This window comes from Bradyrhizobium sp. CCBAU 11357 (assembly GCF_028128865.1).
GTDB lineage: Bacteria > Pseudomonadota > Alphaproteobacteria > Rhizobiales > Xanthobacteraceae > Bradyrhizobium.
Genome location: NZ_LBJW01000097.1, coordinates 53,615 through 108,484 on the forward strand (window position 1 = coordinate 53,615; position 54,870 = coordinate 108,484).

Here is a 54,870-nt window from a genome sequence, read left to right on the forward strand (position 1 = left end):
GAGCTGGCGCAGGAGGCCGGCATCACGCCGCAGACCGCGAGCTCGCATCTGTCGAAGCTCGAGGCCGGCGGCCTCATCGAGCCGGAGAAGCAGGGCCGCCATCGCTATTACCGCCTCACCGACGACGACGTCGCCGGCGTGCTCGAGGGGCTGGCTGGGCTTGCGGCAAGGACCGGCCACATGCGCGTGCGCACCGGGCCGAAGGATCCTGCGCTGCGGCGCGCGCGGATCTGCTACGACCATCTCGCCGGCGATCTCGGCGTGCAGATGCTGGACTCCTTGCGCGAGCTGCATCTGGTCAGGCAGAGGAAGCAGGAGATCGAGCTGACCGCCGAGGGCGAGCGCTTTCTCGCCAGGCACCTGCAGATCTCGCCCGACATGCTCAGCCACCCGCGCCGCCCGGTCTGCAAGGCCTGCCTCGACTGGAGCGAACGGCGTCATCACCTCGCCGGCACGTTGGGGGCCGCCATGATGCAGCGCTTTGCCGAGCTGAAATGGGCGGCGCGCGATCCCACGCCCGGCAGCCGCGTCGTGAATTTCACCCGCACCGGCGAGAAGCAGTTCGCTGCGTTGTTCGGCAAGTGATCCGGACATCGGTCACCTTCGCGGCCGCTAGCGACAGCAGCGTGTCGTCCGAGACCCAATGCTGCGGACGTTCATGCCGCATTCAGGTCATGATTGGCAGGTTTGGATCGCGACGTCTCGGCACGTCCCAGATTTAACGTGTCGAATCGTGTCTCTTGATTCATTGTGCGCCCGCAACCGCTATTCCCCGAAGCCTGCCCCCCAAGGACAAGAAGGAAGATCAAATGAAATACCTGTTCGCCGCCGTCATGCTCGCCAGTGCGGTCGTCGGTTTCAGCGAGGCGGCCAGCGCCGCCGGCGGTTGCGGCCCGGGCTGGTATCGCGGCCCCTATGGCGGCTGCCGTCCGATGCGCGGCGCTGTCGTGGTTCGCCCCGCTCCGGTGGTGGTCGCCCCGGCGCCGGTCGTCGTCGTGCCTCGTGCGCGCGTATGCCCCTACGGTTTCCGCTGGTACGCCGGCCGCTGCCGCCCGTTCTGATCTGCTCCATTCCGTTGCAGAATGGCCGCGCGGCGAATGCCTGCGCGGCCATTTTTTGTTGCTGACAATTCATCCGCGGCGGACCCAAATCGAAACGGGGACCGCCAACGGCAATCCCCGTCCAGTCCGCGAATGGTCGCGAGCTTACCAGTAATGGCGGCGGTGCCAGCGCCGGTGATGCCGGCGCCAATGACGGCGGCGCCAGCCCCAGTGGCGGCCGCGGCCACGCCAGTGAACCTGCTCCGGCGTCAGCTTGGCGGCTTCCTCGCTGGTGGTGACGGCAGGATGAGCGTCGGGATTGCCTTGCGGCGTACGGGCGGGATCAGCCAGCGGCTGCGGTGACAGCGGCGCGGCCTGCGCGGCAGTCGCGGCGAAGGCGGCGGCGCCCGCCGTCAATCCCAAGGCAAGTTTCAAAAAGTTCCGGCGCTCCATGGCAATTCCTCTAGGCTACCTGGCAAGTGATGCAGAGGAAGTGTCGCGGCCACGACATGAACCAAGGCTGAATCGCGTGTTCAGATTCATGCGAGCGGGCATTCGGTGTGCCCTACTGGCGAAACTCCTGCGCCAGCAGCAGCGTCTCGCGCGAGCGCTTCACGTCGGGCCAGTCGCGGTTGAAGTCGGCGACGAGCTTTTGCAGCGCGTCACCTTTCAGCATCGCGTTCAGCTTTTCTTCGTCCTCGAACTGATACATCGCCTGATGCAGCGAGGGATCGTCGAGACTCCAGAACCGCCAGGCTTTGCTCACGCCGAAGGCCTTCACCGCGTCGGGCAAATGTTCCATCTCGTACCATCGGTCGAAAGCAGTGCGCTTGCTGGCGTCGGAGACGATGGCGCGAACGACGAAGAAGGCTGCTGGCATCGGATTTCCTCCCTTTGTTTGCCGCGAGACTAACCGCTTTCCGCTGCCGGCGACAAAAAGAGTCGGCCTTGGTGTCGGAATGGACGCCCTTCGCTCGTCCTCTGCGTCGAACCAGGACTCGGAGACTGCAAATGACCGACCTCACCCTGACCACCTTCAATTGGGTTCCCGAGCCGCCGCGTGGCCTCGTGCGCGACTTGCGCGTGCGCTGGGCCCTCGAAGAGGCCGCCCTGCCCTATCGCGTCGCCAGCACCCCGTTCGACGATCGCGGGCCTGCGCACCTCGCGCACCAGCCGTTCGGCCAGGTGCCGTGGCTGACCGACGGCGACATCTCGATCTTCGAGACCGGCGCGATCCTGCTGCATCTCGGCGAGCGCAGCGACAAGCTGATGCCGACAGATCCGCGCGGCCGCACTGAGGCGACGAAATGGGTGTTCGCGGCGCTCAATTCGGTGGAGATGGCCAGCCTGCCCTGGACCATGTCGAAGTTCATGGGACATCCGACCGACACGGCGGCGTGGAAGTTCGTCGACGACTTCCTCAAGCTCCGGCTCAAGCGTCTCGAGCCGGTGCTCGGCAGCCGCGAATGGCTGGCTGGCTCCTTCTCCGTCGCCGACATCCTGATGGCTGACGTGCTGCGCGTGGTCGACAAGTTCGACGGGCTGGCGGACAGCCCCGCCTGCCGTGCCTACGTCGCGCGCGCCACGGCTCGCCCGGCGTTCGCCAAGGCCCACGCGGACCAGATGGCGCATTTTGCTGCCGCGGATACGGCGCGCCGAACGTGACGCGCCTCACATAATCGATCCGATGCCCGGCATACAGTCGCCACCATTGGAAGAAAGCAATTTACAGGTGACCCATGGTCCGCATCGAATATCTCAAACGACAGATCGCCCGCGCCGAGCGGCTCGCCAAGGCCATCCTCGACCGGCAGACCGCCGACCGGCTTCAGGCCTATGCCGCCGAATGCCGCGCCGAATTGTCGGAGCTGACGCTCAAGACCGCCGCGTGAAGGGTCCTCGTGCGTCACACCAGCTTCAGCGGCGCGTCGGCGACGACCCGCAGGTCAATGCTGCCGATCAACGCTGAACGCCGCGCCTCTGCAGCACTGATGGCCTCGTCCGTCTGTCGTAACGTGCTGATGTTCGAGCCGAGCGAGACGATCCCGCCCAGCACCAGCGCGATCGATCCAAGCGCGGCGGTCTGACCGAAACCGAACAGTCCGAGGATCGTCACCAGCAGCAGCGCCGCCCCGCCACCGATCGCGATCTTGGACGCAAGAATGTACTTCCGGCACCGCTCGGCAATCTCGGCGAGCCGCTCGATCCGATCTTCGATGTCGGAGATTTCGTCGGTCGGGTCGTCTTCGGTCATTGGATTGAGGATACCGATTGTAGGGCGGATTAGGCGCAGCCGTAATCCGCGGGTTCGGATGAGTGGCGGGTTACGCTTCGCTAACCCGCCCTACGCCTCCCCTCACAACGGCAAATTGTCGTGCTTCTTCGCCGGCATTTCCGTCTTCTTGTCCTTCAGCATCGAAAGCGCCCGCGCGATCCGCTTGCGGGTCGAGTGCGGCATGATGACGTCGTCGATGTAGCCGCGCTCGGCGGCGATGAACGGTGACAGGAAGCGGTCTTCGTATTCCTTGGTGCGGGCTGCGATCTTGTCGGGGTCGCCGATATCGCTGCGGAAGATGATTTCGACCGCGCCCTTGGCGCCCATCACCGCGATCTGCGCGGTCGGCCAGGCGTAGTTCATGTCGGCGCCGATCTCCTTGGAGGCCATGACGTCGAAGGCGCCGCCATAGGCCTTGCGGGTGATGATGGTGACCAGCGGCACGGTGCACTGCGAGTAGGCGAACAGGAGCTTGGCGCCGTGCTTGATCAGGCCGCCATATTCCTGCGCGGTGCCGGGCAGGAAGCCCGGCACGTCGACGAAGGTGACGATCGGGATGTTGAAGGCATCGCAGAAACGGACGAAGCGCGCTGCTTTCCGCGAGGCATCGCTGTCGAGCACGCCGGCCAGCACCATCGGCTGGTTGGCGACGAAGCCGACGGTGCGCCCGGCGATGCGGCCGAAGCCGGTGACGATGTTCTTGGCGAAGGCTTCCGCGATCTCGAAGAAGTCGCCCTCGTCCACGACCTTCAGGATCAGCTCCTTCATGTCGTAGGGCTTGTTCGGATTGTCGGGGATCAGCGTGTCGAGCGACATGTCGACCCGCTCGATGTCATCGAAGCTCGGCCATTCCGGCACGCCGTCGGTGTTGTTGGAGGGCAGGAAGTCGATCAGGCGCCGCATCTGCAGGAGCGTCTCGACGTCGTTCTCGAAGGCGCCGTCGGCGATCGAGGAGCGCGTCGCGTGCACCGAGGCGCCGCCGAGCTCCTCGGCCGTCACGACCTCGTTGGTGACGGTCTTCACCACGTCGGGGCCGGTGACGAACATGTAGCTGGTGTTCTTCACCATGAAGATGAAGTCGGTCATGGCAGGCGAATAGACGTCGCCGCCGGCGCAGGGGCCCATGATGACGGAGATCTGCGGGATCACGCCCGAGGCGAGCACGTTGCGGCGGAACACGTAGGAATAGCCGGCGAGCGCGGCGACGCCTTCCTGGATGCGGGCGCCGCCGGCGTCATAGAGGCCGATGATGGGCGCCCTCGCCTTCATCGCCATGTCCTGCAGCTTGGTGATCTTGAGCGCATGGGTCTCCGACAGCGAGCCGCCGAACACCGTAAAGTCTTTGGCAAAGACAAAAGTCTTGCGGCCGTTGACGGTGCCCCATCCCGTGACGACGCCATCGCCGGGTACCTTGGTCTTCTCCATGCCGAACTCGGTGGAGCGGTGCTCGACGAACATGTCGAACTCCTCGAACGATCCCTTGTCGAGCAACAGCTCGATGCGTTCGCGCGCCGTCAGCTTGCCGCGGGCGTGCTGCGCCTCGATGCGCTTCTCCCCGCCGCCGAGCTTTGCGCCGGCACGACGATCTTCAAGGGCGTCCAGGATGTGTTTCATTTGCTCCCGCCAGTTCTTAAGTGATGGGCGGGTTCTAACACGGCATTTTGCGGCCCGGAAAGCCGCTTTCGCCGTCGCAGGGCTGACTTGCCGTAGCGGGAAAGCGCAAGGAATTACAAAGTTTTGCCCAGGAGGCGAGCGTGACGGAAGGAAGGTGCGAGACGGGCGCTGCGACGGGCGGCGTCAACATCCTGCTGCGGCTGGAGGGCCTGACCCTGTTTGCAGGGATGGTGACGCTCTATGCGGCCTGGGACGGGTCGTGGCTGGTGTTTGCCCTGCTGTTCTTCGTGCCCGATCTGAGCTTCCTGGCCTACCTGTCCGACGCCAGGTTCGGCGCGATGGTCTACAACGCCGCCCACAGCTACATGGCCCCGGTGGCGCTGCTGACGCTGGGTTTCGGCCTCGCCTCGCCCCTCACCCTTTCCATCGCCTTGATCTGGCTTGCCCATATCGGCCTCGACCGGGCGCTCGGCTACGGCCTGAAATATTCCGCCGGATTCGGCTTCACCCATTTGGGGCGGATCGGGCGGCAGAGGGGCTCCTGATCTCAAATTTGGCAGCCCGGCAGGTTGACCGGGCCGACCGATTCAGGCTTGCTCCGGAACGATCAGGCGCCGAATGTTGCGTGAGCCCAGTCGGTACGGCGGCGGTTCTTTACGCCTTAGCTCGAGCATCACCAACTGGCATCACCGAGATGTCCGCGACGGTCGTCCCCCTGCCGCCGAACCGAGCGTCCGAAACCATCGACTTCCTGCGCCGCATGGCCGGCATGGTGTCGGGGCGGAACGGCGAGATGCTGCTGCGTGCAGCCAGCATGATCGAGTCGCTGAGCCAGCGGGCGATGTCGGCCGAGCGGCTCTATCATCAGGCACAGGAAGAGAGCACGCGCAACGCCGAGCTGCGCGAGTCCGCCGAACTCGCTTCCGACGCCATGGTCGGCCAGATCGCGGCGCTGCGGGCGCAGCTCGCCGAGCTCACTTCAGCGACCGCAGCCGAGCGCGCCGCCTTCGATGCCGAGCGCGGCAAGCTGCTCGCGCTGATGCAGCATGCCGACAGTCATATCGGCAAGCTCACGACGGAGCTCGACAGCTTGCGTGCCTCCGTCGACAGCTTCAACGAGACCGTGGTCTCGGTGCCCATCGAGGTGCTGCGGCTGGCGCGGATGCAATTCGATTATCTGACGAGCGGCTTTGCCCGGCGCGGCGATCCGATCTCGCAGGCGATGAGCGAGATCGGGGGCTTCGCCATCGACCAGGCGTTGACGGCGAAGCCTGACCCTGCCTGAACTCCGCCCGGCGACCGAAGCAGGCGCTGCCGCGGTCCAAAGCGAAATGGCCGTCGGTTGAATCGATGGCCGCGGTTCCTTCACCTCTCCCGCTTGCGGGAGAGGTCGGCGCGAAGCGCCGGGTGAGGGTTCTTTCCTCTTGGACATTGTCCCATTGCGGAAACACCCTCTCCCCACCCCTCTGCCGCAAGCGGGACGCAAGCGGGAGAGGGAGCGCACCTCGGTCGCAGCAATCGAGTTTCATCATGCTTTAGCCACGATAGCCCAATGTGGACGCACTTTCTGAGAGGACCCGCAAGAGACTGCGGATCCGTGTCGGCATCTGTTTGCGGCTGACCTGGACGGCGTGGATCGGCGTATTCGGCACGCGCCAGCTGGAGTTGCTGATGGCTGCGTGGTGTTGCCATGACGTCATCATAGCAGTGACATCGAAACCACTACCAGGCCGGGCGTTCGAAGCGATATCAGCTCGCAGCAAGAACTCACGACCGGAGAGAACAATGTTCGTCGATATCGACAATGGATCACTCGTGACCGCAGGCTCGAGCTTGCCCGGAGATCAACCCATCTTCATGCTCAATCTTCTACGCTATCGGGATGAGGCCTTATACCGGGGCAAGTCCGAGCTTCCGGCCTGCAGCGGGGGCGAAGCCTATTACACACGCTATGTCCCCGCATTTCGCAAGGTCGCAATTCCGCTAGGGGTCACGCCGACTTGGCTTGGCTCCGTCGGAGCCCTGCTGGTTGCGGCGCAAGGCGAAGCCTGGCACGACGCCGCAATGGTCCGCTACCCCGACTTCGCGACCTTTCGAGCCATCGTCTTGAGCCCCGATTACCGGCGTGAGGCCGAGCCTCACCGCCTGGCCGCGCTCGCCGATTGGCGTCTGATTGCGACGACCGAGGTTCAGGTGCCGGCTTGACGACGGTCGCGCTAGATCGCGCCGATCTCGGCAAGGCAGGCTTGCGTCAGCGTCATGCGAGCCTCGATGTGGCGCGGCTCCTTGCAATCCATGTTGAGTGCGAAAACAGTGTGTGCCTCGCCCTTCTCGGCCCAGCCGACCATCCAGCCGAGCGAAGGCTCGCCGCGCTCGGCGCCCAGGAGGCCGGACTTCGCGCGGATGACGCTGTCGCCAACCTTGGTCGCCGGCAGGATGTCGCAGACGAGGTCCTGGCTGCGCTTTGAGATCGGCAGTGCACGGCGGCGCAGCCGGTCGACGAAATCGACTTGCTCGACCGGATCGATGCGCAAGGCCCCGGTAAGCCAGAACTGGTCGATGCCGCCGCCGATGTCCCGATTGCCGTAGTCGAACGCGTCGACGTATTGCTGCATGCGCACCTCGCCGATGCGGCGCGCGATCTCCTGATAGACCGGCACCGCGCTCACGAGAATCGCGCTGCGCAGCGTGTGATCTTTGTTCCAGGCCTCGATCGGGCGCTTGACGCCGTCCCAGGGAAACACGTCCTTGTCGGGGTCAGTGACGACACCGGTCTCGAGCGCAATCAGCGAGTTGGGAATCTTGAAGGTCGAGGCCGGCAGCTTGCCCTCGCCCGAGCGTTCCTTGTCGCTGGCGACGATCAGATAATCCTCGACCTTGTAGCCGACGAACGTGCCTGACGTGCCGAGCTCGGTGAAGCGGTTTGCAAGAGTGTCGCTGATTTCATTGCGCGGTGGCGCGACATGGGCGCGCGCGCGTCGGGGCAGGATCGCGGTTGCGGCGAGGAGGCCGAGGGTGGAACGGCGGGTGAGCAAGGCAGTGTCCGTCGAATGATGAAAGTGGCCGCGACCATGCAGCCGAGACGTGGTGAAACGATGACAGATGGTTTATCGCCCCCGGCCCGACAGCCGCAGCACGAACACCAGCACCTCGGCGACGGCCTTGTAGAGATCCGGCGGGATTTCGTCGCCGAGCTCGACCTTCGACAGCGCGCCGGCCAGAACCTCGTTCTCCTCGATCGGAATATCGTGGGCCTTGGCGATCTCGACGATCTTTTCGCCGATCGTGCCCTGGCCCTTGGCGACGACGACGGGCGCGCCGGATCCCTTCTCATAATGCAGCGCGATCGCGAGCTTGGACGGATCGCTCATGTGGCACGATCCAGGAAATGGCCGGCGCGGGCCGGCGCCGGTGGCGGCGGCGTGCCGTCGCGGACCACGATATCACCGGGCTTGAGCTCGGCCTTCGTCAAGGCCTGGCTGAGCTCACCGATGCCGGCGCGGAGCTGCTGCGCCGTCGCCGGCCGCTCCGCCCACATCCGGACGAAGGTCTTGTCGCCGTTCAGCGTGATCATCGCATGCACGGGCCCGGCCGGCTCGACATTGAGCGAGAAGCGCGCGCGCCAAGCGCGCTTGGCGGGATCGGCGGACTCGTTGCCGCCATCGCGCGAGATCTCAAACTGCGCCATCGCGGTGCCTTGCGGAGTCGCGAACGGAATCTCGAAATTCCACTGCGGCACGGCCGGATCGGTGCGGTGACCGCTGGCGTCGGTGCGATCGGGGAGCGAGGCAATCTGCAACAGCGTCTGCCGTGCGATCGCGGCATCGGTGTCGTCGAGCAAACGATGCACGGTCGCAGCCAGCGGCGTGTCCGGCGCGAGCGACGGCGCGGCGATGGACTGCGGCGCCGGCAGCGCACCGCGGACTGGCGGAGGTGTCTGCTGTGCGGCAGCCTCGAAGACATGGGCATCCGGCAACGCCTTGTTGGAGCCCGGCACGTTGCCGGTCAGGCGCGGCGGGTTTTGCGTGAGCTCTTGCAGCAGGCTCGCGGCAAGGCCGGCGGACATGGTTCGCGGCACCGCGGCTTGCGGATTGTTGCCCGTCACCTCGGCCAGCACGGCGGCAGCAAGCGCACCGCGCGACAATTGCGCCGGTTGGGCGACGTCCGCATCCGGTGACGGCGACGCCGCTTGTGCCGTCCCGCCCGCCAGCCCAGCCGCGGAGGCTGCGGTCTGCGTCGTGGCCGCAGCACTCGCCGGCAGCGACACACCTTGCGGAGTTGCCTGCGGCACTCCCGTCTCAATCGCGCCGGAGGTCGAAGCCAGCGTCTGGCGCAACACCAGCAGTGCGGCCTTCAAGTCCGGGATCACGCCGGAGGACGGCGTTGTGCCTGCGGCCAATGACGCCTCGAAAAACAGCCCGGACTTCTGGAAGGCAGATTCGATATCGCCGCCGTCGAGGGCCTGGTTGAGCGGCGTCTGTTGCGCAAGCACGTCGAGCACCGCCTGCTTCAGCCCTGCGGGCAGGTTGCTGCCTGTCACGACGGAGGCCAGGTTGGCGTACAGCGGCGCCTGGCTCCCCTGTTTGGTCGCGGCCTCGGCAGAGGCCGTCGCGACGGCGGCCTGCTCGGACGGCGTCAGGGTGTTCCGTGCCGTAGCCACTGACGGCGCCAGCGGCGGGCTGTCCACCAGCGCGGCCGCCCGCGGCGTCAGCGTAACCTGATCGCCCGCCGCCTCGCCTGCCCCGCTCATGACGGCGAGGCGAATGATGCCGTTGTTCTGCGAGACCGCGAGCTGGAGGTTCTGCCCCGGCGTCAGCGCCACCTCCGACATCACGTCCATCGACAGGTTGGCGATCGCGATCCGCACCAGATTGTCGGCGAGCACGCTGACCACCCTGGCATCAACCACACTGCCCGCTTGAAGCACGAGATCCGGTGTCGCCGCATCAGCCGGGCGGCTGGCAGCGTTGACGGGAGCAAGGGAGGTGACCGGCGTCGGCATCTCGGCAGCCTTAGGGAGCGCCGGCTACCGTAACCGCTGCCTCGTAAACCTCTCGTTAAGGACCTTGGACGGCCGGCGACTTCACCGCCGCCAGAACCGTCACGGCGGCCTGGAAATCCTTCAGGCGCGCGGAGCGGCGGGCGGCCGCCTCCTCGTCCACGCCCCATTGCTCCGCGTTCCAGTCCTCGTCGACATGGGCGGCGGCCCAGACCTGGTCGGCATCGCGCACGCCCTGGTCCAGCGCCAGCGCCAGCAGCGCCGAGCCGGTCAGGGTGGTCACCATGTGGAGCGCGGCGACCGACCAGGGGTCGCCGGGCAGCGCAGCCCGTGCGGCCTTCAAAGCCTCGTCCGGCTGCTTCACGTGCATCACGCCCTCCGACAGGATGAAATGCGCCCCCAGCGTCTCCGCCGCCCAGAACAGCACGGGGTCCCAATGCGCAGCCTCGCGGGCGACCAGTCCCTCGGGATGGCCGGCACGATAGAACAGCAAGTCAGACTCGAAATATCTGGCGAGGTCGTCGCTGACGAGCGCGACGCGATCGACGACGCCCTCGACCACGCTGTTGGCGATCCGCGTCAACGGCATGGTCACGGGATCGATCGTCTCACCCTGGGCGGCCCATTCCGCGGCGACGCGATCTGCGAGCGCGCGCCTCGGGATCACCACCTGGCGACCGGACGGCGTGCGGATCGGCTTGCCGTCGAGAGTGATGGCGAAGCCGCCCTCGGCGTCAGCGACGCCGGCCTCCTTGTAGAAGCGCTTGCGCAGGGGCGTGCGCGTGGAGGCGCGCGCCGAGTCCCGGGGATCCGGCGGGGGCTGGCTTGCTGCTTCTTCGAACAATTCGCGCATGTCGCTTTTCGGTTCCGGTCGCTGGATGCTAGGCTTTTAAGATAAGACCGGCGGCCGATAAAGCGAGCGGCGGGCATGAGGGAAGTTGCGGGCATTGGGGCCCTGTTGGCAGGATTTTGGCTGGCCGCGGCGGAGGCCGGCTTCCGCACCCCGGAATCGCTGGTCCGCAACGTCTATGCCCATTACGGCGAAGGGGCGCCGGAGCTGTCAAAAGGCTTGCCGCGGGACGCCGTGACCGCCCGCCAATTCTTCGATCCGCCACTGCGCAAGGCCTGGAGCGCGCCGAGAGTCGAGCCCTATGATTTCCTGGTGCAGAGCCAGAGCTGGAAGATCGGCCCTGTTACGATCGCGGTCGTCCGCAGGCAATACGACAAGACATATGTCGCCGCGAATTTCGACAATCGCGGTCGCCGGGTGGCGCTGAACTTTGTCGTGGTCAACGGGCCCGAGGGCTGGCTGATCACAGATGTCGAGAGTCCGCATGACTCCTTGCGGATGTTTCTGGAGCAGTTCCGGAATTGAGGGTAGCCAACCACTGCTGTCTCCGCACCGTCATTGCGAGCGTAGCGAAGCAATCCAGAATCTCTCCGCGGAGGCAGTCTGGATTGCTTCGTCGCACCAGCGCAAAATGGCTACGCAATTTTGTCGCGGGCTCCTCGCAATGACGGGACTAACAGCGGAGCTCAGCCCTACTCCTCCGGCGCGTTCTCGATCGGATCAAATCTGGTTGCGTCCAGCCCGAGCAGGTTCCACGACTGCTGCATGTGCGGCGGCAACGGCGCGGTGGCGTCGATCACGCCGCCGCGCGGATGCGGGATGACGATGCGGCGTGCGAGCAGATGCAGCCGGTTCTGCAGGCCGCCCGGCAGCTGCCAGTTCTCGATGTTGAAATATTTGGGGTCGCCGACGATGGGATGGCCGATATGGGCCATGTGGGCGCGCAGCTGATGGGTGCGGCCGGTCACCGGCTTCAGCGACACCCAGGTCAGCTTGTTGCCGGCGGTCTCGACCACGGCGTAGTACGTCACCGCGTGGCTGGCGCCCTCATCGCCATGCTGGGCGATGCGCATGATGGTGTCGTCCTCGCCCTCCTCCTTTGCGAGGAAGGTCGAGATGCGGCCCTGCTTCGGCTTCGGCAGGCCCGGCACCAGGGCCCAATAGACCTTGCGCGCCGAGCGCGAGCGGAACGCGCCGGTCAGATGCGAGGCGGCAAAGCGCGTCTTGGCGATCAGGAGACAGCCCGACGTCTCGCGATCGATGCGGTGGACGAGGCGCGGCTTCTGACCCTTGGCGTCGCGCATCACCTCCAGCATCTGGTCGATGTGGCGCGTCATGCCCGAGCCGCCCTGCACGGCAAGGCCGGCCGGCTTGTTCAGGACGAGGACGTCGTCGTCCTCCCAGATCGTCATCTCCTTCAGCGCCTTGAGCGTCTTCTGCGCAGCCTCCGAGAGCGGGCCTGCCGCCTTCGGCGTGTCGAGCTTGAGCGGCGGAATGCGGACGCTCTGCCCCTCCTCCAGCCGGTCCTTGCTGTCGACGCGCTTGCCATCGACGCGCAGCTCGCCTTTGCGGACGACGCGCTGGATGTGGGAGAACGACAGGCCCGGAAAGCGCGCCTCCAGGAAACGGTCAACGCGCATGTTGTTCTCGTCGGCCGAGACCGTGACGGTCTGCACCTTGGTCGGCAGCAGCGCCTCGACGGACTTCTCAGGCGCAGGCCTCTCCTGGACCGCTTTGGGCGGACGCCGCTCGGCGCGCTCGCCCACAAAGCGCGGCTTTGCACCCGGCTTACCGCCGGGCTTGCCACCCGGACGCGGCCCGGCCTTCTTCGCGCTACGCGCCTGATGCGGGCGCGAATCGTCACGCTCGTCACGCGAACGCGGCTTTGGGTTCATTCTCTTGATGCGGCGGCTCATGATTGCCTGCGTACCCTAAAAGCCGCCTGCCGTCACGACGAAATGGCCGCTTCTAGGGCGAGCCGCCCCGCTCCTTGCGCAGCTTGGCCCAGTAATCCAGCCGCTTCCTGATCTCGCGCTCGAAGCCGCGCTCGGGCGGGTCGTAGAAGGTCTGGCGACCCAGGGCCTCCGGGAAATAGTCCTGACCGGAGAAGGCGTCGGGGGCGTCGTGGTCGTACTCGTAGCCGGAGCCGTAACCTTCCGACTTCATCAGCTTGGTCGGGGAATTGAGGATGTGCTTTGGCGGCAGCAGCGAGCCGGCCTGCTTGGCGACCTGCATCGCGGTGCCGAAAGCGGTGTAGACCGCGTTCGATTTCGGCGCGGTGGCGAGATAGACCACGGCCTGCGCGATGGCGAGCTCGCCCTCGGGATGGCCGAGGAAGTCGAAGGCGTCTTTCGCCGCATTGGCGATGACGAGCGCCTGCGGATCGGCAAGTCCGATATCCTCCACCGCCATGCGCACGACGCGGCGGGCCAGGAACAGCGGGTCCTCACCGGCGTCCAGCATGCGCGCGAGGTAATACAGCGCGGCATCGGGATCGGAGCCGCGCACCGACTTATGCAGCGCCGAGATCAGGTTGTAATGGCCGTCGGCCGATTTGTCGTAGATTGGCGCGCGGCGCTGCAGGATCTCCTGCAACTGCGCGGCATTGAAGATCTCGTCCGCCCGCGCCGAACGCCAGACCTCTTCGGCGAGCGTCAACGACGCACGGCCATCGCCGTCGGCCATCCGCACCAGCACCGCGCGCGCCTCCGCATCGAGCGGCAGCTTCCTGCCCTCGACGGCTTCAGCATGCGCGAACAGCTTTTCGATCGCGGCCGCATCGAGCGAGCGAAATACCAGCACGCGCGCCCGCGAGAGCAATGCCGCGTTGAGCTCGAAGGACGGGTTCTCGGTGGTGGCGCCGACCATGACGACGGTGCCGTCCTCCATCACGGGCAGAAAGGAGTCCTGCTGGGCGCGATTGAAGCGATGCACCTCGTCGACGAACAGCAGCGTGCCCTTGCCCATCTCGCGGCGGGCGCGCGCGGCGTCGAATGCCTTCTTGAGGTCCGCGACGCCGGAGAACACCGCCGAGATCTGCTCGAAATGCAGATCGGTCGCGTCAGCCAAGAGCCGCGCCACCGTGGTCTTGCCGGTGCCGGGCGGGCCCCAGAACACCAGCGAGCCCAGCGTGCGCGTCTCCAGCATGCGCGTCAGCGCACCGTCCGGGCCGAGGATGTGATCCTGGCCGACGACCTCCGAGAGCGTGCGCGGGCGCAGCCGGTCCGGCAGCGGATGCGGAGCATCGTGATCGAGCCCCGCCGCGGCAAAGAGAGTCGGCGTCTCCTGTGGTCGCTTCGGACTCATCCGCCCAGCGTGACGTTGATCTGCTGGCCGCCGCGCACCAGCGTAATGCGCCAGATCCGCGGCCGCTCGCCCGCGGCCTTCTCGAGGTCGCCGGTCTTGCTGATCTTCTGGTTGTTCACGGCGAGGATGATGTCCCCTTTCTGGAAGCCGACACTCGCAGCCGCGGTATCGCCGCCGATATCGGTGATCACGACACCTTCGGTGTCGGCATCCAGACGCAGCTCATCGGCCACGGCCGGCGTGATGGTCGAAACCTTGGCGCCCTGGAACGGCGAGCGCGCGGTGACGACGAGCTCGTTGCGCCCCGTGTCGGGCGCCGTCTCCAGCGCCACCGTCAGCTTCACCGACTTGCCACCGCGCTGCACGTCGAGCTGCGCGGTGCCGCCGAGCGGACGGGTTGCGAAGCGATAGTCGAAGGCGTTGGGATCATCCACGGTCTGGCCGTCGATCCCGGTGATGAGGTCGGAGGATTTCAGGCCGGCTTTCGCCGCCGGACCGTTCGACACCACGCTCGCGACCAGCGCACCGGTCGGCGAGCGCAGGCCGAGGCTCTCGGCGATCTCCGGCGTGACCGCCTGCAATTTCGCACCGAGCCAGGGACGCTTCACCGCCTTGCCGCCGCTTTTGGCGGAGGCAACGACGACGCGCACCATGTTGGCGGGAATCGCGAAGCCGATTCCTTGCGAGCCGCCGGAGCGCGAATAGATCGCGGTGTTGATGCCGGCCAGCTTGCCGCTCATGTCGACCAGCGCGCCGCCGGAATTGCCGGGATTGATCGCCGCATCGGTCTGAATGAAGAACTGATAGTCGGTGATGCCCACTTGCGTGCGCGCCAGCGCCGAGATGATGCCTTGGGTCACGGTCTGGCCGACGCCGAAGGGATTGCCGATCGCGAGCACGACGTCGCCGACGAGGAGTTCATCGGAATTGGTGAAGTCGAGCGTCGGGAATTTCTCCCTGCTGTCCTTCAGGCGCAGCACGGCGAGATCGGTCCGGGAATCCTTGAGCAGGATCTCGGCCTCGAACTCGCGCTTGTCCGACAGCGACACCTTCACCTGGTCGGCGCCCTCGATGACGTGGACGTTGGTGACGACGAGGCCGGAGGCATCGACGATGACGCCGGAACCGAGCGAGCGCTGCATCTGCTCGGGCTGCTGGCCCGGCACGCCGAAGAAGCGGCGGAAGATCGGATCATCCAGCAGCGGATTGCGGTTCTGCACGACCTTTGCGGCATAGACGTTGACGACCGCCGGCTGCACCCGCTGCACGATCGGCGCATAGGACATCCGCAGCTCGGCCGGCGACGACGGGACCCGACGGTCCTGCGCAGCAATCGGATTGAAGGTGGCCGAAAGGGCTACGCACAGCGCCGTGACGGCGGCAGTCCAGGTCGCTCGAAACATTCCTACCTCTTGGAAAAGACGCCGGAATATAGGCGCGTTCGCCCCCCAATAGAAGGGCGCCGGAGGGCAATATTCGCCCCCTTCTTCGGCGTGTCCGGCATGCAAGGGTGCCGTGCGAATCTGCAATTTACCCCGGACGGCGGATTGGCATGATGTGCATCATCTTGCATGGTGGTGTGAGGCGGATTCGGTTGCGGCGAATTTGCATCAGTGGGAACCCACGCAACCGTTCGCAGCGTCGCGGGGCAGTCATCGATCACACCTAGGCTCTCCGTTCGCGACTTGGGGAAACAGTCAAATGATGGAGCGTAACGTGAGCAGAACAAGAATTGCGGCCACCGCGATTGGTCTCGCCGGCGCGCTGGCGGCCTCGCAGGCCCAAGCCCAATCGGCAAGCAGCAGCGAGCAGGAGATCGCGCTGTTGAAGCAGCAGCTGAAAATGCTCGAGCAGAAGCTCGACAAGCTGCAGAGTCAGACCGCGGCGAACACGGCAGCCGCGGCAAAGGCAAAAGCCGAAACCAAGGCTGAGGCCAAAGCCGAGGCGCGCGCGGAGGCAAAGGCCGCGGTGGCCAATGCCAACGCGGCAATCCCGGTTAAAGGGCCGGCGCCGGCATCCGGCGTCGTCGTGACGATGCCAAACAACCGGCCGACGATCTGCACCGCCGACCAGGCCAACTGCGTCGCCATCACCAGCCGCGTGCATTGGGACGTCGGCGGCTATGACTACCGCCCCAACACCGCAGCCACCGTGCCGCAAAAGCTCGACAGCGGCCAGAATGTCCGCCGCGCGCGCATCGGCGTCACCGGCAAGTTCTTCAACGACTGGAATTTTGCGCTGGTCTACGATTTCGGCGGCTCGTCCGACGGATTCGGCGGCACAGCTCCGGGATCGCTGCCGGGCGGCGGCGTCTCCGGCGTCGAGAACGCGTATCTCAGCTACACCGGCCTGAAGCCGTTCGGCGGCAAGATGGCGATCGAGGCCGGCATCATGGACCTGCCCTACACCATGGACGAGGCGACGAGCTCGAACGACATCATGTTCATGGAGCGCGCCTCGCCCGGCGTGATCGCGACCAACATCGCCGCCGGTGATTTCCGTTCCGCAGCCGGTGCGCGCTGGTTCAACGACCACCTCTGGATCGGCGGCTATGTCACGGGGCCCTCGACCGGTGCGATCCATTCCGCCTCGAGCGCGGCGCCGGCGGGCACCAGCGAGCAATATGGCGCCGTGGCACGCGTGGCCGGCAATCCCATCAGCGGCAAGGATTATTCGGTGCATATCGGCGCCGATGCGCAATGGCTGATCCAGCCGCCGCGCAATCTCATCGCCAACACGCAGACGGTCACGCTGAGCGATCGTCCGGAATTGCGTCTCGACCCGACCACGCTGATCTCGACCGGCGCCATCGCCAATGCCTCGGGCGCGCAGGTCTATAGCGTCGAGGCGGCGGCGACCTACGGCCCGTTCATCGTCCAGGGCGAGTATTTCTGGTACAATGTCGATCGCACCGCCAACACCGGTGTGCCGCTGGTCGGCGCACCGAGCCTGAAATTCCAGGGCGGCTACGCGCAGGCCGGCTATGTGCTGACCGGCGAAGGCCGGTCCTACAATGCGGCGAACGCGGCCTATGGCGGGGTCAAGCCGGCGCATCCGTTCTCGCTCGACGGCGGCGGCTGGGGCGCGTGGGAGATCGCGGGACGCTTCTCGACGATCGACCTCAACGATCAGCTCGCCACGGCGAGCGGCGTCGCAGGTGGCCGACAGACGGTCTATACGCTCGCACTCAACTGGTACGTCAACGGCAACGTGCGCTTCATGCTCGACTATCTGCACGGCACAGTGTCGCGGCAGGCCTCGCCGATATCGACCGCAGACGTCGGCTCGAAGTTCGACGCGGTCGCGATGCGCACGCAGTTCGCGTTCTGACTTTACACCTCTCCCACAGGGAGAGGTCGCGCTGAAGGCGCGGGTGAGGGGTTACGCTCTATCGAGGATGCCGCGCCCCCTCACCCGAATTGCTCTGGACGATGCTGCGCATCGCCAGGCGCAATTCGACCTCTCCCGTCGGGGAGAGGTAACGGCACCACCCCTCACCTTCATCACGCTGCACGCTTCTTCTTCACGACCACCGGCGGCGGCACGCAGGACAGCCGCTCCTGGTGGCTCTCGCCCCAGGCCTTCAGGATGTCGATCACGGGCCTCAGGCTCTCACCGAGCTCGGACAAGCAATACTCCACGCGCGGCGGCACCTCGGCATAGACCTTGCGGATGACGAGCTTGTCTTCCTCCAGCGCGCGCAGCTGCTTCGTCAGCATGCGCTGGGTGATGCCGGGCATCCGGCGGCGCAATTCGCCAAAGCGCTGGGTGCCGCTCTGCAGGTGGTAGAGGATCACGCCCTTCCACTTGCCGTCGATCAGGTCCAGCGTCGCCTCGACCGAGCAGCCGGGACGGCGGGCGAAATTGCGGCGTTTCATGCGGGTTTTCCCAATAGTATCCAAACAGGGACTATATCCCCGAATTTACAGTACTTGCCAAATCGGAGCCAGAGCGACAGTTAGGGCGGCAGGCGAATAAAACCATCTGATGGAGACACGCCATGAAGGCCGTCGGCTACAAAAAATCGCTCCCGATCGAGGACGCGGATTCACTGTTCGATTTCGAGACCGCAAAACCCGACCCCAAAGGGCGCGACATCCGCGTCGCGGTGAAGGCGATCTCGGCCAACCCGGTCGACTACAAGGTGCGCAAGCGCGCAGCGCCCCCCGAGGGCGAGACCAAGATCCTGGGCTATGACGCGGCCGGCGTGGTCGATGCGGTCGGGCCCGAGGTCACGCTGTTCAAGCCGGGCGACGAAGTGTTCTACGCCGGCTCGATCCTGCGCCAGGGCACCAATGCCGAATTCCACCTGGTCGACGAGCGCATCGTCGGCAACAAGCCGACGAGCCTGTCGTTCGCGCAGGCCGCCGCCCTTCCCCTCACCTCCATCACCGCCTGGGAATTGCTGTTCGACCGGCTCGGCGCGGTGCCGGGCAAGAGCGTCGATCCGCGCACGCTGTTGATCACGGGCGGCGCCGGCGGCGTCGGCTCGATCCTGATCCAGCTCGCGCGCCGCCTCACCGGGCTGACGGTGCTCGCCACCGCCACGCGGCCGGAATCGCAAAAATGGTGCCTCGATCTCGGCGCGCATGCGGTGATCGATCATGGCAAGCCGATGAAGGAGCAGATCGAGAAGTTGAAGCTGCCGCCGGTCGCGCTGGTGGCCAGCCTCACCTACACCGACCAGCACTACAAGGCGATTGCTGAATTCATGGCACCGCAGGGCAAGTTCGGCCTGATCGACGATCCCCCGGAGTTCACGGTTGCCGCATTCAAGGGCAAGGCGATCTCGGTGCACTGGGAATCGATGTTCACGCGCTCCTCGTTCCAGACGCCCGACATGATCGCGCAGCATCATCTGCTCAATGATGTGGCCGACCTCATCGACAAGGGCGTGTTGCGCACGACGCTCGACCAGACCTTCGGCACGATCAACGCGGTCAACCTCAAGCGCGCGCACGCGCTGCTGGAGAGCGGCAAGTCGCGCGGCAAGATCGTGCTGGAGGGGTGGTAGGCTTGGCACTCCGCGTCAATTGAGGCATCATGCGTCTGCGGTCCCGGAAAAGAGGGCCGACCCCCGCCCCCCGGGACCAGCAACAAGCAGATTGATAATGACCGAACCATGCGACCTGTCGGCGGTCGCGGCACGCGCGCTGATTGGCCAACGCAAGCTCTCCCCCGTCGAGCTGACGGATAGCTGCATCCGCCGCATCGAAGCGGTCGATCCGGCGGTCAATGCCGTCGTTGCGCGCTCGTTCGAAACCGCGCGCAAGACGGCGCGCGAGCGCGAGGCCGCCGTGATGCGCGGTGAGACCCTCGGCGCCGTGCATGGCCTGCCGCTCGGTGTCAAAGACCTGATCGATGCGGAAGGATTGCCGACCAGCTTCGGCAGCGTGCTGTTCGCGGACAATGTCGCCAGGCAGGACGAGGCCATCGTCGCGATGCTCAAGCGCGAGGGCGCGATCGTCATCGGCAAGACCAACGTGCCGGAATGGGGCGCCGGCGGCAACACGCGCAACGCCGTGTATGGCGCGACCGGCAATCCCTTCGATCCCAATCGATCCGCCGCCGGTTCGTCGGGAGGATCGGCGGTTGCGCTCGCCACTGGGATGGTGCCGCTCGCGACCGGATCCGATACCGGTGGCTCCGTGCGGAATCCGGCCTCCTTTTGCGGCGTGGTCGGATTCCGGCCCTCGCCCGGACTGATCGCCAGCAACAGCCGCAACATGGCCTGGCTGCAGATCTCGCAGCTCGGGCCGATGGCGAGAACCGTGCCCGACGCTTGCCTCATGCTGTCCTGCATGCTGGATCGTGACGCACGCGATCCGTTATCGGCGATCCTTCATGCGGGCGGTGCGCCCTCGGCGGCGCTCTATCGCAGTCCGCCGCGCGTCGATCTCTCCGCGCTCCGCATTGCTGCAACCAGCGATTTCGGCTTTGCGCCGACCGAGGGGGTGGTCGCCCGCGCCTTCAGACAGAAGCTCAATTCGTTCGAAACTGTATTTCGCGGAGTCGAATGGGCTCATCCTGATTGCACCGGCGCGGACGAGGTGTTCAGCGTCCTGCGCGCGGTCGCATTCCTCGGCCGCCATCGCGAGCTCGTGGAGAAGTTTCCGGACAAGGTCGGGCCCAACGTTCGCGACAACGTTGCGGAGGGGCTCGGCTATTCGGCTGCCGACGTCGCGCGTGCGCTTTCGATGCAGACCGACCTTTACCGGCGCTGGCAGACCTTCTTCGCGGATCACGATTTCATTGTCGCGCCTGCGGTCACCATCAGCCCCCGGCCGTGGTCGGAGCTCTATCCGGCCGAGATCGACGGCCGGCCGACCAAGAGCTACTTCCACTGGCTCGCGCTCGCCTATGCCGTCACCAATGTCGGCCATCCCACCGTCGCAATCCCGGCCGGACGCGACCACGCCGGTTTGCCGTTCGGCATCCAGGTGATCGGCCCGCGCGGCGGCGATCTCTTAACGCTCGCGGTCGCGCGCGAAATCGAAGCGGTGCTCGCCGCCAATCCGGATACCGCCCGCCCCGTTCCCGACATTGCGTGGCTTGCCAGGCAGCCGCCGATTGCGGACAAGCCGGGATTTCTCGCCTTCGATTGAAACGTCAACCGCGGAAAAACGACACTATGAAAACAACGTTCCTGACGCTAGCGCTCGCCGCGATCGGCTCGATCAGCGTCAACTCGCTCGCAACCGCGCAATCGACCTATCCCGAGAAATCACTGCAATTGATCGTCCCGTTCCCGCCGGGCGGCGCCTCCGACGTGGTGGCCCGCATCATCGGCGGCGAGCTCGAAGCCCGGCTTGGCAAGCCCGTCATCATCATGAACCGTCCCGGCGGGGGCACCACGATCGCGGCCAAGGAGGTCGCACGCGCGGTGCCCGACGGATACACCCTGTTCTTCAGCTCGAACTCGAGCTTCACCTTGCCGGCCGCCGTGAAGGAGAGCGTTCCTTACGATGCGGCCAAGGATTTCGAGCCGCTCGGCCGGGTCGGCAAGATCACCCTGGCGCTGGTCACCTACAAGGACAATCCGGTCAAGGATGTGCCTGCGCTGGTCGCGGAGGCAAAGGCCAATCCGGACAAGCTGTCGCTGGCCTCCTTCGGCGTCGCGACGGTGTCGCATTTCGCCGGCGAGTTGTTCAAGTCGAACGCCGGAATCAAGATGGTCCACCTGCCCTACAAGGGCAGCGCGCCGGCGATGAACGATCTCATCGGCAAGCACATTCAGTACCATGTCGACACCTTGATCGCCGTGAAGCCGCAGATCGAAGCCGGCGCCGTCAAGGTGCTCGCTGTGTTCTCGAGCCAGCGCACACCATTCCTGCCCGACGCACCGACATTGGCAGAGCTCGGCTATCCCGCCATCGACTTCTCGTCTTGGGGCGCGGTGGTCGCGCCCAAGGGGCTGCCGCCGCCGGTTCGCGACAAGCTCACGGCGACGCTGGAGGAGATCATCAACAGCCCCTCCGTTGTGGAGCGCTTCGTCAAGGTCGGCTTCGAGCCCGGCTTCGCACGCTTCGACGACTGGGCCGGCGCGGTGACCAAAGAGACGGCCGAGATGAAGGACATCGCGCAGAAGGCCGGCATCAAGGACGAGTAGCCGACCGCCATCGCCTCAGGCGATCGTGTTGACGATGCCGCCCTCCGCGCGCAGCGCCGTGCCGTTTGTGGCGGACGCTTCCTTGGAGGCGACATAGACCACCATGTTGGCGATCTCGTCGACGCTGGCGAAGCGCTGCAGCAGCGAGCTGGGGCGATGCTGCCTGACGAAGTTGGCCGCGGCTTCGTCCACGGACTGGCCGTTCTGCCTGGCGAGATCCTTGACGAACGTCTCGACGCCCTCCGACATGGTCGGGCCCGGCAGCACGGAATTGACGGTGACGCCGGTGCCAGCGGTGAGCTGCGCCAAACCGCGCGCAACGGCAAGCTGGGCAGTCTTGGTCATGCCATAGTGGATCATCTCGACGGGAATGTTGAGCCCGGACTCCGAGGAGATGAAGACGATGCGGCCCCAATTGCGCGCGAGCATGCCCTTCATGTAGGCCCGCGACAGCCGCACGCCGCTCATCACATTGACCTCGAAGAAACGGCTCCAGTCCTCGTCGGGGATGTCGAAGAAATCCTTAGGCTCGAAGATGCCGGCATTGTTGACGAGGATGTCGACCTCGGGCAGCGCCGCAACGAGTGCTTTGCAGCCTGCCGCGGTCGAGACGTCGGCCGCGATGCCGCGGACCTTGGCGCCCGTCCCTTCCAGCTTGCGCACCGCCGCATCGACCTTGTCCTGGCCGCGGCCGTTGATGACGACGCTGGCGCTCGAGGCGGCAAGGCCCTTGGCGATGGCGTGGCCAATGCCGGCGGTCGAGCCGGTCACGAGGGCGGTCTTTCCGGAAAGGTCGATCTTCATGCGATATCTCCATGGATGTGAATGGAGATATCGGAAGCGGCTCCCTCAGCTGCAATCAGGACTCACTGACGCGTGAGGATTGTGAATGGTGGGCACGCCGCGCGAAGAGCGCGCGCCTTTGCCCACCCTACCCTTCCTACGCAACGAAAAAGCGGCGCCGAAGGCGCCGCTTTTGAAACTCCATGCCGGTCGGGCTTACGCCGCCTCGGCTTCCTTCTCCTGCACCGGGCCGGAATCCTGGCCCTTGGCGTCGACGTCGCGATCGACGAACTCGATCACGGCCATCGCGGCGTTGTCGCCGTAGCGGAAGCCGGCCTTGATGATGCGGGTATAGCCGCCCTGGCGGTCCTTGTAGCGGGTCGCCAGCGTGTCGAACAGCTTCTTGACCATGTCGACGTCGCGCAGCTCGGAGATGGCCTGACGGCGCAGCGACAGGCCGCCCTTCTTGCCGAGGGTGACGAGCTTCTCGACGATCGGGCGAAGCTCCTTGGCCTTGGGCAGCGTGGTGACGATCTGCTCGTGCTTGATCAGCGCGGCCGCCATGTTGGCGAACATCGCCTTGCGGTGCTCGGCCGTGCGGTTGAGCTTCCGATGAACCTTGCCGTGACGCATGTGTCTATTCCTTACGTATGAACTGCCGCGACGGTTCGTCGGACCAGTTGCTCAGGTGGGCTTCCTGCGTTCGCCCATAAAAATCGCGGCCAGATGTCTCCGGCCGCGACGGTGAAGTCGATCAGTAATGATCCTCGAAGCGCTTGGCGAGCTCGTCGATGTTCTCCGGCGGCCAGCCCGGCACTTCCATGCCGAGGTGCAGACCCATCTGGGCCAGCACTTCCTTGATCTCGTTCAGCGACTTGCGGCCGAAGTTCGGGGTGCGGAGCATTTCCGCCTCGCTCTTCTGCACCAGGTCGCCGATGTAGACGATGTTGTCGTTCTTCAGGCAGTTGGCCGAACGCACCGACAGCTCGAGCTCGTCCACCTTCTTGAGGAAGGCCGGGTTGAAGGCGAGGTCCGGGATGATCTCCTGGGCGACTTCCTTGCGCGGCTCTTCGAAGTTGACGAACACGTTGAGCTGATCCTGCAGGATGCGGGCGGCATAAGCCACCGAGTCATCCGGCGTGATCGCGCCGTTGGTCTCGATCGTCATGGTCAGCTTGTCGTAGTCGAGGATCTGGCCCTCGCGGGTGTTCTCGACCTTGTAGGAGACCTTGCGGACCGGCGAGTACAGGCTGTCGACCGGGATCAGGCCGATCGGCGCGTCCTCGGGACGGTTGCGCTCGGCGGGCACGTAGCCCTTGCCGGTCGAGACCGTGAACTCCATGCGGATCTCGGCGCCCTCGTCGAGCGTGCAGATCTGCAGATCGGGGTTGAGCACGACCACGTCGCCGACGGTCTGGATGTCGCCGGCGGTGACGACGCCCGGACCCTGCTTCTTCACGACCATGCGCTTGGGGCCTTCGCCCTGCATCTTGATCGAGATGTCCTTGATGTTCAGCACGATGTCGGTGACGTCCTCACGGACGCCCGCGATCGAGGAGAACTCGTGCAGCACGCCGTCGATGTGCACCGACTGCACCGCCGCGCCCTGAAGCGAGGAGAGCAGGATGCGGCGCAGCGCATTGCCGAGGGTCTGGCCGAAACCACGCTCGAGCGGCTCGGCGACGATGGTCGCAAAACGCGAGGGATCGCTGCCGGGCGTGACCTGGAGCTTGTTCGGCCGAATCAGTTCTTGCCAATTTTTCTGGATCGTCACTGTTTCACCCATACAGGCCAGTCGATTTGACGGTGCAAATACTGGCGTTGGAGAAAGGCCGCAGATCATTCCCGCGGCTTCTTGCAAAGTCGCTGCGGGCGCCGACGCGCCCGCAGCTCGTCAAAAATCAAACGCGACGACGCTTGCGCGGCCGGCAACCGTTGTGCGGGATCGTGGTCACGTCGCGGATCGAGGTGACGGTGAAGCCGGCGGCCTGGAGCGCGCGGAGCGCCGATTCGCGGCCCGAACCGGGACCGGCGACCTCGACTTCCAGAGTGCGCATGCCGTGCTCCTGCGCCTTCTTGGACACGTCCTCGGCGGCAACCTGCGCGGCGTACGGGGTCGACTTGCGCGAGCCCTTGAAGCCCATCGTGCCGGCCGAAGACCAGGCGATCGTGTTGCCCTGCGCGTCGGTGATGGTAATGGTCGTGTTGTTGAACGACGAGTTCACATGCGCGACGCCGGAGGCGATGTTCTTGCGCTCACGACGACGAACGCGGGTGGCTTCCTTGCCCATTGAGTCCCTTTCCTGAAGATCTCAAACGCCGCCGTAATGCCAGCGGCTACACCTGTGGAACGAAAAGCGCGTGGCGAACGGGCCTCCCCGCATCGCCACACGCCGCGACTGAATTCGAAAACTTACTTCTTCTTGCCGGCGATGGCCTTGGCCGGGCCCTTGCGCGTGCGCGCATTGGTGTGGGTCCGCTGACCGCGCACCGGCAGACCGCGACGATGACGCAGGCCGCGATAGCAGCCGAGGTCCATCAGACGCTTGATGTTGATACCGACCTCACGACGCAGGTCGCCCTCGACGAGATAGTCGCGGTCGATGACTTCGCGGATCTGGAGCACTTCGGCGTCGCTGAGCTGGTTGACGCGACGATCCACGGGGATCTTGACCTTCTCCAGGATCTCACCGGCGATCTTCTGACCGATGCCATGGATGTACTGGAGCGCGATCAGCACGCGCTTGTTGGTGGGAATGTTCACGCCGGCAATACGGGCCACGGCCTTCTCTCCTGTTGCCGACCCCTCGTCAGGAATCGGGCTTTAAGTGCTTGCGTTCTCGGGCAGGTGTTCACAAACGCGAACACGACGCCCACCCCCGGTCTTCCTGGGGCCCGGCATCGTCTGAAACTATCCGACTTGGATGCGGGGCTTATTAGGGGATTCCAGGGGCTTTCGTCAACCGCTGCTAGCGTTTGGCTCGCTTTTTCGTGACCTTTTTTGCAGCCTTTTTGGCACCCTTTTTGACGGCCTTCTTGGCGGTCTTTTTGGCTGCCTTTTTGACCGTCTTCTTGGCGGTTTTCTTGGCCTTTTTGGCGGTTTTGGCCGATTTAGCGGCCTTCTTGGCAGCCTTCGCCGGCTTTTGGGGCGATTTCTTCCCCGCCTTGGCCTTCTTGGCCGGCGCTGCCTTGGCGGCGCTCCGGGCATGCGTCTTGGGCTCGACCGCCCCCAGCGCCAGCAGCTGGCGGTGGATGGCGCGGGTGACCTCGTCGATGGCCATCATGCCGTCGATGGTCGAGAGCTTCCGACGCTCGGAATAGTAGTGAATCAGCGGTTCCGTCTGGCTGCGGTAGCTGGCCAGCCGCTTGGTCAGGACCTCCGGGGTGTCGTCAAGCCGGACCTCCTCGCCGCGTTCCCGCATCTGGGCGACGCGGGTCTCGACGCGGCTCAGAAGCGCGCTCTCGTTGACCCGGAGCTCGATCACGGCGTCGAGCTTGAGGTGCTTGCGCTTCAGCAGCTCGTCCAGCGCCTCGGCCTGCGGCACGGTGCGCGGAAAACCGTCGAGGATGAAACCGTTCTTGGCATCCGGCTGGTCGATGCGGTCGGAAATGATTCCCACCACGACGTCATCGGGCACGAGGCCGCCGCTGGCCATGATCTCCTTGGCCTTCAACCCGACCGGGGTGCCGGCCGCAACCGCGGCACGCAGCATCTCGCCGGTCGAGAGCTGGACGATGCCATAGCGCTGCACCAGGAGCTGGGCCTGGGTCCCCTTGCCCGACCCCGGCGGTCCCAGAAGTATAATTCTCATCGGCGTACGCCCCCCGGCTTGGTGAGCGATACGTCGCGCACCTGTGCTTTGATATCAAGAGCGGTGCAAACCACAACCAGCGCCCCACCGCCATTGACGACCATACTATAAGGCAGCCCGATCCCGTAAAGCTCGAACACCTCCGGAATCAACTGCAACGCCGTCAGGTAGACGGCTCCGACGACCGTCGTCAATGACACCACGCGATCGAGATAGTCGGCCGTGGCTTCACCCCGAGCGACACCGGGAATGGTGCCGCCACGATCCGCCAGGGATTTGGCCGTGTGTTCGGGATCGACGACATAGGCGGTATAGACGAAGGCGAGCACGAACACGGCGATCGACACGAGAATGACGTGCACCGGCTGCCCGAGCTGGAGATGCCGGTAGGACGCCGCGACGAGGGGATGATCGCTGCCCAGAATGAAGCCTGCAAAGGCAAGCGGCAGATAGAATATCCACGGCGCTACGGTGACGGGAATCAGGAACCCGGCGCTGTTGAGCTTGATCGGCAGCATTGCATCGCGCACAGGCAGTTGCCGCGTGCCGACGCTGCGTGCGGCGAACTGGATCCGGATATTTCGCCGCGCGCCTTCGACAAGCACGATCACGACGACGATCGCGATCCAGAACACGACATGGCCGAGCACAAGATTGCCCGAGATCGCCCCGCTCCGCACGAGATCCGCGATACCGGCAATGTTTTGCGGAATGGCGACGATGAAGCCCGCGCTCAAGATCAACGCCAGGCCATTGCCAATGCCGTAGCGGGTCATCTGTTCGCTGAGCCACACCAGCACGAAGACGCCGCCGACCATCGAGGCCGTAGCCGTCGTCACGAACCAGCCGTCGGGATTTTTGACGAGGCCCGGGATCGACGTCAGTGCCGAGGCGATGCCGTAGGCCTGAAAGGCCGCAAGCCCGAGTGTGAGCCCGAGCGAGGCGCGCGCGATCTTGCGCCGTCCGCCCTCGCCCGACCGTTCGAGCGAATTCAGGCCGCGCCACACCACGGAGAGCAGCCGGATGAAGATTGCCGCAGTCAGATAGGGAATGAGGCCGAGCGCAAAGATCGAAAGCCGGGAGACGAGATCCAGCGTCGGCGAGACGTCGGAGAGATCCAGTCCCGGAATCGGGATCTGTGTGCCGAGCCTGAAAAGGAGCAGCGCGCCGATCGTGAAAGCGATTCGGCGCGCGAGCTCCCTGCTCATCTACGGCGGCCCCGCAGCTTGGACTTGCGGATCAGGCCTTCGTACTGGTGCGCCAGCAGATAGCCCTGGACCTGCGCGACCGTGTCCATGGTGACGCTGACGACGATCAGCAGCGAGGTGCCGCCGAAATAGAACGGCACCGAGGCGTAGGAGATCAGGATTTCCGGGATCAAGCAGACGATGGCGAGATAGATCGCGCCCAGCACGGTGATGCGCGACAGCACATAGTCGATGTATTCCGCGGTGCGCTCGCCCGGGCGAATGCCCGGAATGAAGCCGCCGTGCTTCTTCAGATTGTCCGCGGTCTCGGTCGGATTGAACACGATCGCGGTGTAGAAGAAGGCGAAGAACACGATCAGCGCCAGATACATGATCAGGAACAGCGGGCGGCCATGGCCGAGCTGGGTGGTGATCCACTGGAACCACTCCGGCCCGCTTCCCGTGTTGAAGTTCGCAACCGTGGTCGGCAGCAGCAGCAGCGAGGATGCGAAGATCGGCGGGATCACGCCGGAGGTGTTGAGCTTGAGCGGCAGATGCGAGGACTGCCCCTCGAACATCTTGTTGCCGACCTGGCGCTTCGGATACTGGATCAAGAGCCGGCGCTGGGCGCGCTCCATGAACACGATGAAGGCGATCACGGCGACGGCCATGATGATGACGACCAGGATCAGGCCGGTCGACATCGCGCCCTGACGGCCGAGCTCGAGCATGCCAGCGAGAGCCGCGGGCAGCTCGGCGACGATGCCGGCGAGAATGATCAGCGAGATACCGTTGCCGATGCCGCGCGAGGTGATCTGCTCGCCCAGCCACATCAGGAACATGGTGCCGCCGGTCAGCGTGATCGCCGTGGACAGGCGGAAGAACAAGCCGGGGTCGGCGACGACGTTGCCGGCGCCTTCGAGGCCCACCGCGATGCCGTAGGACTGGAACGCGGCCAGGATGACGGTCAGATAGCGCGTATACTGGTTCAGCGTCTTGCGGCCGGCCTCACCTTCCTTCTTCAGGGCCTCGAGCTGCGGCGAAACGGTGGTGAGGAGCTGGATGATGATCGAGGCCGAGATGTACGGCATGATGTTCAGCGCGAAGATCGCCATGCGGTGGATGCCGCCGCCGGCGAACATGTTGAACATGCCGAGAATGCCGCCCGCCTGGGAGCGGAACACCTGCTCCCAGACGTTGGGATCGATGCCGGGCAGCGGGATGTAGGTCCCGAGCCGATAAACGAGCAGCGCACCCAGGGTGAACCAGATGCGCTTCTTCAGTTCGTCGGCCTTGGCAAACGCGCCGAAATTGAGATTGGCTGCCAGTTGTTCCGCTGCAGAGACCATCTTGGACTTTCTCCCGCCGCCTGTTGCGCCGTCATGCCCGCGGCCGGGCTAGTTTAGCGGACGCCGGACATTATCTGGGGCTCGGCTTCGATAAGTCCACGTCCCGCATGCGTAAAGGCCCGCGCGCCGCGGGCCAATGACGCAGTTGTTACGCCGCCTCGCCTTCTTCCTTGGGCTGGGCGAGGATCTTCACCGAGCCGCCGGCCTTCTCGACCGCTGCGATCGCGGTCTTGCTGGCGCCGTGCACTTCGATGTTGAGCTTGGATTTGAGCTCGCCACGGCCGAGCAGCCGCAGGCCGGCCTTGGCGCGGCGCAGCACGCCGCCCTTCACCAGGGCCTCGACGTTGACGACGCTGCCGGCGTCGATCTTCTTGGCATCGACCGCTTCCTGGAGCCGGTCGAGATTGATCTCGGCGAACTCGACGCGGAAGATGTTGTTGAAGCCGCGCTTGGGCAGACGGCGATGCATCGGCATCTGGCCGCCTTCGAAACCCTTGATGCGCACGCCCGAACGCGCGGTCTGGCCCTTGCCGCCGCGGCCGGACTGCTTGCCCTTGCCGGAACCGATGCCGCGGCCGACGCGCATACGCTTCTTGCGCGAGCCGGCGTTGTCGGCGATATCGCTGAGCTTCATCGCCCTTCTCCTTGTGTCTTGCGCACGATCTTCACCGAAAACCGCTTCCGGCTTTCCGGGACCGTTCGCCTTTGCTTACTTCTCGTCGATGATGCGGACGAGATGGTGAACCTTCTCGATCATGCCGCGGACCGCCGGGGTATCCGGCAGTTCGCTGGTACGGCCGATCTTGTTGAGCTTGAGCCCGATCAGGGTCGAACGCTGCGAGTGATGGCGGCGGATCGCGCTGCCGGTCTGCTCGACCTTGATCGTCTTTGCGGCCTTGGCCATGGGAGTCTACTCCGAAAAGCTTCCGTTAGTCGGCGGCCGCCTCGGCATCGCCACCGATACGGCGCGACTGGAGGGTGGACACCTTGATGTTGCGGCGGGCTGCGACCGAACGCGGCGAATCCTGGTGCTTCAGCGCGTCGAAGGTCGCGCGCACCATGTTGTACGGGTTCGACGAGCCGATCGACTTCGCCACCACGTCCTGGACGCCGAGCGTCTCGAACACGGCGCGCATCGGGCCGCCGGCGATGATGCCGGTACCGGCCGGAGCTGCACGCAGGTAGACACGGCCCGCGCCATGACGGCCGGCGATGTCGTGATGGAGCGTACGGCCCTCGCGCAGCGACACCCGCGTCAGGTTGCGCTTGGCGGACTCGGTCGCCTTGCGGATCGCCTCAGGCACTTCGCGCGCCTTGCCGTGACCGAAGCCGGCGCGGCCCTTCTGGTCGCCGATCACGACCAGCGCTGCGAAACCGAAGCGCTTGCCGCCCTTGACGACTTTGGCCACGCGGTTGATGTGGACGAGCTTGTCGACGAACTCGCTGTCGCGCTCCTCGCGCTCCCTGCGTTCACGTCCGCCGCCGCGTTGATCGCGTCCACCACGTTGTTCGCGTTCAGCTGCCATGGTTTTTCCAATCCTTCAGAGGCTTGCGCCTCAATCCTCAAATTCTGTTAGAAGCTCAGCCCGCTCTCACGCGCCGCGTCGGCCAGAGCCTTGACGCGCCCGTGATAGAGATAGCTGCCGCGATCGAACACGACTTCCTTGACGCCCTTCTCGGCGGCGCGCTCGGCCAGCAACTTGCCGACCGCCTTCGCCGCATCGATGTCGGCGCCGGTCTTGCCGCCGTCGCGCATCGACTTCTCGAGCGACGAGGCAGAGGCCAGCGTCTCGCCCTTCAGGTCGTCGATGACCTGGGCGTAGATGTGCTTGGACGAGCGGAACACCGACAGGCGCGGACGGCCGCCGGCGGAACGGCGCAGCTTCAGCCGCACACTCCGCTTGCGCCGGGCATTCGTAACCTTGGCTTTGGACATGACCGGCTCCGTTACTTCTTCTTGCCTTCCTTGCGGAAGATGAATTCGCCAACATACTTCACGCCTTTGCCCTTGTAGGGCTCCGGCGGGCGATAGGAGCGGATCTCGGCGGCGACCTGGCCGACACGCTGGACGTCGCTGCCCGTCACCGTGATCTCGGTCGGCTTCGGCACGGTGATCGTGATCCCCTCGGGGATCGGATAGATCACGTCATGGCTGTAGCCGAGCGCGAGCTGCAGATTCTTGCCCTGCATCGCGGCGCGATAGCCGACGCCGGTGATCTCGAGCTTCTTCTCGAAGCCCTTGGTGACGCCTTCGACCAGATTCGCGACCTGGGCGCGAGCGGTGCCGTAAAGCGCCCGCGCGCGGTTGGTCTCAGCGCGCGGCTTGACCTTGATCTGGCCGCTCTCGAGCTTCACCTCGACGTCGTCGTGGACGACGAACTGAAGCTGGCCCTTCGGCCCCTTCATCTTGACGGTCTGCCCATCGACGGTCGCGGTCACACCCGACGGAACCGCCACAGGCCTTTTGCCAACTCGTGACATGGATGAAAAATCCTTCTCAGAACACCGTGAAGAGGACTTCACCGCCCACATTCGCGTCGCGCGCGCTGTGGTCGGCCATGATCCCCTTCGGCGTCGACAACACCGAAATGCCGAGACCGTTATTCACCCGCGGCAGGTTCTTCACCGAGGCGTAGACACGGCGCCCCGGCTTGGAGACACGTTCGATCTCGCGGATGACGGGCTCGCCGTCGAAATACTTCAGCTCGATCTCGATCTCGCTGCGGCCCGAGGAGTGCTCGAGCGTGGCGTAGCCGCGGATGTAGCCCTCGGATTTGAGGACCTCGAGGACGTTCTCGCGCATCTTCGAACCAGGCGTGGAGACCTTGGTCTTGGAGCGCATCTGCGCGTTGCGGATACGGGTGATCAGATCGCTGATTGGATCGTGCGTAGACATCTAAACGACCCTCCTTACCAGCTGGACTTCACGAGGCCCGGGACCATGCCCTTGGAGCCAAGTTCGCGCAGCGCGATACGGGACAGCTTGTTCTTGCGATAGTTCGAGCGCGGACGGCCCGACAGCTCGCAGCGCAGGCGGATGCGGGTCGCCGACGAGTTGCGCGGCATTTCCGCCAGCTTCAGGGTCGCGGCGAACCGCTCTTCCATCGGCAGCGTCTTGTCGGCGATGATCGCCTTCAACCGCTCGCGCTTGGCGGCGGCGTTCTTCACCATCCGCTTGCGCCGGTTGTTCTTCTCGACTGAACTCTTCTTTGCCATGCTTGGCTCCTGGGTATCCGCGTTTGAGAGGCTCTAAGTCAGCGTCTCACTGCCGGAACGGGAAATTGAAAGCGGTCAACAAGGCCCTCGCCTCTTCGTCGGTCTTGGCCGTGGTGCAGACGGTGATGTCCATACCGCGGGCTTCCGTGACCTTGTCGAAGTCGATCTCGGGGAAAATGATGTGCTCCTTGATGCCGAGCGAGTAGTTGCCGCGGCCGTCGAAGCTCTTCGGGTTCAGGCCGCGGAAGTCGCGCACGCGCGGCAGCGCCACGTTCACCAGGCGATCGATGAACTCGTACATGCGGGCCTTGCGCAGCGTGACCTTGCAGCCGATCGGCTGGTTCTCACGCAGCTTGAAGGTCGCGATCGCGATGCGCGAATAGGTCACGATCGCCTTTTGGCCGGCGATCTGGGTCAATTCGGCAGCGGCGGTCTCGGCCTTCTTGCGGTCGTTGACGGAATCGCCAACGCCCATGTTCAGCACGACCTTGTCCAGGCGCGGAACCTGCATGACGTTCTCGTAACCGAACTTCTCGGTCAGAGCCGTGCGGATCTTCGCGTCATATTCCGCGCGCAGGCGCGGCGTGTAAGCGGCCTCAGCCATCGATCTCAGCTCCCGAGCTCTTGGCGATGCGGACCTTCTTGCCGTCCGCCAGAATCTTGAATCCGACGCGGGTCGGCTTTCCGTCCTTGCCGACATACGCGATGTTGGACAGTTGGATCGGCGCCTCTTTCGAGATGATGCCGCCCTCCTGGGCCTGCGTCTGCTTCTGGTGACGCTTGACCATGTTGATGCCGCGCACCAGCGCGGTGCCGGCGTCGGGGCGGACCTCGAACACTTCGCCGGTGCGGCCCTTGTCGCGGCCGGTCAGCACGACGACCTTGTCGCCCTTGCGGATCTTCGCAGCCATCACAGCACCTCCGGCGCGAGCGAGATGATCTTCATGTGGTTCTTGGCGCGCAGCTCGCGCGGCACGGGCCCGAAGATACGGGTGCCGACCGGCTCGGACTGGTTGTTGATCAGAACGGCGGCGTTGCGGTCGAAGCGGATGACCGAACCGTCGGCGCGGCGGATGTCCTTGCGGACGCGCACCACGACGGCCTTCATCACGTCGCCCTTCTTCACCTTGCCACGCGGAATGGCTTCCTTGATCGACACGACGATGATGTCGCCGATCGTGGCGTAGCGGCGCTTGGAGCCCCCGAGCACCTTGATACACATGACACGGCGTGCGCCAGAATTGTCGGCCACGTCGAGGTTGGTCTGCATCTGAATCATTGATGCACCTCGTCCTCTTTCTCTTTGCGCCAGCCCAGCCGGCGCTCAACATTTCCCTGAAGTCAGTCGGCTAAAGCCAACAGATCAGGCGCTTTTCTTGTGTTCGCCCCGGATCACGACCCAGCGCTTCAACTTCGAAATCGGCTTGGTTTCCTCGATCCACACCATGTCGCCCGGCTTGAACTGGTTGCTCTCGTCGTGCGCGTGGTAGTTCTTGGAACGGCGGATCGTCTTCTTGTAGATCGGGTGCGTGAAGCGACGATCGACGCGCACCACGATGGTCTTGGCTTGCTTGTCGCTGACGACCACGCCCTGCAAAGTACGTTTCGGCATCTTCGTAAGCCTCTTACTTCTTCTTCGCGCGCGTCTGCGCGGCGACGGTCTTGATCCGGGCGATGTCACGGCGGGCCTCGCGCAGGCGCGAGGTGTTCTCGAGCTGCCCGGTGGCGCGCTGGAAGCGCAGGTTGAAGCGCTCCTTCTTCAGGTTCAGGATGGCGTCATCCTGCTGGTCGGGGCTCATCGCGCGGATGTCTTCGATCTTCATCTGGGCCATGGCCATTACTCCGCAATGCGCTCGACGAAGCGCGTCTTGATCGGCAGCTTGGCGGCCGCCAGGGTCAGCGCCTCACGCGCCGTCTGGGTGTTGACGCCGTCGATCTCGAACAGCACCCGGCCCGGCTTGACGCGCGCGACCCACAATTCCGGCGAACCCTTGCCGGAGCCCATGCGGACTTCGGCCGGCTTCTTCGACACCGGAACGTCGGGGAACACGCGGATCCAGACGCGGCCGGCGCGCTTCATGTGGCGGGTCAGCGCGCGGCGGGCGGCTTCGATCTGGCGCGCGGTGACGCGCTCAGGCTCGGTCGCCTTCAAGCCGAACTGGCCGAACGCCAACGTCGCGCCCGAAGACGCAACGCCGTGAATGCGGCCCTTATGCGCCTTCCGGAACTTCGTTTTCTTAGGTTGCATCATGGCTTTAAGCCCTCAATTCCTGTCTGGCTTTAGGCAGCGGCCGTCTCGCGGCGCTGACGGCCACCGCGATCGCCACTGCCGCCGGTCTCGCCTTCGGCCATTCTCTTGTCCTGGGCCATCGGATCGTGCTCGAGGATCTCGCCCTTGAAGATCCAGACCTTGACGCCGCAGGTGCCGAAGGTCGTGAACGCGGTCGCAACGCCGTAGTCGATGTCGGCACGCAGCGTGTGCAGCGGCACGCGGCCTTCGCGGTACCACTCCATGCGCGCGATTTCCGCGCCGCCCAGACGTCCCGAGCAGTTGATGCGGATGCCTTCCGCGCCGAGACGCATCGCCGACTGCACGGCGCGCTTCATGGCGCGGCGGAACGCCACGCGGCGCTCGAGCTGCTGCGCGATCGACTCGGCCACCAGCGTCGCATCGAGCTCCGGCTTGCGGATTTCGACGATGTTGATGACGACGTCGGACGAGGTGATGTCCGCGACCTTCTTGCGCAGCTTGTCGATGTCGGCGCCCTTCTTGCCGATCACCACGCCCGGACGGGCCGAGTGGATGGTGACGCGGCACTTCTTGTGCGGACGCTCGATCACGATGCGGGCGACGGCCGCCTGCTTGAGCTCCTTGTGCAGGATCTCGCGGATCTTGACGTCCTCGTGCAGCAGCTTGCCGTATTCCTGCTTGCCGGCGAACCAGCGGGAATCCCAGGTCCGGTTGATGCCGAGGCGCAGACCGATCGGATTGATCTTTTGACCCATCGTGTTCTCCTGCGCCCTTAAGCGGCGGCTTCAGCTTCGACCTGACGAACGATGATCGTCAGCTGCGAAAACGGTTTGTAGACACGGCCCGAGCGGCCACGGCCGCGGGCGGCGAAGCGCTTCATCACGAGGCCGTTGCCGACGAAGGCCTGCGCCACGACGAGATCGTCGACGTCGAGGTCGTGGTTGTTCTCGGCGTTGGCGATCGCCGATTCCAGGCACTTCTTCACGTCGACCGCGATCCGCTTGCGCGAAAACTGCAGGTCGGCGAGCGCGGCAGACGCCTTCCGGCCGCGAATGAGCTGGGCGACCAGGTTGAGCTTCTGCGGGCTCACCCGCAGCATCCGGGCGACCGCCTTGGCCTCGTTCTCGGCGAGGCTCCGTTCGCGCTTAGGTTTGCTCATCGTTTAATCCTCAAGCCTTCTTGGCTTTCTTGTCGCCGGAGTGGCCATGGAAGGTCCGGGTCGGCGAGAACTCGCCGAACTTGTGACCGACCATTTCCTCGTTCACGGCCACCGGCACGTGCTTCTGACCGTTGTAGACGCCGAAGGTCAGACCGACGAATTGCGGCAGGATCGTCGAGCGACGGCTCCAGATCTTGATGACGTCGTGACGGCCGGACGCGCGCGCGGCATCTGCCTTCTTGAGCAGAGAACCCTCGACGAACGGGCCTTTCCAGACTGAACGAACCATGTCCGGCGTTCCTTACTTCTTCCGCTTGTGGCGGCTTAGGAGAATGAATTTGTTGGTCGACTTGTTGGAGCGGGTCTTCTTGCCCTTGGTCGGCTTGCCCCACGGAGTGACCGGGTGACGACCGCCCGAGGTACGACCTTCACCACCGCCGTGCGGATGGTCGATCGGGTTCATCGAAACACCGCGGTTATGCGGCTTGCGGCCCAGCCAACGGTTGCGGCCGGCCTTGCCGATCGAGGTGTTCATGTGATCCGGGTTCGACACTGCGCCGATCGTGCCGCGGCAACGGCCGTGCACGAGGCGCTGCTCGCCAGAATTCAGGCGGATGATGACGTAGTCCTGGTCGCGGCCGACGAGCTGGGCGTACGTCCCCGCGGAACGGGCCAGCTGGCCACCCTTCCCGATCTTGACCTCGATGTTGTGGATGATCGTGCCGACCGGCATGTTGCCGAGCGGCATGACGTTGCCCGGCTTCACGTCGACATAGTTCCCGGCGACGATGGTGTCACCCACGGCCAGGCGCTGCGGCGCCAGGATATAGGCCTGCTCGCCGTCCTGGTACTTGATCAGCGCGATGAACGCAGTGCGGTTCGGATCGTATTCCAGCCGCTCGACCGTCGCGGGCGCGTCGACCTTGTCGCGCTTGAAGTCGACGAGGCGCAGCGTCTGCTTGTGACCGCCGCCGCGGAAACGCACGGTGATGCGACCGGTGTTGTTGCGGCCGCCCGAGGACTTCTTGCCTTCGGTGAGCGCCTTGACCGGCTTGCCCTTGTACAGGGCCGAACGATCGACCATGACCAGCTGGCGCTGGCCCGGCGTCGTGGGATTGAATGTCTTCAGTGCCATCGTCGTACGACCTTACAGACCGGTGGTGACGTCGATCCGGTGACCCTCTTCGAGGGTCACGATCGCGCGTTTGCTGTTCGACTGCGAGCCGATGGTGCCGCGGAAGGCCTTGACCTTGCCCTTGCGGACCAGCGTGTTGACGCTCTTGACCTTGACGTCGAACAGCTTCTCGATCGCTTCCTTGATCTGCGGCTTGGTCGCCTTGGCGGCCACCTTGAACAGCACCTTGTTGTGCTCCGAAGCGATCGTCGCCTTTTCGGTCACGACCGGAGACAGGATCACGTCGTAGTGGCGAGGCTCGATGTTCTTGCTCATTTGAAGCGCGCCTCCAGCGCATCGATGGCGGCCTTGGTCAGAACGAGCTTCTGACGGCGCAGGATGTCATAGACGTTGATGCCCTGGATCGGCAGCACGTCCATGTTCGGGATGTTGCGCGCTGCAGCGGCGAAGCCGTTGTTGAGCTCGGCACCGTCGATGATCAGCGCGTTGGTGAGGCCGAGGCCCGAGAAGTGGCCGAGCAGCGCCTTGGTCTTGGCGGCCTCCAGCGCGGCCTTCTCGATCACGACAAGATCGCCGTCCTTGGCCTTGGCCGAGAGCGCATGCTTCAGTGCGAGCGCACGGACCTTCTTCGGCAGGTCGGTGGCGTGCGAACGCACCACCGGACCGAAGGCACGACCACCGCCGCGGAACTGCGGCACGCGGGCCGAGCCGTGACGAGCACCGCCGGTGCCCTTCTGCTTGTACATCTTCTTGCCGGTGCGCCAGATCTCGGCGCGGCCCTTGGCCTTGTGCGTGCCGGCCTGGCGCTTGTTGAGCTGCCACTGCACGCAGCGCGCGATGATGTCCTCGCGCGGCTCGAGACCGAAAATGGCGTCGGACAGCTGGACGGAGCCCGCTTCCTTACCTTCGAGGGTGGTGACCTTCAATTCCATCTCACGCCTCCTGCGCAGCCGGAGCGGCTTCCGCGTCGCCAGCAACCTTGAACTTGCCGGGCTTCGGAGCTTCCTTCGGCAGCGGCTTCTTGACTGCGTCGCGCACGCGGATCCAGCCGCCCTTGGAGCCGGGAACGGCTCCCTCGACGAGGATCAGGCCGCGCTCGACATCGGTCTGGACGACGCGAAGGTTGAGCGTGGTGATGCGGTCGACACCCATGTGGCCGGGCATCTTCTTGTTCTTCCAGGTCTTGCCGGGGTCCTGACGGCCACCGGTCGAACCGATCGAGCGGTGCGAGATCGACACACCGTGCGTGGCGCGCAGACCGCCGAAGTTCCAGCGCTTCATGCCGCCGGCGAAGCCCTTACCGACCGAGGTGCCGGTGACGTCGACGAACTGACCGACGACGAAGTGGTCAGCCTGGATCTCGGCGCCGACCGGGATCATGGCGTCCGCGGTGACGCGGAATTCCTCGACCCGGCGCTTCGGCTCGACCTTGGCGACCGCGAACTGGCCGCGCTCGGCCTTCGGCATGTAAACGGTCTTGCGGCTGCCCGAACCGAGCTGGAGCGCGACGTAACCGTTCTTCTCTTCGGTGCGGTGGCCTACGACCTGGCAATTGCCGAGCTTCAGCACGGTCACGGGGATATGTTCGCCGGCCTCCGTGAAGACCCGCGTCATCCCGACCTTTTGTGCGATCACTCCGGAGCGCATCGGCTTGCTTCCTGTTCTCTTTGTCCGCTTTTGGCGAACGGGATCCAAAATCTTAGAGCTTGATCTCGACGTCGACACCGGCGGCCAGATCGAGCTTCATCAAAGCATCGACGGTCTGCGGGGTCGGATCGACGATGTCGAGCAGGCGCTTGTGAGTGCGCATCTCGAACTGTTCGCGGCTCTTCTTGTCGACGTGGGGCGAACGGTTGACGGTGAACTTCTCGATGCGGGTGGGCAGCGGAATGGGTCCGCGGACCTGCGCGCCGGTGCGCTTCGCCGTGTTCACGATCTCGCGGGTCGACGTATCGAGGATACGATGGTCGAACGCCTTGAGACGGATACGAATGTTTTGGCCGTTCATTGCCGTGGTCTCTCTTCAGTGGGTGGCGAATAGCGAATAGCGAATGTCACCATTCGCTACTCGCCGTCCCTTTTCTCGTAATTACTCGATGATCGAGGCGACGACGCCGGCGCCGACGGTGCGGCCACCTTCGCGGATCGCGAAGCGGAGCTTCTCTTCCATCGCGATCGGCACGATCAGGTGCACTTCCATCGCGATGTTGTCGCCCGGCATCACCATCTCGGTGCCTTCCGGCAGGTGCACGACACCGGTCACGTCGGTGGTGCGGAAGTAGAACTGCGGACGGTAGTTGGTGAAGAACGGGGTGTGGCGACCGCCCTCTTCCTTGGTGAGGATGTAGGCCTCAGCCTTGAACTTGGTGTGCGGCTTGACCGAACCCGGCTTGGCCAGAACCTGGCCGCGCTCGACGTCCTCACGCTTGGTGCCGCGGAGCAGCGCGCCGATGTTGTCGCCGGCCTGGCCCTGATCGAGCAGCTTGCGGAACATTTCGACGCCGGTGACGGTGGTCTTCTGGGTGGCGCGGAGACCGACGATCTCGATTTCCTCGCCGACCTTGACGACGCCGCGCTCGACACGGCCGGTCACGACGGTGCCGCGGCCCGAGATCGAGAACACGTCTTCAACCGGCATCAGGAACGGCTGGTCGATCGGACGCTCCGGCTGCGGGATGTACTCGTCGACGTTCTTCATCAGCTCGAGGATGGCGTCGTGGCCGAGCTTCTTGTCGGAGTCTTCGAGAGCGGCCAGCGCCGAACCCTTGATGATCGGGATCTTGTCGCCGGGGAATTCGTACTTCGAGAGCAGCTCGCGGACTTCGAGCTCGACGAGCTCGAGCAGCTCCGGATCGTCGACCATGTCGCACTTGTTGAGGAACACGACGAGCGCGGGCACGCCGACCTGGCGGGCGAGCAGGATGTGCTCGCGGGTCTGCGGCATCGGGCCGTCAGCGGCCGACACGACCAGGATCGCGCCGTCCATCTGGGCAGCGCCGGTGATCATGTTCTTCACGTAGTCGGCGTGGCCGGGGCAGTCGACGTGGGCGTAGTGCCGGTTCGGCGTCTCGTACTCGACGTGCGCCGTCGAGATGGTGATGCCGCGGGCCTTCTCTTCCGGCGCCTTGTCGATCTGGTCGTACGCGGTGAACGTCGCACCGCCGGCTTCGGCGAGAACCTTGGTGATCGCCGCGGTCAGCGACGTCTTGCCATGGTCGACGTGACCGATGGTGCCGATGTTGCAGTGCGGCTTGGTACGTTCAAACTTTGCTTTGGCCATTTGACTCTCCGTTCAATCGTCAGCTTTCAACCGACGACAATCAGGCAAACTTCTTCTGGACTTCTGCCGACACGTTGGCCGGCGCTTCTGCGTAGTGATCGAACTGCATGGTGAAGGTCGCGCGACCCTGGCTCATCGAGCGCAGGTTGTTCACGTAACCGAACATGTTCATGAGCGGCACCATCGCGTTGATGACGTTGGCGTTGCCGCGCATGTCCTGCCCCTGGATCTGACCGCGCCGGGAATTCAGGTCGCCGATGACCGAGCCGGTGTAGTCTTCCGGGGTCACCACCTCGACCTTCATGATCGGCTCGAGCAGGACGGACTTGCCCATCTGCAGCGCTTCGCGGAAGCAGGCACGCGAGGCGATTTCGAAGGCGAGCGCCGACGAGTCGACGTCGTGATACTTGCCGTCGACCAGCTGCACCTTGACGTCGACCACGGGGAAGCCCGCGACCACGCCGGACGACAGCACGCTCTCCAGGCCCTTCTCGACGCCGGGGATGTATTCCTTCGGCACCGCGCCGCCGACGATCTTCGATTCGAACTCGAAGCCCTTGCCGGCTTCGTTCGGCTCGACGATGAACGACACGGCCGCGAACTGGCCGGTACCGCCGGTCTGCTTCTTGTGGGTGTAGCTGTGCTCGACCCGCTTGGTGATGCGCTCGCGGAACGCCACCTGCGGCGCGCCGATGTTGGCATCGACCTTGTAGGTGCGCTTGAGGATGTCGACCTTGATGTCGAGATGGAGCTCGCCCATGCCCTTGAGGATGGTCTGGCCGGACTCGTGGTCGGTCGACACGCGGAAGGACGGATCCTCTGCGGCGAGCTTGGCCAGCGCCACGCCCAGCTTCTCCTGGTCGGCCTTGGACTTCGGCTCGATCGCGATCTCGATGACCGGCTCGGGGAATTCCATCTTCTCCAGGATCACCTGCTTGTCGGGATCGCACAGCGTGTCACCGGTGCGCGCTTCCTTCAGGCCGGCCAGCGCGACGATGTCGCCGGCATAGGCTTCCTTGATGTCCTCGCGGTTGTTCGCATGCATCAACAGCATGCGCCCGATCCGCTCCTTCTTCTCGCGGGTCGAGTTCACGACGCCGGTGCCGCTCTGCAGAATGCCGGAGTAGATGCGGCAGAAGGTGATGGTGCCGACGAACGGGTCGTCCATGATCTTGAACGCGAGCAGCGCCAGCGGCTCCTTGTCGTCCGCCTTGCGCACGACCTCGTTGCCCTTGTCGTCGGTGCCCTTGATCGCGGGCACATCGAGCGGCGACGGCAGGTAGTCGACGACGGCGTCGAGCAGCGGCTGCACGCCCTTGTTCTTGAAGGCCGAGCCGCACAGCACGGGATAGAACGCGCCGGTCAGCACCGCCTTGCGGATCAGGCGCTTCAGGGTCGCCTCGTCCGGCTCCTTGCCGTCGAGATAGGCGGCCATGGCGTCGTCGTCGAGCTCGACGGCGGCTTCCACCATCTTCTCGCGGTATTCCTTGGCCTGGTCGACGAGGTCTTCCGGAATGTCGACATAGTCGAACTTCGCGCCGAGCGACTCGTCGTTCCAGACGACGCCCTTCATCTTCACGAGGTCGACGAGACCCTTGAAGTTGTTCTCGGCACCGATCGGAAGTTGGATCGCGACGGGCTTGGCGCCCAGACGGTCGACGATGTCCGACAGGCACTTGAAGAAGTCGGCACCGATCTTGTCCATCTTGTTGGCGAAGACGATGCGCGGAACCTTGTACTTGTCGCCCTGGCGCCAGACGGTCTCGGTCTGGGGCTCGACGCCCTGGTTGGAGTCGAGCACGCAGACGGCGCCGTCGAGCACGCGGAGCGAACGCTCGACTTCAATGGTGAAGTCGACGTGGCCGGGCGTGTCGATGATGTTCAGGCGCTTGCCGTTCCAGAACGCGGTGGTCGCAGCCGAGGTGATCGTGATGCCACGCTCCTGCTCCTGCTCCATCCAGTCCATCGTCGCGGCACCTTCGTGCACTTCGCCGATCTTGTGGCTCTTGCCGGTGTAATAGAGGATGCGCTCGGTGGTCGTGGTCTTGCCGGCGTCGATATGCGCCATGATACCGAAGTTACGGTAGTCCTCGATGGCATGTTGGCGGGGCATGGGTCGTTCCTTGCGAGTCCGAGTGTGTCGCCGTTACCAGCGGTAGTGCGAGAAGGCGCGGTTGGCTTCCGCCATGCGGTGCACGTCTTCGCGCTTCTTGACGGCGTTCCCCCGGTTGTTCGATGCGTCCAAGAGCTCCGCCGAGAGCCGCTCGGTCATCGTCTTCTCGTTGCGCTCGCGCGCAGCCGCGATCAGCCAGCGAATGCCGAGAGCCTGACGGCGGGTCGAGCGAACCTCGACCGGAACCTGGTAGGTCGCACCGCCGACGCGGCGGGAGCGAACCTCGATGGTCGGCATGACGTTCTCGAGCGCCTGCTCGAACACGCCGAGCGGGTTCTGCTTGGTCTTGGATTCGATGATGCCGAACGCACCATAGACGATGCCTTCCGCAACCGACTTCTTGCCGGCGTACATCACCGAGTTCATGAACTTCGTGACGATGATGTTCCCGAACTTCGGATCCGGGAGAACTTCGCGCTTTTCCGCAGAGTGGCGACGAGACATAGGCTTGGTTCCCGCTTACTTCGGACGCTTGGCGCCGTACTTCGAACGACGCTGCTTACGGTTCTTGACGCCCTGGGTGTCCAGAACGCCGCGGAGGATGTGGTAGCGCACGCCCGGCAAGTCCTTGACGCGGCCGCCGCGGATCATGACCACCGAGTGCTCCTGGAGGTTATGGCCCTCGCCGGGGATGTAGCCGATCACCTCGAAGCCGTTGGTCAGGCGCACCTTGGCAACCTTACGAAGCGCCGAGTTCGGCTTCTTCGGGGTCGTGGTGTAGACGCGCGTGCAAACACCACGCTTCTGCGGCGACTGCTGCAGCGCCGGCACCTTCTTGCGCGACTTCTGCACTTCCCGCGGTTGAGCGATCAGCTGGTTGATCGTCGGCATACTGGCCTTCACCCTTTTTCTGCTGCGGCCCCTCTCGGGTCCGCTGTCTTGCCGCGGCCCGTCACCGGGTCCGCAAATTCTGTTCGAGCCAACCCGCCCGAGGAGGCCACCTTGCGCGAAATAACCCACGCAAAGCGAAATTGCGCCAACCGCTCCATCAACGAGCGGAAAGCGCTTCGACGCCACAGAGGACCGCAGTCTTGAAGCCGCTCAGCGTAATGCCGCGGCCCGCGCACTGAGGTCATGCATCCGAATTCGATCTCAAGAGAACGTGCTCGAGAGAACTAAAGTCGCACTGGCATTGCCTAGCTATGATCGACAGCGTTTGAGCGGCATTCGTCGAGGTTGGTGCCCGTCTTTGCGACCCCTGGCAGATCTAGTCTTTGGGGATCAACGGGTGGCCCGTTCCGACGCTGGCGATGCTCACCGCCTGTCGTTAAGTGAGGCGCTTTCTATAAGTGAGAATCGGTCAAGTCAAGGTGAAACGACAGTCACAAAGCGCTTCATGCGCCTGCCAAAATCGCTGTTTGCCGCCCTAGCCGCGCCACCCTGATATGGGACCTAAGTCTCCAATTCGCCAGCCCACAAACAATTTATATCCGGACAAAAAGAAACTTTATTATCGGCGGCGAGGGGCTTTTGTGCTCGAAATGCGTTAAGGCGCGTTAATCTCTCCACGTCGGCAGCAATCCGGGACGAACATCGCCATGATCGGCATCCGGTGGTCCGGTCCGACCGACAACGGCGGTGACGGCTGAAGGAGCTTTTCGAAGGCCCGGCCCGCCTGCATGAGAGCCATCTGACCGCGTTTTTCGAATCGAAGAACTCGCCGCCAGGTTCGGCCCGCGCGCCACGGACCGGAATCGCGGGCTCGCTACGGCCCGGTCAGTCCTCCTCGCCGTCGTCCTCGTCGTCATCGTCGCGGTCGTCGGCGGTGTGAGCTGCGGTGCCATGGGGCTGGTGGATCTGATCGTTCCACAGCTTGCGATAGGTGCCGTTCTTGGCGAGCAGCTCGGCGTGGGAGCCGCGCTCGATCGCCCTGCCCCCTGAAATCACGATGATCTCGTCCATTTCGACCACCGAGGTCAGGCGGTGGGTCGACCAGATCATGGTGCGGCCCTTGGCGACCTTGAGCAGCGTGCGGTTGATCGCGGCCTCGGTGGTCTGGTCCAGCGCCGAGGTGGCTTCGTCCAGCAGCAGCACGGAGGGGTTACGGATGATCGCGCGCGCGATCGCGATGCGCTGGCGCTGGCCGCCCGACAGCGTGTCGCCACGCTCGCCGACCGGCGTGTCGTAGCGCTGCGGGAGGCTCATGATGTAGCGGTGGATCTCGGCCTTCTTGGCGGCCTCCTCCACCTCCTCGTCGGTTGCGCCCTCTTTGCCGAGCCGGATGTTTTCGCGGATCGACATGTTGAACAGCATGTTCTCCTGGAACACCACCGCCATGCTCCGGCGCAGCGAGTCCAGCGTCACCTTGCGGACGTCGACGCCGTCGATGGCGACGCGGCCTTCGTCGGGCACGTAGAGCCGCAGGATCAGATTGAGCAGCGTGCTCTTGCCGGAGCCGCTCGGACCGACGATCGCGATGCGCTTGCCGGCATTGAGCTTGAGGCTGAGATTGTCCAGCACCGGCGTCTGGCTGCCCTCGTACTGGAAGGTGACGTGATCGAAAGTGATGTCGTTGGTGATGCGCGGCAGATCCGGCGCGCCGGGACGATCGGCCCCGCGGGTCGGCTCGTCGAGCAGTTCCTGGATGTGACGGATCGCGGCGGCCGAGGAGATCGACACCGGGATGAAATGCATCACATGGGCGATGTTGTAGGAGACCTCCCAGAACGCGCTCTCGAAGGTGACGAAGGTGCCGATGGTGATCTGGCCCTTGGTCGCCAGATAGGCCCCGATCGCGAGCACCACGAGGTGCAGGAGGAGCACCGAGATGGTGACCGTCCGCTCCACCATGGTCGAGAGGAATGTGGCCGAGGCAATCCTGTTGCGGGTCTCGTCGTTGCGCAAGGTGAAGAAACCGAACATCTTGCGTTGCAGGCTGAACGCCTTGATCACCGCCTGGGCCGCCACGTTCTCCTGCACGAGGCCGAGCAGCGCCGATTCGTTGAGCTTCTGCTCGTAATTGGCCTGCACCGCCTTCGGCGTCAGGATCCGGGGGCCGATCAGCGTGATCGGGAACACCAGCAGGGCGACGACGGCGAGTTGCCAGTTGAGGAAGACCATCAGGATAATGCCGGCGATCAGTTCCAGGAACGGCAGCGCGGCACTGTTGGCGAACGTCTTGACCGCCCCTTCGAAGGCCGAGAGATCGACCGAGAAGCGCGACAGGATCTCGCCGCGCCTGGTGCGGCCGAAATAGGCCGCCGGCAGGTCCTGGACGTGCTCGAACAGGCGCTTGCGGACATCGGAGATGATGCAAGCGGCAAGGCGCGCGTCCCAGCGTTCGTACCAGACCGCAACGATCGAGGTGAAGATGCCGGCGACGGCGAGCACGCCAAGGATCTTGTAGAGCGCCTGAAAATCCTCCTCGCCGAGCGCATCGTCGATCAGGAACTTGAGGCTGAGTGGCATGATGACGTTGAACAGCGTCTCGACCACGACGCCGAATGCCACGAATGACAGCATCCGCTTGTAATTGGAGAGATAGGGCTTGACGAACCCGACGATGGTCGCGAGGGCGCCGGCAGCTTCGCGCGCGGTAAAGACGACGAGGTCCTCGTCTTCTTCGTCGTCGTCCTCGAGCTCAAGCTCGTCATCCGCCTCGTCTTCGCCGTCCTCGTCGTCTTCGAGGTCCGGCTTGGCAGCATCGGCGAGCTTGTCGTCGAGCTCGGCCGCTTCTTCCGCGGCGAGCTTCTGTTTGTCGGGCGGGAGGGGTTTGGACGCCATGAAACCAACCGATGCTGACGGCCGGCATGACCGCAGAGAACGCAGGAAATAGCGGCAACCGCTATCGCACCGATTCTATGCGATCAGGATGAATTCGGCAAAACAATTGGCGAATTCGTTTCCGTTCCCCAGGACTAGTCCTCGTCCTCGACCTTGTCGAAGAAGGAATAGCGCAAGCTGTCCGCGTCGGCGTACCACTGCCCCGGCCCCTTGTTGGCGGCGAGTGTCGCCTCCCACAGCGCATCGGTGCAATCCTTGCGGTGCATCGACAGGTCGAAGCCGTTGCCGAAGAACAGTTCGGACCATTCCCACCAGGTGCCGAGCTTCTTGACCCCGCGCAGGAGGTCGTAGCGGTCGATCAATGCCGGCGCCATGTCCGAGGTGATGGAGCCGAACACGAGGCCGGTCTTGACCACGCGGTTGAACTCGCGGATGGCGCGGACCACCTGCTTCGGGGAAACGTGGCAGAGGCTGGTCTCGAACACGAAGTCGAACGTGCCGTCCTTGAACGGCATGTCGGTGATCGAGCCGAGCTTGTTGTACTTCTTCAGCGCCTTCGGCGTCTTGGCATGGATGGCGCGGTTGTTCTCGATTCCCCATGCATCGATGCCGCGATCGCGCAGCGCGCCGACCAGTTCGCCGCTGGCGGAGCCCGCGATGAGCAGCTTGGCGCCCGCCGCCTTGCCCCAGACGATGCCGATCAGCTTGGTCAGGTAGTCGGGATCGGTGAAGTGCCGCCACGCCTGGTGATAGGGGCCGAGGCCGCGATAATTCTCAAAATAATCGCGATCGATCTTGTCAGAGAGCGGCTTCTCGCTCTGCGCGCGTTCGCGGCGCAGGCGCATCATCTCGGTCAGGATGATGTCGGTCGCCGCGTCCGAGGAATCGAGCAGGCCGTTCAGCGTCGAATCGAACAGATAGTCGCCGACCACCACGATGCCGGGGTGGTCCTTCGGCTCGGGCCGGTGATTGGTCATGACGTCGCGCACGGGCAAGCCACCAGGCAGCGCGTTCACCGAGGACAGCCAGCGGTGGATCTTGCCTTCGATGAAGTGCAGACGCGCGTCGCCGAGAGAGGCCGACAGCGACTTCAGGGCGGCATCGATCAGCTCCTGGTCCGACAGATTGGCAAAAGCCAGCGCGTCGGAGCCGGGAATAAGCCAGTTCAGAACACCATGCTTGCCGACGTCGTGACGTGCGCCCTCGTTGTAGACGCAGCAGCCGCCGAAGGCTTCCGACATGAACCATGCGCCCGGAATCCTGTCGCCCCAGAACGGCTCGTCGAACAGGATCGAGACGCGCAAATAATGCGCGGGCCGGTCGAAGTATGAGACGTGCTTGACCATCGACTTGCGCAGCTGCTCGCCTTCCCACCCCATGGTGGCGAGCCAGGAATGCGGCAGGCAGACCAGCACGAGATCGAAGTCGCGCGTCTCCGGACCCTTGCCGTTCATCATCTTGAGCTGGTAGCGGCCGGTCGGCGCCTTGCCGACGGTGAGCACGCGGTGATTGAGCTGGATGTCGGCATTGACCTCCGACTGCAGGCACTCAATCAGCTGCTCGTTGCCGTTTTGGATGGAATAGAGGCCGATATAGCCGTCGACGTCCATCAGATAGTTCTTGAGCGCGTTGAGGCCGTTGGTGTTGTGGCTCTCGGTCGCGATGTCGGAGCGCGCCATCACCTTGAAGAAGCGCTTTGCGGTGGCGTCCTCCACCTCCTCGTCGAGCACCTGCTCGGCCGTCTTGTAGGCCCAGGGATGCTCGTTGTCGTGCGCGCCGACGCCCTCGTAATATTCCACCGGCGACATCACCTCGGCGCAGCGCTTGCGGAAGGCTTCGATCGCGGCCGCAGTCTTGGCGCCGTATTTGCGGCGCATGCCCGGAACGTCGTTGAGCAGCTCACCGCCGAACTGGACCTGCTCGGCGTCCATCGGAATGGTCTGCAGGCCGAAATGCTGGATCAACTCGCGCAGTGGGTCCGGGCCCGTCATCGAGTAGTCGTAGATCTCGGCAACGCCGGCCTCATACATCGCGGGCGCCGAATCGAACTTGCGCGTGACGATCTTGCCGCCGAGCCGGTCGGAGGCCTCGTAGATGGTGACGCGGCAGAGGTCGCCGAGCTTGCGCTTCAGGTACCAGGCGCTCATCAGCCCGCCGGGGCCGCCGCCTACGATTGCGAGATCAAGCATGAGAGTTCCGTGGTCTTCCGGCCCTGCCCCCTTGACGGGACCACCGGTCTAAGTCGCCTTAGCAGAAGCGCTTTTGCGGCTGAAGGAAAGATGAACAAAGGGCGATCCTGCATCGCAGCAAGCAAAGAAAGCAGCAAAAAGGCCGGCAAAAGCCGGCCTTTTCATTGTCCTCGGTATTCCTACGGATGAACGATCATTCCGCAGGCGGCAGCGCAGGAAGCTCGGCTTCCGGCGCCGGCGACACGACGGCGGCCTGCTTCTCGCGCTCGTCCAGGATCAGCTTGTCGCGCTTCATGGCGACTTCGCGGATCTTGGCCATGGAGGCGCCGGTGCCCGCCGGGATCAGCCGGCCGACGATGACGTTCTCCTTGAGGCCTTCGAGCGGATCGATCTTGCCGTTGACCGCCGCCTCGGTGAGGACGCGGGTGGTCTCCTGGAACGATGCCGCCGAGAAGAAGGAGCGGGTCTGGAGGCTCGCCTTGGTGATGCCGAGCAGAACCGGCGTTCCCGTGGCGGGCTTCTTGCCCTCTTCCTTGGCCTTCTCGTTCAGCGCGTCGAACTCGATCTTGTCGACCTGCTCGCCGGAGATCATGTCCGTGTCGCCCTGGTCGGTGACTTCCACCTTCTGGAGCATCTGACGGACAATCACCTCGATGTGCTTGTCGTTGATGAGCACGCCCTGCAGCCGGTAGACCTCCTGGATCTCGTTGACCAGATAGGCCGCGAGCTCCTCGATGCCCTTGACCGCAAGGATGTCGTGCGGCGCCGGGTTGCCTTCCACGATGAAGTCGCCCTTTTCGACGACGTCGCCGTCCTGAAGGTGGATGTGCTTGCCCTTCGGGATCAGGTACTCGCGCGGCTCGTCGGTCTTGTCCATCGGCTCGATTGAGATGCGACGCTTGTTCTTGTAGTCGCGCCCGAACCGGATGGTGCCCGCGATTTCGGCGATGATCGCCGCATCCTTCGGGCGCCGAGCCTCGAACAGTTCCGCCACTCGCGGCAGACCGCCGGTGATGTCACGCGTCTTGGCGCTTTCGGTCGAGACACGGGCGAGGATGTCGCCCGGCTGGACCTTGGCTCCGATGTCGACCGAGAGAATGGCGTCGACCGACAGCATGTAGCGGGCGTCGCCGCCACGGGCGAGCTTGAGCACCTTGCCGTCCTTGCCCTTGATCACGATGGCCGGACGCAGGTCCGAGCCACCGCGCGTCGAGCGCCAGTCGATGACCACGCGCTTGGCGATACCGGTGGCCTCGTCGAGCGTTTCCGAGATCGACTGCCCCTCGACCAGATCCTCGAAGCCGATGGTACCTTCGACCTCGGTGAGCAGCGGACGGGTGTAGGGATCCCACTCGACGATGCGCTGGCCGCGCTTGACCATGTCGCCCTCGTCGACGTGCAGGCGCGAACCGTACTGGATACGGTGCGTCGCACGCTCGGTGCCGTCGGCATCGACGATCGCGACAACCATGTTGCGCACCATCGCGATCAGGTGACCTTCGCTGTTGCGGGCGATGGCCTTGTTCCTGATCACGACCTTGCCGTCGAAGTTGGCTTCGACGAAGGACTGCTCGTTGAGCTGCGCCGCACCGCCGATGTGGAAGGTGCGCATGGTGAGCTGGGTGCCCGGCTCGCCGATCGACTGCGCCGCGATGACGCCGACCGCTTCGCCGTGGTTGACCGGCGTGCCGCGGGCGAGGTCGCGGCCGTAGCACTTGCCGCAGATGCCGTTGACGAGCTCGCAGGTCAGTGCCGAGCGGATCTTCACCTCCTGGATGCCTGCCTGATGGATGGCATCCACGTGGCTCTCTTCCATCAGCGTGTCGCGCTTGACGATCACCTGGCCGGAGCTGTCACGCACGTCTTCGCAGGCCGTGCGTCCGAGGATGCGCGAACCGAGCGAGGCGACCACGGTGCCGGCATCGACGATGGCCCGCATCTTGATGCCGAGCTTGGTGCCGCAGTCGCTCTGCGTGATGATGCAGTCCTGCGCCACGTCGACGAGACGACGGGTCAGGTAGCCGGAGTTCGCGGTCTTCAACGCGGTGTCCGCGAGGCCCTTGCGGGCGCCGTGGGTCGAGTTGAAGTACTCGAGCACCGAGAGGCCTTCCTTGAAGTTCGAGATGATCGGCGTCTCGATGATCTCGCCCGACGGCTTGGCCATCAGGCCGCGCATGCCCGCGAGCTGGCGCATCTGGGCCGGCGAACCGCGGGCACCGGAGTGAGCCATCATGTAGATCGAGTTGATGTCGGCGTCGGCTCCGCTCGCCGTCTTCTTGGTGGCGGAGATCTCCTTCATCATCGCCTTGGCGATTTCTTCGGTGGCCTTCGACCAGGCGTCGACGACCTTGTTGTACTTCTCGCCATGGGTGATCAGACCGTCGTTGTACTGCTGCTCGAAATCCTTCGCCAGCGTACGGGTGGTGTCGACGATCTTCCACTTGCCGTGCGGCACGACCATGTCGTCCTTGCCGAACGAGATGCCGGCCTTGAACGCGTTGTAGAAGCCGAGCGCCATGATGCGGTCGCAGAAGATCACCGTCTCCTTCTGGCCGCAGTGGCGGTAGACCTGGTCGATGACGCCGGAGATCTCGCGCTTGGTCATCAGCTTGTTGATGATCTCGTAGGAGATGCGCGGGTTCTTCGGCAGCAGATTGCCGAGCATGACGCGGCCGGCTGTGGTCTCGATCCAGCGCTTGGAGACCTTGCCGGTCTCGTCCATGCCCTCCCACCGGTACTTGATCTTGGTGTGGAGGTGGATGACCTTCGCGTGCAGCGCGTGCTCGAGCTCGGCCATGTCGCCGAACACCTTGCCCTCGCCGGGCAGGCCTTCGCGCATGATCGAGACGTAGTACAGGCCGAGCACGATGTCCTGCGACGGCACGATGATCGGCTGGCCGTTCGCCGGATGCAGGATGTTGTTGGTCGACATCATCAGGACGCGCGCTTCCAGTTGCGCTTCGAGCGACAGCGGAACGTGGACGGCCATCTGGTCGCCGTCGAAGTCGGCGTTGAACGCGGAGCAGACCAGCGGGTGAAGCTGGATCGCCTTGCCCTCGATCAGCACGGGCTCGAACGCCTGAATGCCGAGGCGGTGCAGCGTCGGTGCGCGGTTGAGCAGCACCGGATGCTCGCGAATCACCTCGTCCAGGATGTCCCAGACCTCGGGCCGTTCCTTCTCGACCAGCTTCTTGGCCTGCTTCACGGTGGTGGACAGGCCCTTGGCGTCGAGCCGCGAATAGATGAACGGCTTGAACAGCTCGAGCGCCATCTTCTTCGGCAGGCCGCACTGATGCAGGCGCAGCTCGGGACCGACCACGATCACCGAACGGCCCGAATAGTCGACGCGCTTGCCGAGCAGGTTCTGGCGGAAGCGGCCCTGCTTGCCCTTGAGCATGTCGGCGAGCGACTTCAGCGGACGCTTGTTGGCGCCGGTGATGACGCGGCCGCGGCGGCCGTTGTCGAACAGCGCATCGACCGCTTCCTGAAGCATGCGCTTCTCGTTGCGGATGATGATGTCGGGCGCGCGCAGCTCCATCAGCCGCTTCAAGCGGTTGTTGCGGTTGATGACGCGGCGATAGAGGTCGTTGAGATCAGAGGTCGCGAAGCGGCCGCCGTCCAGCGGCACCAGCGGACGCAGGTCCGGCGGAATCACCGGGATTACGGTCATGATCATCCATTCCGGCTTGTTGCCGGAATGGCGGAATGCCTCCACGATCTTCAGGCGCTTGGCGAGCTTCTTGTGCTTGATGTCGGAGTCGGTCTCCTGCATCTCGGCACGCAGCGAGGCCTCGAGCTTCTCGAGGTCCATGCCCTTGAGCAGCTCGCGGATCGCCTCGGCGCCGATCATGGCGGTGAAGCTGTCCTGGCCGTACTCGTCCTGAGCCTTCAGATACTCGTCTTCCGACAGCAGCTGACGGTCCTTCAGCGCGGTGAGGCCCGGCTCGAGCACGACGTAATATTCGAAGTAGAGGATCCGCTCGAGATCCTTCAGCGTCATGTCGAGCAGGAGGCCGATGCGCGAGGGCAGCGACTTCAGGAACCAGATGTGGGCGACGGGCGCTGCGAGCTCGATATGGCCCATGCGCTCGCGCCGGACGCGCGACAGCGTGACCTCGACCGAGCACTTCTCGCAGATGATGCCCTTGTACTTCATGCGCTTGTACTTGCCGCACAAGCACTCGTAGTCCTTGATCGGCCCGAAGATGCGGGCGCAGAACAGGCCGTCGCGCTCGGGCTTGAAGGTGCGATAGTTGATGGTCTCCGGCTTCTTGATCTCGCCGTAGGACCAGGACAGAATCTTCTCTGGAGACGCGATCGAGATCCGGATCTGGTCGAAGACCTGAGCCGGCGTCGTCGGGTTGAAGAGATTCATAATTTCTTGGTTCATCGTCTTCTCCTCGCGTGCCGGTCGCCTCCGGCCGCAAATTCGAAAATCACTTCTGCACGGCGCCCTGCCCTCAAGGCCTCGGGCGGGGCGCCGATGCCCGGCCGCGCAGGCCGGGCATGACAGGTCGAATTACTCGGCCGCTTCCGACGTCGGCGCCGGTCCCATCTTGGAATTGTGCAGGTCGACGTTGAGGCCGAGCGAGCGCATTTCCTTGACCAGCACGTTGAACGATTCCGGAATACCGGCCTCGAACGTGTCGTCGCCGCGCACGATCGCCTCGTACACCTTGGTACGGCCGGCGACGTCGTCCGACTTCACCGTCAGCATCTCCTGGAGCGTGTACGCCGCGCCGTAGGCCTCGAGCGCCCACACCTCCATTTCGCCGAAGCGCTGGCCGCCGAACTGCGCCTTGCCGCCCAGCGGCTGCTGGGTGACGAGCGAGTAAGGACCGATCGAACGCGCATGGATCTTGTCGTCGACCAGATGGTGCAGCTTGAGCATGTAGATGTAGCCCACCGTCACCTTGCGATCGAACGGATCGCCGGTGCGGCCGTCATAGACGGTCGACTGACCCGAAGCGTCGAGACCGGCCAGCTTCAGCATCTCTTCGATGTCGGCTTCCTTGGCGCCGTCGAACACCGGGGTCGCGATCGGCACGCCGCGGCTGAGGTTATGGCCGAGTTCGAGCAGCTCGTTGTCGTTGAGCGACTTGATGGTCTCGTCCTCGCCGTAGACCTTCTTCAAGGTTTCCTTCAGCGGCTTGATGTCCTGCTTCGACAGGTACGCATCGACGGTCTGGCCGATACGCTTGCCGAGGCCGGCGCAGGCCCAGCCGAGATGGGTCTCGAGGATCTGTCCGACGTTCATGCGCGAAGGCACGCCGAGCGGATTGAGCACGATGTCGGCATGCGTGCCGTCTTCGAGGAACGGCATGTCCTCGATCGGCACGATCTTCGACACCACGCCCTTGTTGCCGTGGCGGCCGGCCATCTTGTCGCCGGGCTGGATCTTGCGCTTCACCGCGACGAAGACCTTGACCATCTTCATCACGCCGGGCGGCAGTTCGTCACCGCGCTGAAGCTTCTCGACCTTGTCGAGGAAGCGCTGCTCCAGCCCCTTCTTCGACTCGTCGTACTGCTTCCGCATGGCCTCGATCTCGGCCATCAGCTTGTCATTCGGCGAAGCGAACAGCCACCATTGCGACTTCGGGTACTCCTCGAGCACCGCACGGGTGATCTTGGTGTCCTTCTTGAAGCCCTTCGGGCCGGCAATGCCCTGCCGCCCCTCGAGCAGCTCGGCAAGACGGTTGTAGACGTTGCGGTCCAGGATCGCCTGCTCGTCGTCGCGGTCCTTGGCGAGGCGCTCGATCTCTTCCCGCTCGATCGCCAGCGCACGCTCGTCCTTGTCGACGCCGTGGCGGTTGAACACGCGCACTTCGACGATCGTGCCCTGCACGCCCGGGGGAACGCGCAGCGAGGTGTCGCGGACGTCGGAGGCCTTCTCGCCGAAGATGGCGCGCAGCAGCTTCTCTTCCGGCGTCATCGGGCTCTCGCCCTTCGGCGTGATCTTGCCGACCAGGATGTCGCCGGCGCGCACTTCCGCGCCGATGTAGACGATACCGGCTTCGTCGAGGTTCTTCAGCGCTTCTTCCGAGACGTTCGGAATGTCGCGGGTGATTTCCTCAGGTCCGAGCTTGGTGTCGCGGGCCATCACCTCGAACTCCTCGATGTGGATCGAGGTGAAGACGTCTTCCTTCACGATCCGCTCGGAGAGCAGGATCGAGTCTTCGAAGTTGTAGCCGTTCCACGGCATGAACGCGACCAGCACGTTGCGTCCCAGAGCGAGCTCGCCGAGATCGGTCGAGGGACCGTCGGCGATGATGTCGCCCTTCTTGACGATGTCGCCGACCTTCACCAGCGGACGCTGGTTGATGCAGGTCGACTGGTTGGAGCGCTGGTACTTCATGAGGCGGTAGATATCGACGCCCGACTTGGTCGGATCGAGATCTTCCGTGGCGCGGATGACGACGCGGGTCGCGTCGATCTGGTCGATCACGCCCGAACGGCGCGCCGCGATCGCAGCGCCCGAGTCGCGGGCAACCACGCCCTCCATGCCGGTGCCGACGAACGGCGCCTCGGCGCGAACCAGCGGCACCGCCTGGCGCTGCATGTTCGAGCCCATCAGCGCGCGGTTGGCGTCGTCGTTCTCGAGGAACGGGATCAGCGCCGCGGCGACCGAAACGAGCTGCTTCGGCGAGACGTCCATGTAGTCGACCTTGTCGGGCGTCATCGGCACGACGTCGCGGGTGCCGCTCGAACGGCAGACCACGAGGTCTTCGGTGAAGCGGCCCTTGGCGTCGACCGGCACGTTGGCCTGGGCCACGGAATAGCGCCCTTCCTCCATCGCCGACAGGTACACGACCTCGTCGGTGACACGACCATCCTTGACCTTGCGATACGGCGTCTCGACGAAGCCGTACTTGTTCACGCGCGCGAAGGTCGCGAGCGAGTTGATCAGGCCGATGTTCGGA

General features: G+C 64.5%; 61 protein-coding genes (2 of these 61 only partly in view). 12 read left to right on the forward strand and 49 right to left on the reverse strand.

Features of this window, described 5'->3' with window-relative positions:
• Positions 1-585, forward strand: the 3' portion of a protein-coding gene (locus XI05_RS15645; RefSeq protein ID WP_271503094.1) for a winged helix-turn-helix domain-containing protein. It extends 105 nt beyond the left edge of the window; the window shows 585 of its 690 coding nt (coding positions 106-690); its start codon lies beyond the left edge, outside the window; the stop codon is at positions 583-585.
• A 224-nt stretch (positions 586-809) separates the two neighbouring features.
• Entirely contained in the window at positions 810-1,061 is a 252-nt protein-coding gene (locus XI05_RS15650) for a GCG_CRPN prefix-to-repeats domain-containing protein (protein ID WP_172783804.1), read from the forward strand.
• A gap of 144 nt (positions 1,062-1,205) precedes the next feature.
• Here XI05_RS15650 and XI05_RS15655 read toward each other — a convergent pair whose 3' ends face one another.
• Together XI05_RS15655 and XI05_RS15660 are read right to left on the reverse strand one after the other, a co-directional pair.
• Positions 1,206-1,493 carry a twin-arginine translocation (Tat) gene (locus XI05_RS15655; RefSeq protein WP_271503097.1) on the reverse strand — a complete coding sequence of 96 codons (288 nt, stop codon included), beginning with the start codon at positions 1,491-1,493 and terminating at the stop codon, positions 1,206-1,208.
• Positions 1,494-1,605: 112 nt separating this feature from the next.
• Entirely contained in the window at positions 1,606-1,920 is a 315-nt protein-coding gene (locus tag XI05_RS15660) for a hypothetical protein (protein ID WP_271503100.1), read from the reverse strand.
• 131 nt (positions 1,921-2,051) lie between these two features.
• On the opposite strand from XI05_RS15660, the gene XI05_RS15665 reads away from it, so the two are divergent.
• On the forward strand, positions 2,052-2,705 hold the full coding sequence (locus XI05_RS15665; protein ID WP_271503103.1) for a glutathione S-transferase family protein: 654 nt from the start codon (positions 2,052-2,054) through the stop codon (positions 2,703-2,705).
• 74 nt (positions 2,706-2,779) lie between these two features.
• A complete protein-coding gene (locus XI05_RS15670; protein ID WP_172783222.1) occupies positions 2,780-2,932 on the forward strand; it encodes a hypothetical protein in 153 nt (50 codons plus the stop codon).
• Positions 2,933-2,946: 14 nt separating this feature from the next.
• On the opposite strand, the gene XI05_RS15675 is transcribed toward XI05_RS15670, so the two are convergent.
• Positions 2,947-3,294, reverse strand: coding sequence for a hypothetical protein (locus XI05_RS15675; RefSeq protein ID WP_271503105.1), 348 nt, complete (start codon positions 3,292-3,294; stop codon positions 2,947-2,949).
• A 102-nt stretch (positions 3,295-3,396) separates the two neighbouring features.
• Positions 3,397-4,929 (reverse strand): acyl-CoA carboxylase subunit beta, encoded by a 1,533-nt coding sequence (locus XI05_RS15680; RefSeq protein ID WP_172783220.1) that lies wholly within the window; start codon positions 4,927-4,929, stop codon positions 3,397-3,399.
• Positions 4,930-5,069: 140 nt separating this feature from the next.
• Here XI05_RS15680 and XI05_RS15685 point away from each other — a divergent pair, with 140 nt between their 5' ends.
• From XI05_RS15685 to XI05_RS15695, 3 genes are all read left to right on the forward strand, one after another.
• Positions 5,070-5,474, forward strand: a complete 405-nt coding sequence (locus XI05_RS15685) for a DUF4260 domain-containing protein (protein ID WP_271503108.1) — start codon at positions 5,070-5,072, stop codon at positions 5,472-5,474.
• Between the two features lie 149 nt (positions 5,475-5,623).
• Positions 5,624-6,214, forward strand: coding sequence for a hypothetical protein (locus XI05_RS15690; protein ID WP_271503111.1), 591 nt, complete (start codon positions 5,624-5,626; stop codon positions 6,212-6,214).
• 500 nt (positions 6,215-6,714) lie between these two features.
• Complete coding sequence (locus XI05_RS15695) at positions 6,715-7,134, forward strand: hypothetical protein (RefSeq protein WP_271503114.1); 420 nt, start codon at positions 6,715-6,717, stop codon at positions 7,132-7,134.
• Between the two features lie 11 nt (positions 7,135-7,145).
• Here XI05_RS15695 and blaOXA read toward each other — a convergent pair whose 3' ends face one another.
• The 4 genes from blaOXA to XI05_RS15715 form a co-directional block, all read right to left on the reverse strand.
• Positions 7,146-7,964: a class D beta-lactamase gene (gene blaOXA / locus XI05_RS15700; RefSeq protein WP_271503116.1), complete on the reverse strand. Its 819-nt coding sequence runs from the start codon at positions 7,962-7,964 to the stop codon at positions 7,146-7,148.
• 72 nt (positions 7,965-8,036) lie between these two features.
• Positions 8,037-8,300: an EscU/YscU/HrcU family type III secretion system export apparatus switch protein gene (locus XI05_RS15705; RefSeq protein WP_271503120.1), complete on the reverse strand. Its 264-nt coding sequence runs from the start codon at positions 8,298-8,300 to the stop codon at positions 8,037-8,039.
• Positions 8,297-9,931: a flagellar hook-length control protein FliK gene (locus XI05_RS15710; RefSeq protein ID WP_271503123.1), complete on the reverse strand. Its 1,635-nt coding sequence runs from the start codon at positions 9,929-9,931 to the stop codon at positions 8,297-8,299. Before XI05_RS15710 ends, XI05_RS15705 begins: the two co-directional genes overlap by 4 nt.
• 55 nt (positions 9,932-9,986) lie before the next feature.
• Complete coding sequence (locus XI05_RS15715) at positions 9,987-10,781, reverse strand: ATP12 family chaperone protein (protein ID WP_271503126.1); 795 nt, start codon at positions 10,779-10,781, stop codon at positions 9,987-9,989.
• A 75-nt stretch (positions 10,782-10,856) separates the two neighbouring features.
• Between XI05_RS15715 and XI05_RS15720 the strand changes: the two genes are divergently transcribed.
• Positions 10,857-11,303: a hypothetical protein gene (locus XI05_RS15720; RefSeq protein WP_212254957.1), complete on the forward strand. Its 447-nt coding sequence runs from the start codon at positions 10,857-10,859 to the stop codon at positions 11,301-11,303.
• Positions 11,304-11,470: 167 nt separating this feature from the next.
• Here the strand turns inward: XI05_RS15720 and XI05_RS15725 are convergent, their stop codons facing one another.
• Genes XI05_RS15725 through XI05_RS15735 form a run of 3 tightly spaced genes read right to left on the reverse strand, consistent with a single transcriptional unit; the run spans position 11,471 to position 15,487 of the window.
• Positions 11,471-12,694 (reverse strand): RluA family pseudouridine synthase, encoded by a 1,224-nt coding sequence (locus tag XI05_RS15725; protein ID WP_271503128.1) that lies wholly within the window; start codon positions 12,692-12,694, stop codon positions 11,471-11,473.
• A 52-nt stretch (positions 12,695-12,746) separates the two neighbouring features.
• Positions 12,747-14,084, reverse strand: coding sequence for a replication-associated recombination protein A (locus tag XI05_RS15730; RefSeq protein WP_172783212.1), 1,338 nt, complete (start codon positions 14,082-14,084; stop codon positions 12,747-12,749).
• Positions 14,081-15,487, reverse strand: coding sequence for a DegQ family serine endoprotease (locus XI05_RS15735; protein WP_271503134.1), 1,407 nt, complete (start codon positions 15,485-15,487; stop codon positions 14,081-14,083). The genes XI05_RS15730 and XI05_RS15735 overlap by 4 nt, the downstream gene beginning before the upstream one ends.
• Positions 15,488-15,800: 313 nt before the next feature.
• On the opposite strand from XI05_RS15735, the gene XI05_RS15740 reads away from it, so the two are divergent.
• On the forward strand, positions 15,801-17,414 hold the full coding sequence (locus tag XI05_RS15740) for an OprO/OprP family phosphate-selective porin (RefSeq protein ID WP_271503137.1): 1,614 nt from the start codon (positions 15,801-15,803) through the stop codon (positions 17,412-17,414).
• Between the two features lie 173 nt (positions 17,415-17,587).
• Here XI05_RS15740 and XI05_RS15745 read toward each other — a convergent pair whose 3' ends face one another.
• Complete coding sequence (locus XI05_RS15745) at positions 17,588-17,962, reverse strand: winged helix-turn-helix transcriptional regulator (RefSeq protein ID WP_271503141.1); 375 nt, start codon at positions 17,960-17,962, stop codon at positions 17,588-17,590.
• A gap of 122 nt (positions 17,963-18,084) precedes the next feature.
• On the opposite strand from XI05_RS15745, the gene XI05_RS15750 reads away from it, so the two are divergent.
• The 3 genes from XI05_RS15750 (at position 18,085) to XI05_RS15760 (ending at position 21,693) form a co-directional block, all read left to right on the forward strand.
• Entirely contained in the window at positions 18,085-19,098 is a 1,014-nt protein-coding gene (locus XI05_RS15750) for a zinc-binding alcohol dehydrogenase family protein (RefSeq protein WP_271503144.1), read from the forward strand.
• A 97-nt stretch (positions 19,099-19,195) separates the two neighbouring features.
• Entirely contained in the window at positions 19,196-20,689 is a 1,494-nt protein-coding gene (locus tag XI05_RS15755; protein ID WP_271503147.1) for an amidase, read from the forward strand.
• 26 nt (positions 20,690-20,715) lie between these two features.
• Positions 20,716-21,693 (forward strand): Bug family tripartite tricarboxylate transporter substrate binding protein, encoded by a 978-nt coding sequence (locus tag XI05_RS15760; RefSeq protein ID WP_271503151.1) that lies wholly within the window; start codon positions 20,716-20,718, stop codon positions 21,691-21,693.
• Positions 21,694-21,708: 15 nt separating this feature from the next.
• Here XI05_RS15760 and XI05_RS15765 read toward each other — a convergent pair whose 3' ends face one another.
• The 37 genes from XI05_RS15765 to rpoB all read right to left on the reverse strand — a co-directional run.
• Positions 21,709-22,497, reverse strand: a complete 789-nt coding sequence (locus XI05_RS15765) for an SDR family NAD(P)-dependent oxidoreductase (RefSeq protein ID WP_271503153.1) — start codon at positions 22,495-22,497, stop codon at positions 21,709-21,711.
• Between the two features lie 195 nt (positions 22,498-22,692).
• Entirely contained in the window at positions 22,693-23,109 is a 417-nt protein-coding gene (gene rplQ, locus XI05_RS15770) for a 50S ribosomal protein L17 (RefSeq protein WP_025036979.1), read from the reverse strand.
• Positions 23,110-23,230: 121 nt separating this feature from the next.
• Positions 23,231-24,262 (reverse strand): DNA-directed RNA polymerase subunit alpha, encoded by a 1,032-nt coding sequence (locus tag XI05_RS15775; protein ID WP_029674561.1) that lies wholly within the window; start codon positions 24,260-24,262, stop codon positions 23,231-23,233.
• Positions 24,263-24,377: 115 nt separating this feature from the next.
• Positions 24,378-24,767, reverse strand: a complete 390-nt coding sequence (rpsK, locus tag XI05_RS15780; protein WP_007603045.1) for a 30S ribosomal protein S11 — start codon at positions 24,765-24,767, stop codon at positions 24,378-24,380.
• 122 nt (positions 24,768-24,889) lie between these two features.
• Complete coding sequence (gene rpsM / locus XI05_RS15785) at positions 24,890-25,258, reverse strand: 30S ribosomal protein S13 (RefSeq protein WP_008549231.1); 369 nt, start codon at positions 25,256-25,258, stop codon at positions 24,890-24,892.
• 187 nt (positions 25,259-25,445) lie between these two features.
• Positions 25,446-26,288, reverse strand: coding sequence for an adenylate kinase (locus tag XI05_RS15790; protein ID WP_172783205.1), 843 nt, complete (start codon positions 26,286-26,288; stop codon positions 25,446-25,448).
• The gene (locus XI05_RS15795) at positions 26,285-27,496 is read right to left on the reverse strand and encodes a preprotein translocase subunit SecY (RefSeq protein WP_271503156.1); all 1,212 of its coding nucleotides are present in this window, start codon (positions 27,494-27,496) and stop codon (positions 26,285-26,287) included. Before XI05_RS15795 ends, XI05_RS15790 begins: the two co-directional genes overlap by 4 nt.
• Positions 27,493-28,824, reverse strand: coding sequence for a preprotein translocase subunit SecY (secY, locus tag XI05_RS15800; protein ID WP_271503158.1), 1,332 nt, complete (start codon positions 28,822-28,824; stop codon positions 27,493-27,495). The genes XI05_RS15795 and secY overlap by 4 nt, the downstream gene beginning before the upstream one ends.
• 148 nt (positions 28,825-28,972) lie before the next feature.
• Positions 28,973-29,458 (reverse strand): 50S ribosomal protein L15, encoded by a 486-nt coding sequence (gene rplO, locus XI05_RS15805; RefSeq protein WP_025036983.1) that lies wholly within the window; start codon positions 29,456-29,458, stop codon positions 28,973-28,975.
• Positions 29,459-29,533: 75 nt separating this feature from the next.
• Positions 29,534-29,728, reverse strand: coding sequence for a 50S ribosomal protein L30 (gene rpmD / locus XI05_RS15810; RefSeq protein WP_025036984.1), 195 nt, complete (start codon positions 29,726-29,728; stop codon positions 29,534-29,536).
• A 25-nt stretch (positions 29,729-29,753) separates the two neighbouring features.
• Complete coding sequence (gene rpsE / locus XI05_RS15815; RefSeq protein WP_014494507.1) at positions 29,754-30,350, reverse strand: 30S ribosomal protein S5; 597 nt, start codon at positions 30,348-30,350, stop codon at positions 29,754-29,756.
• A 47-nt stretch (positions 30,351-30,397) separates the two neighbouring features.
• Positions 30,398-30,760 carry a 50S ribosomal protein L18 gene (gene rplR / locus XI05_RS15820; protein ID WP_024342458.1) on the reverse strand — a complete coding sequence of 121 codons (363 nt, stop codon included), beginning with the start codon at positions 30,758-30,760 and terminating at the stop codon, positions 30,398-30,400.
• 11 nt (positions 30,761-30,771) lie between these two features.
• Positions 30,772-31,305 (reverse strand): 50S ribosomal protein L6, encoded by a 534-nt coding sequence (gene rplF, locus XI05_RS15825; RefSeq protein WP_271503161.1) that lies wholly within the window; start codon positions 31,303-31,305, stop codon positions 30,772-30,774.
• A 16-nt stretch (positions 31,306-31,321) separates the two neighbouring features.
• Positions 31,322-31,720 (reverse strand): 30S ribosomal protein S8, encoded by a 399-nt coding sequence (gene rpsH / locus XI05_RS15830; RefSeq protein ID WP_018322269.1) that lies wholly within the window; start codon positions 31,718-31,720, stop codon positions 31,322-31,324.
• A 14-nt stretch (positions 31,721-31,734) separates the two neighbouring features.
• Positions 31,735-32,040 (reverse strand): 30S ribosomal protein S14, encoded by a 306-nt coding sequence (rpsN, locus tag XI05_RS15835; RefSeq protein ID WP_028137018.1) that lies wholly within the window; start codon positions 32,038-32,040, stop codon positions 31,735-31,737.
• Positions 32,041-32,086: 46 nt separating this feature from the next.
• Positions 32,087-32,644, reverse strand: a complete 558-nt coding sequence (gene rplE, locus XI05_RS15840; RefSeq protein WP_025036988.1) for a 50S ribosomal protein L5 — start codon at positions 32,642-32,644, stop codon at positions 32,087-32,089.
• Positions 32,637-32,951, reverse strand: a complete 315-nt coding sequence (gene rplX / locus XI05_RS15845) for a 50S ribosomal protein L24 (RefSeq protein ID WP_011088142.1) — start codon at positions 32,949-32,951, stop codon at positions 32,637-32,639. The genes rplE and rplX overlap by 8 nt, the downstream gene beginning before the upstream one ends.
• The gene (gene rplN, locus XI05_RS15850; protein WP_007603030.1) at positions 32,951-33,319 is read right to left on the reverse strand and encodes a 50S ribosomal protein L14; all 369 of its coding nucleotides are present in this window, start codon (positions 33,317-33,319) and stop codon (positions 32,951-32,953) included. Before rplN ends, rplX begins: the two co-directional genes overlap by 1 nt.
• 84 nt (positions 33,320-33,403) lie before the next feature.
• Positions 33,404-33,652 carry a 30S ribosomal protein S17 gene (gene rpsQ, locus XI05_RS15855; protein WP_024342452.1) on the reverse strand — a complete coding sequence of 83 codons (249 nt, stop codon included), beginning with the start codon at positions 33,650-33,652 and terminating at the stop codon, positions 33,404-33,406.
• Between the two features lie 13 nt (positions 33,653-33,665).
• The gene (gene rpmC / locus XI05_RS15860; RefSeq protein WP_011088144.1) at positions 33,666-33,872 is read right to left on the reverse strand and encodes a 50S ribosomal protein L29; all 207 of its coding nucleotides are present in this window, start codon (positions 33,870-33,872) and stop codon (positions 33,666-33,668) included.
• A gap of 5 nt (positions 33,873-33,877) precedes the next feature.
• On the reverse strand, positions 33,878-34,291 hold the full coding sequence (gene rplP / locus XI05_RS15865) for a 50S ribosomal protein L16 (RefSeq protein ID WP_008136349.1): 414 nt from the start codon (positions 34,289-34,291) through the stop codon (positions 33,878-33,880).
• Between the two features lie 29 nt (positions 34,292-34,320).
• On the reverse strand, positions 34,321-35,046 hold the full coding sequence (rpsC, locus tag XI05_RS15870; RefSeq protein WP_061876881.1) for a 30S ribosomal protein S3: 726 nt from the start codon (positions 35,044-35,046) through the stop codon (positions 34,321-34,323).
• A gap of 17 nt (positions 35,047-35,063) precedes the next feature.
• Positions 35,064-35,450, reverse strand: a complete 387-nt coding sequence (gene rplV / locus XI05_RS15875) for a 50S ribosomal protein L22 (RefSeq protein WP_024342451.1) — start codon at positions 35,448-35,450, stop codon at positions 35,064-35,066.
• 10 nt (positions 35,451-35,460) lie between these two features.
• On the reverse strand, positions 35,461-35,739 hold the full coding sequence (rpsS, locus tag XI05_RS15880) for a 30S ribosomal protein S19 (RefSeq protein ID WP_008136357.1): 279 nt from the start codon (positions 35,737-35,739) through the stop codon (positions 35,461-35,463).
• A gap of 12 nt (positions 35,740-35,751) precedes the next feature.
• Entirely contained in the window at positions 35,752-36,585 is an 834-nt protein-coding gene (gene rplB / locus XI05_RS15885; RefSeq protein WP_172783201.1) for a 50S ribosomal protein L2, read from the reverse strand.
• 12 nt (positions 36,586-36,597) lie between these two features.
• The gene (locus XI05_RS15890) at positions 36,598-36,900 is read right to left on the reverse strand and encodes a 50S ribosomal protein L23 (RefSeq protein ID WP_025036992.1); all 303 of its coding nucleotides are present in this window, start codon (positions 36,898-36,900) and stop codon (positions 36,598-36,600) included.
• The gene (gene rplD / locus XI05_RS15895) at positions 36,897-37,517 is read right to left on the reverse strand and encodes a 50S ribosomal protein L4 (RefSeq protein ID WP_018647243.1); all 621 of its coding nucleotides are present in this window, start codon (positions 37,515-37,517) and stop codon (positions 36,897-36,899) included. Before rplD ends, XI05_RS15890 begins: the two co-directional genes overlap by 4 nt.
• A 1-nt stretch (position 37,518) precedes the next feature.
• On the reverse strand, positions 37,519-38,232 hold the full coding sequence (rplC, locus tag XI05_RS15900) for a 50S ribosomal protein L3 (protein ID WP_025036993.1): 714 nt from the start codon (positions 38,230-38,232) through the stop codon (positions 37,519-37,521).
• A gap of 52 nt (positions 38,233-38,284) precedes the next feature.
• On the reverse strand, positions 38,285-38,593 hold the full coding sequence (rpsJ, locus tag XI05_RS15905; RefSeq protein WP_002712302.1) for a 30S ribosomal protein S10: 309 nt from the start codon (positions 38,591-38,593) through the stop codon (positions 38,285-38,287).
• 81 nt (positions 38,594-38,674) lie between these two features.
• Positions 38,675-39,865, reverse strand: coding sequence for an elongation factor Tu (tuf, locus tag XI05_RS15910; RefSeq protein ID WP_025036994.1), 1,191 nt, complete (start codon positions 39,863-39,865; stop codon positions 38,675-38,677).
• Between the two features lie 40 nt (positions 39,866-39,905).
• Entirely contained in the window at positions 39,906-41,978 is a 2,073-nt protein-coding gene (gene fusA / locus XI05_RS15915; protein WP_212254949.1) for an elongation factor G, read from the reverse strand.
• A gap of 33 nt (positions 41,979-42,011) precedes the next feature.
• Positions 42,012-42,482, reverse strand: a complete 471-nt coding sequence (rpsG, locus tag XI05_RS15920) for a 30S ribosomal protein S7 (RefSeq protein WP_018647239.1) — start codon at positions 42,480-42,482, stop codon at positions 42,012-42,014.
• Between the two features lie 15 nt (positions 42,483-42,497).
• Positions 42,498-42,869, reverse strand: a complete 372-nt coding sequence (gene rpsL / locus XI05_RS15925; protein WP_007603006.1) for a 30S ribosomal protein S12 — start codon at positions 42,867-42,869, stop codon at positions 42,498-42,500.
• Positions 42,870-43,754: 885 nt separating this feature from the next.
• A complete protein-coding gene (locus XI05_RS15930; RefSeq protein WP_271503163.1) occupies positions 43,755-45,761 on the reverse strand; it encodes an ABC transporter ATP-binding protein in 2,007 nt (668 codons plus the stop codon).
• A 134-nt stretch (positions 45,762-45,895) separates the two neighbouring features.
• The gene (locus tag XI05_RS15935; RefSeq protein ID WP_271503166.1) at positions 45,896-47,950 is read right to left on the reverse strand and encodes an FAD-dependent oxidoreductase; all 2,055 of its coding nucleotides are present in this window, start codon (positions 47,948-47,950) and stop codon (positions 45,896-45,898) included.
• Positions 47,951-48,143: 193 nt separating this feature from the next.
• Entirely contained in the window at positions 48,144-52,340 is a 4,197-nt protein-coding gene (rpoC, locus tag XI05_RS15940; protein WP_271503168.1) for a DNA-directed RNA polymerase subunit beta', read from the reverse strand.
• Positions 52,341-52,469: 129 nt separating this feature from the next.
• Positions 52,470-54,870, reverse strand: partial view of a DNA-directed RNA polymerase subunit beta gene (gene rpoB, locus XI05_RS15945; protein WP_271503171.1) — the 3' portion only. It continues 1,724 nt past the right edge of the window; the window shows 2,401 of its 4,125 coding nt (coding positions 1,725-4,125); its start codon lies beyond the right edge, outside the window; it ends in the stop codon at positions 52,470-52,472.

Bases quoted from the DNA above. Each gene is read 5' to 3' on its own strand.
- XI05_RS15680 (WP_172783220.1), bottom strand. From the start codon at position 4,929: ATGAAACACATCCTGGACGCCCTTGAAGATCGTCGTGCCGGCGCAAAG.
- XI05_RS15775 (WP_029674561.1), bottom strand. From the start codon at position 24,262: ATGGGTGAAACAGTGACGATCCAGAAAAATTGGCAAGAACTGATTCGG.
- tuf (WP_025036994.1), bottom strand. From the start codon at position 39,865: ATGGCCAAAGCAAAGTTTGAACGTACCAAGCCGCACTGCAACATCGGC.
- rpsN (WP_028137018.1), bottom strand. From the start codon at position 32,040: ATGGCAAAGAAGAGTTCAGTCGAGAAGAACAACCGGCGCAAGCGGATG.
- XI05_RS15725 (WP_271503128.1), bottom strand. From the start codon at position 12,694: ATGAGCCGCCGCATCAAGAGAATGAACCCAAAGCCGCGTTCGCGTGAC.
- XI05_RS15795 (WP_271503156.1), bottom strand. From the start codon at position 27,496: ATGAGCAGGGAGCTCGCGCGCCGAATCGCTTTCACGATCGGCGCGCTG.
- XI05_RS15790 (WP_172783205.1), bottom strand. From the start codon at position 26,288: ATGAGAATTATACTTCTGGGACCGCCGGGGTCGGGCAAGGGGACCCAG.
- rpoC (WP_271503168.1), bottom strand. From the start codon at position 52,340: ATGAACCAAGAAATTATGAATCTCTTCAACCCGACGACGCCGGCTCAG.
- secY (WP_271503158.1), bottom strand. From the start codon at position 28,824: ATGGTCTCTGCAGCGGAACAACTGGCAGCCAATCTCAATTTCGGCGCG.
- XI05_RS15650 (WP_172783804.1), top strand. From the start codon at position 810: ATGAAATACCTGTTCGCCGCCGTCATGCTCGCCAGTGCGGTCGTCGGT.
- XI05_RS15730 (WP_172783212.1), bottom strand. From the start codon at position 14,084: ATGAGTCCGAAGCGACCACAGGAGACGCCGACTCTCTTTGCCGCGGCG.
- XI05_RS15710 (WP_271503123.1), bottom strand. From the start codon at position 9,931: ATGCCGACGCCGGTCACCTCCCTTGCTCCCGTCAACGCTGCCAGCCGC.
- rplQ (WP_025036979.1), bottom strand. From the start codon at position 23,109: ATGCGTCACGGCAAGGTTCATCGGAAGCTCAACCGCACGGCCGAGCAC.
- rplD (WP_018647243.1), bottom strand. From the start codon at position 37,517: ATGGAATTGAAGGTCACCACCCTCGAAGGTAAGGAAGCGGGCTCCGTC.
- rpsQ (WP_024342452.1), bottom strand. From the start codon at position 33,652: ATGCCGAAACGTACTTTGCAGGGCGTGGTCGTCAGCGACAAGCAAGCC.
- rplP (WP_008136349.1), bottom strand. From the start codon at position 34,291: ATGATGCAACCTAAGAAAACGAAGTTCCGGAAGGCGCATAAGGGCCGC.
- rplC (WP_025036993.1), bottom strand. From the start codon at position 38,232: ATGCGCTCCGGAGTGATCGCACAAAAGGTCGGGATGACGCGGGTCTTC.
- XI05_RS15675 (WP_271503105.1), bottom strand. From the start codon at position 3,294: ATGACCGAAGACGACCCGACCGACGAAATCTCCGACATCGAAGATCGG.
- rplX (WP_011088142.1), bottom strand. From the start codon at position 32,951: ATGGCTGCGAAGATCCGCAAGGGCGACAAGGTCGTCGTGCTGACCGGC.
- XI05_RS15735 (WP_271503134.1), bottom strand. From the start codon at position 15,487: ATGTTTCGAGCGACCTGGACTGCCGCCGTCACGGCGCTGTGCGTAGCC.
- rpsJ (WP_002712302.1), bottom strand. From the start codon at position 38,593: ATGAACGGCCAAAACATTCGTATCCGTCTCAAGGCGTTCGACCATCGT.
- XI05_RS15760 (WP_271503151.1), top strand. From the start codon at position 20,716: ATGAAAACAACGTTCCTGACGCTAGCGCTCGCCGCGATCGGCTCGATC.
- XI05_RS15715 (WP_271503126.1), bottom strand. From the start codon at position 10,781: ATGCGCGAATTGTTCGAAGAAGCAGCAAGCCAGCCCCCGCCGGATCCC.
- rplV (WP_024342451.1), bottom strand. From the start codon at position 35,450: ATGAGCAAACCTAAGCGCGAACGGAGCCTCGCCGAGAACGAGGCCAAG.
- XI05_RS15670 (WP_172783222.1), top strand. From the start codon at position 2,780: ATGGTCCGCATCGAATATCTCAAACGACAGATCGCCCGCGCCGAGCGG.
- rplN (WP_007603030.1), bottom strand. From the start codon at position 33,319: ATGATTCAGATGCAGACCAACCTCGACGTGGCCGACAATTCTGGCGCA.
- XI05_RS15690 (WP_271503111.1), top strand. From the start codon at position 5,624: ATGTCCGCGACGGTCGTCCCCCTGCCGCCGAACCGAGCGTCCGAAACC.
- rpsK (WP_007603045.1), bottom strand. From the start codon at position 24,767: ATGGGCAAGGAAGCCACCCGCGTTCGTCGTCGTGAGCGCAAGAACATC.
- rplR (WP_024342458.1), bottom strand. From the start codon at position 30,760: ATGTCCAAAGCCAAGGTTACGAATGCCCGGCGCAAGCGGAGTGTGCGG.
- rplB (WP_172783201.1), bottom strand. From the start codon at position 36,585: ATGGCACTGAAGACATTCAATCCCACGACGCCGGGCCAGCGCCAGCTG.
- XI05_RS15750 (WP_271503144.1), top strand. From the start codon at position 18,085: ATGAAGGCCGTCGGCTACAAAAAATCGCTCCCGATCGAGGACGCGGAT.
- rplE (WP_025036988.1), bottom strand. From the start codon at position 32,644: ATGGCTGAGGCCGCTTACACGCCGCGCCTGCGCGCGGAATATGACGCG.
- rpsE (WP_014494507.1), bottom strand. From the start codon at position 30,350: ATGGCAGCTGAACGCGAACAACGTGGTGGACGCGATCAACGCGGCGGC.
- XI05_RS15930 (WP_271503163.1), bottom strand. From the start codon at position 45,761: ATGGCGTCCAAACCCCTCCCGCCCGACAAACAGAAGCTCGCCGCGGAA.
- XI05_RS15890 (WP_025036992.1), bottom strand. From the start codon at position 36,900: ATGAGCAAGAACATCGAGCCTCGCCACTACGACGTGATCCTGTCTCCG.
- rplF (WP_271503161.1), bottom strand. From the start codon at position 31,305: ATGTCACGAGTTGGCAAAAGGCCTGTGGCGGTTCCGTCGGGTGTGACC.
- rpsL (WP_007603006.1), bottom strand. From the start codon at position 42,869: ATGCCGACGATCAACCAGCTGATCGCTCAACCGCGGGAAGTGCAGAAG.
- rpsS (WP_008136357.1), bottom strand. From the start codon at position 35,739: ATGGTTCGTTCAGTCTGGAAAGGCCCGTTCGTCGAGGGTTCTCTGCTC.
- XI05_RS15720 (WP_212254957.1), top strand. From the start codon at position 10,857: ATGAGGGAAGTTGCGGGCATTGGGGCCCTGTTGGCAGGATTTTGGCTG.
- XI05_RS15655 (WP_271503097.1), bottom strand. From the start codon at position 1,493: ATGGAGCGCCGGAACTTTTTGAAACTTGCCTTGGGATTGACGGCGGGC.
- XI05_RS15660 (WP_271503100.1), bottom strand. From the start codon at position 1,920: ATGCCAGCAGCCTTCTTCGTCGTTCGCGCCATCGTCTCCGACGCCAGC.
- rpmD (WP_025036984.1), bottom strand. From the start codon at position 29,728: ATGGCCAAGGCCGCAAAGACGATCAAGGTCGAGCAGACCGGCAGCGCG.
- fusA (WP_212254949.1), bottom strand. From the start codon at position 41,978: ATGCCCCGCCAACATGCCATCGAGGACTACCGTAACTTCGGTATCATG.
- rpsC (WP_061876881.1), bottom strand. From the start codon at position 35,046: ATGGGTCAAAAGATCAATCCGATCGGTCTGCGCCTCGGCATCAACCGG.
- XI05_RS15745 (WP_271503141.1), bottom strand. From the start codon at position 17,962: ATGAAACGCCGCAATTTCGCCCGCCGTCCCGGCTGCTCGGTCGAGGCG.
- XI05_RS15695 (WP_271503114.1), top strand. From the start codon at position 6,715: ATGTTCGTCGATATCGACAATGGATCACTCGTGACCGCAGGCTCGAGC.
- XI05_RS15755 (WP_271503147.1), top strand. From the start codon at position 19,196: ATGACCGAACCATGCGACCTGTCGGCGGTCGCGGCACGCGCGCTGATT.
- rplO (WP_025036983.1), bottom strand. From the start codon at position 29,458: ATGAAGCTCAGCGATATCGCCGACAACGCCGGCTCGCGCAAGAAGCGT.
- XI05_RS15705 (WP_271503120.1), bottom strand. From the start codon at position 8,300: ATGAGCGATCCGTCCAAGCTCGCGATCGCGCTGCATTATGAGAAGGGA.
- rpmC (WP_011088144.1), bottom strand. From the start codon at position 33,872: ATGGCCCAGATGAAGATCGAAGACATCCGCGCGATGAGCCCCGACCAG.
- XI05_RS15765 (WP_271503153.1), bottom strand. From the start codon at position 22,497: ATGAAGATCGACCTTTCCGGAAAGACCGCCCTCGTGACCGGCTCGACC.
- rpsH (WP_018322269.1), bottom strand. From the start codon at position 31,720: ATGTCTACGCACGATCCAATCAGCGATCTGATCACCCGTATCCGCAAC.
- rpsG (WP_018647239.1), bottom strand. From the start codon at position 42,482: ATGTCTCGTCGCCACTCTGCGGAAAAGCGCGAAGTTCTCCCGGATCCG.
- XI05_RS15935 (WP_271503166.1), bottom strand. From the start codon at position 47,950: ATGCTTGATCTCGCAATCGTAGGCGGCGGCCCCGGCGGGCTGATGAGC.
- XI05_RS15665 (WP_271503103.1), top strand. From the start codon at position 2,052: ATGACCGACCTCACCCTGACCACCTTCAATTGGGTTCCCGAGCCGCCG.